The following is a 57,671-nucleotide window of genomic DNA, read 5'->3' as shown; positions in this document are numbered from 1 at the left end:
GACTTTCAAGCGCAGCGTATGCGCCATGACAAGGATTGCCTGAACGATTTCCATGTCCTGCGGGGACTGGGGGATGTCGATGATGAACGATCGGTCGATCTTCAACGTGTCCAGCGGCAGCCGCTTGAGATAGGCGAGCGACGAGTAACCGGTGCCGAAGTCGTCGATCGACAGGGAAACACCCAGGCTGCGAATGTGTTTGAGCATCAGGATAGTGTTGCTGATGTTGCCCATCAGGGCATTTTCGGTCACTTCCAGTTCCAGCCGTCCAGGCGCTGCGTCAGCATCGGCCAGCGCCCGCTCAACCTCTTCGACCAATTCGTTGCGGCCCAGCGTCAGCGCTGAGCAGTTGACGGAGATGATCAGCTGTTCCAGCCCTTCCTGATGCAGAGTGCGCAAGTCGTGACAGGCGCGGCGCAGCACCCAGTTATCCAGTTCGGCAATCAGGCCGTTGGCCTCGGCGATGCCGATGAAGCGTGCGGGCACCAGCAAGCCGTGCTGCGGATGATTCCAGCGTACCAGCGCCTCGAGCTTGGCAACGTGGCCGGTGCGCATGTCGACGATAGGTTGGTAATACACCTGCAGCCCCGTTCCCTCGCGCAGGGCATTGCGCAGTTCTTCTTCCAGTTGCAGCTCCAGACTGGCCTTGGTCTTGAGGGCCGGATTGAAGAAGTTGACGCCGTTGCGCCCTTTGTCCTTTGACTGGTACAGCGCAAGGTCTGCGTGCTTGAGCAACTCATCGCAGGTCTCACCGTCACGCGGGAATACGGCAATGCCGATACTGGTGGTCATGACCATGCGCCTTCCTGCCAGCGCGATGGTCTCCTTCATCTTTTGCATGACCCGATGAGCCAGATGGCGGGCCTCTTCGTAGTCCGGAATGCTCAGCAGGATGCAGAATTCATCGCCGCCGAAACGCGCCACCACGTCCTGGGTACGGGTAGCACTGCGGATACGCTCGGCGATCACCTTGAGCAGCTCGTCACCCGCATCATGGCCCAGGCTGTCGTTGATGCGCTTGAAGTGGTCGATGTCCAGAAACATCACCGCAAGCATGCCTTTGTTGAAGATATGCTCCTGCAGCTTCTCGGCGAAGATCTGATTGAACCCGCGGCGGTTGATCAGGTTGGTCAGCGGGTCGTAATGCGCAACCTGCTGAAGCGAAACGCGTGCCTGATCCAGCTGGGTAAGCAGTGCATTGACCCGCTGCAGATCATGCTCCTTGCCTTGCAGTTTCTTGTCGGCCATTGCCGCGCTGATGCTGCCGGCGATGGTCAGCAGGGCGATGGCCGCGATGGTAAGCCCCAGTTGCTGGCTGTTTTCAGTGCTGGGGACGTGCAGCTCAATGCCTTCGGGTATCACCAGCCGCAGCGCCTTCATGCCCATCAGGTGCATGGTCAGCAGGCCTGCGCCCAGCAGAAGGCTGACCGCATAACGGAACATCTGATGAAACATGCCGTGGTACTGGCGCAAGTGCCGGGACAGGGTCAGCAGCGCAATGCTGGAAAGAACCGCGACCAGAATCGACAGGGCAAACATTCGCGGCTCATAGTACTGCGTAGCGGTAGAGCGCATGGCTGACATGCCGAGGTAATGCATGACGCTGATGCCGATCCCCATCACCACCGCGCTGGTCAGGCAGCGTCTCAGGGTCAGCTCCGGGATGGTCAGCGCCCGCATGGCCACCAGTGCGGTAACCAGTACGATCAGTAGGGAAATCAGCGTGATGGAAAGGTCATAAGTGATTTTGAGCGGCGCCTGGAACGCCAGCATGCTGATGAAGTGCATCGCCCACACGCCACCGGCCAGGCATAACGCGCCCAGCGCCTTCCAGAGGCGACGGCTTTTAAGGGCGTCGACCTGGATGACACGGTCCGCAATGTCCAGCGTGGCAAAGCACGCAGCACAGGCCACGCCGTAAGCCAGCGCGACCAGAAACAGGTTGTGACTGCAGTCGATCAATAATTGCACGTCCGCTGGTGGGCCAGCGAATACGTTCAAACCCAGCCAATCCATAGCTTGCCCTTATCTCACTGCAAGGCCGCCAAGGCCGAAAGCCTGGCGTTCAAAGCTGAGTATAGAAGCTGTTTACAACCTGCAAATGCACGAGGTGCCAATTTGGCATCAAAGTGATGGCTGGCGTGTTTGGTGCGTATCGTTTAGAGGACGCAGAGCGTCCGGAAAGGCATGCCTACGCGGAGCATGGGCACGATAGGGGGGTGTTGCGGATATCGCGGAGCAGGGGCGTGGTTACGGGACACATCGTTCCTCACGCTCCAGCGTGGGAATGCCTTTCATGACGCTCTGCGTCATAGCGTGAGCAAGAGCGTCATGCCCATGCGGGGCATGGGCATGACCGGCGGGTGTGTGACCAGCCCTCAGCCTGCGACCAGTACCCGGATCGCTTCCAGACGCAGGGCCGCTTTTTCAAGCATGGCCAGACCCTGTTCACGTTGCGTGCGCAGAGCCACCAGTTCACTGTCGCGCACGGTCGGGTTGACCGCTTGCAATGCCGTCAGGCGGGCCAGTTCTTCTTCGGTGTCGGCTGCCAGGCGACGCTGAGCTTCGGCGACGCGCTCTGCGTGTTTCGGCGTGATTTTCTCTTCGCCCGCGTTGATCCTCGGGGTCAGTTGGTCGCGTTGCGCCTGGATGAACTTGTTGGCGCTGGCACGGGGCACGCTTTCGAGCTGATCGTTGAGCGTATTGAACGACACACGGCTGGCCAGATCGTTGCCATTGGGGTCAAGCAGGCAGCGCAGCGCAGCAGGCGGCAGATAACGCCCCAGTTGCAGCGAGCGAGGCGCAACCACTTCGCTGACGTAGATCAGTTCGAGCAGAACGGTGCCCGGCTTGAGCGCCTTGTTCTTGATCAGTGCCACGGCGGTGTTGCCCATCGAGCCGGACAGCACCAGATCCATGCCGCCTTGCACCATCGGGTGCTCCCAGGTGATGAACTGCATGTCCTCGCGGGACAGCGCCTGATTACGGTCGTAGGTGATGGTCACGCCTTCGTCGTCGCCCAGCGGGAAGCTGGCGTCGAGCATCTTTTCACTCGGCTTGAGGATCAGGGCGTTTTCCGAGTGGTCCTCGCTGTCGATGCCAAAGGCGTCGAACAGGGTTTCCATGTAGATCGGCAGGCTGAACTGATCGTCCTGGTCGAGGATCGCTTCGACCAGCGCTTCGCCTTCGCCTGCGCCGCCGGAATTGAGTTCCAGCAAACGGTCGCGACCGGTATGCAGTTCGCTTTCCAGGCGCTCGCGTTCGCTGCGGGCTTCATCGATCAGGGTTTGCCACTCGTCGTCGTCACCGCTTTCCAGCAACGGCAGCAGGCGCGGGCCGAACTGATGCTGCAGGGCGTTGCCGGTCGGGCAAGTGTTGAGGAACGCATTGAGCGCTTCGTGATACCACTGGAACAGGCGGGCCTGCGGACTGGTTTCCAGGAACGGGACATGCAGCTCAATGGTGTGCTTCTGGCCGATCCGGTCCAGACGCCCGATACGCTGCTCCAGCAAGTCCGGGTGCGACGGCAGATCGAACAGGACCAGATGGTGGGAGAACTGGAAGTTGCGGCCTTCGCTGCCGATTTCCGAGCAGATCAGCACCTGGGCGCCGAACTCTTCGTCTGCAAAGTAGGCCGCGGCTCGGTCGCGCTCGAGGATGTTCATGCCTTCGTGGAAAACCGTGGCGGGGATACCGGAACGCACACGCAGCGCGTCTTCCAGGTCCATGGCGGTTTCGGCATGGGCACAGATGACCAGCACCTTGACGCGCTTGAGCATTTTCAGGGTATCGATCAGCCAGTCGACGCGTGGATCAAAGCGCCACCAGCGCTCTTCCTCGCTGACTTCCGACTGCGACTGGAAGCTGACTTCAGGGTAAAGATCGGCGTGCTCGCCGACCGGCAGTTCGAGGTATTCGACAGGGCAGGGCAGCGGGTATTGATGCAGCTTGCGCTCCGGGAAGCCCTGCACGGCGGCACGGGTGTTGCGGAACAGCACGCGGCCGGTGCCATGACGGTCCAGCAGTTCGCGAATCAGACGCGATTTGGCTTCTTCGTCGCCGGTATTCACCGAGGCCAGCAGCGAATCGCCTTCGGCACCCAGGAAGCCGTGAATGGTTTCCTGCGCCTCGGCAGACAGCTTGCCCTTGTCGAGCAGCTCCTGAACGGCCTGAGCCACCGGGCGATAGTTCTCGCTCTCGGCGCGGAAGGCCTTGAGGTCGTGGAAACGGTTCGGGTCCAGCAGGCGCAGACGGGCAAAGTGGCTGTCCTGGCCCAGTTGTTCCGGCGTCGCGGTCAAGAGCAGTACGCCGGCAATGACTTCGGCCAGTTGTTCGACCAGCGAATATTCGCGGCTGGCCTTGTCTTCGTGCCAGACCAGGTGGTGCGCTTCGTCAACCACCATCAGGTCCCAGCCTGCCGCAAACAGGGCGTCCTGGGCCTTTTCGTCTTCGACCAGCCATTCCAGGGCGACCAGTGCGAGCTGGGTGTCTTCGAACGGGTTGCCGGCATCGCTTTCCATGAAGCGCTCAGCGTCGAACAGCGCGACCTGCAGGTTGAAGCGGCGACGCATTTCCACCAGCCACTGGTGCTGGAGGTTTTCCGGGACCAGAATCAGCACGCGGCTGGCGCGGCCCGACAGCAGTTGGCGATGGATCACCAGACCGGCTTCGATGGTTTTACCCAGACCCACTTCGTCGGCCAGCAGAACGCGCGGCGCGATACGGTCCGCGACTTCGCGAGCGATGTGCAACTGGTGGGCGATAGGCTGTGCCCGCACGCCACCCAGGCCCCACAGGGAGGACTGCAATTGGCGGCTGGTGTGTTCGAGCGTGTTGTAGCGCAGCGAGAACCATGACAACTGGTCGATCTGGCCGGCAAACAGACGGTCGGTCGCCAGGCGGAACTGGATAAAGTTCGACAGCTGGGTTTCCGGCAGCGTGACCAGTTCGTTCTGCGCGTTCAGGCCGTGGTAGACCAGCAGACCATCGACATCGTCGACTTCGCGAACGGTCATTTTCCAGTTTTCGAAGTGCGTGATCACGTCGCCAGGGGAGAAGCGCACGCGGGTCAGCGGCGCATTACGCAGTGCGTACTGACGTGTTTCGCCAGTGGCCGGATAGAGCACGGTCAACAAGCGGCCGTCCTGTGCCAGAACGGTGCCCAAACCCAGCTCGGCTTCGCTGTCACTAATCCAGCGTTGCCCCGGTTGATACTGCTGCGCCATGCTGCCTGTCTCCCGCTTGAAAAAGCTGAGTATGTTAACGGAACACGCCCCGAAGGCCAAAGGCAGCGTGAAAAAACTCATGGTCAGCGCTGGAACCTATCGAATTTTTGGTTCCATGACACTTATTTCACTGAGAGGGGTCAAAAAAGATCTTACTTAAACCACCACTGGCTCTTTCAGCCCGGTTCAAGTTGCCTCGTGCACGGCCGAAACCCCGGTAAGAGGAGATAAAACCATGCTGCAACCTATGCTTCCGTTAAGTGTGGTGCCTGTGACATCACAGCTGGATCCGGCCAAACGCATGCCGGACATTCCACCTGTAGCGCCGGTGCAGGAGAGCTCCAGCGAGACCTCCATCGACCTGCGCAATGAAGATACTGAACGAAGCGCGTTGCTGTTGCGTGAAGAGCAACAGCGCCAGCAGCAACAGCAGCAGGCTCATGGCGGCGGAGAAGCCGAGGAATACGTGGGGCTGGTGGTCCCGGGTGATTCGCTGAACGCCGACAACACCGTACCCGTTGTACCGCTCATCGACGACGAGCCGCGCCAGGGGCTTTGGGTGGATATTCAGATCTGATCGCTGCACCGCCCAGGGCTGTACTGGTCACGGGACTGGTCAGGGCCGCTGCGATTGAGCATTATTGGCCCTGATTTCCCGTGTTCGAGAACCGCAAGCCATGAGCGACGATGCACAACTGATCGACCTGGGTGCCGAGCGCGCCAAGCGTATCCACGATCTGAATGACAAGCGCCTCAATGAAGTGCGAAACGCCTTCGAACAGGCGATGCCATTGAGCAGCAAAAAACCGAAGAAAAAGCCCAAAAAACGCTGATCCAGCCGCCACACCCTTGATCTGATCAGTCTGGTTCAGCAACAGCTGATCTGGATCAACTCGCCGTTATGTTCGCTGCCTTAATCTTGTTCCATCGAATGCGTTGTGGGCAGACACGCGCCTGCATGCATTCAATGAGCACGCAAGGCACTTGGGGCGACTTCGGTCGCCCTTTTTTTCGTCTGCATGCCACGCCCTGCATCGAACGCCGGGCGCTATCAGCTCACGGTTTTGGCACCGGCATTGGCCAGGTCATAGGCTCTGGCGGCTTCGGCGGTCTTGATGTCGCGCTGATAGCTGGGCGTCCAGGCGGTCACCGGTGACTTCTGGGTGAAGCTGACATTGCTGCCGTTGTCCTTGAAGTGCGCATCGCCATAGTCATCCAGCACGCCGGAGTTGCTGGCCTTGTTGGAAACATCCACGCCTTTTGCGAAATAGTTGGCCTGCGAAAGGATGGTGGCATCCCCCGTCGCGGTGAAGCCAAGATGGAAGTTGTCGATCGAGTTGTTGTAAACGTCAAAGTCGCCATGCCGCATCAGGCCGGGTGCCCGAACATCCAGGTTGCTGAACACATTGTTGGCGATGGTCATGCGCGGGTAACCCTTGTACTCGGCCTTGGCTTGAGCGGAGTCGTCCGGCTGACCGAGAATCACGCCATATTCGTTGTTCTGGAATTTCGAGTTGGTCAGACTGACGTTGTCTGCCGTCCCGCCGACATAAAGCAGTTTGTCCAGGCCTTTGGCGTTCTGATCCTTGGTGCCTGAATAGGTGTTGTGATCGATCCAGTATTTCTGACCGCTGCTGATGAACATCTGCATGTCACCGTTTTCGCGATAACGGCTGTCGTGGTCGAAGTTCAGATTCTGGAAGATGTCATTGCTGGCGGTCTTGCCGCTGGCCAGGTAGATGTTGTGCAGGCTGTTGCCCTTGTCGGTACCCAGCAGGGTCTTGTTGGCGCCAAAGTTGATGGTCACCTTGCTGTCGGCAGACAGGTTGGCCCCCAGTTTGACGGTACGGGCTTTGTCGTCCTCCATGTACTTCTTGAGGTCCGCTACGGTATTGACCGTGACGACTTCGCCACCATTACCGCCGGTGGTGTTCGCCTGTTTGGCGAAGCCGACCATTCCGGACATGTCGGCCCCAGGACCGTTGCCCGCTCGGTGCGCGGGTTGCGCCACTTTTTCTGTGGTCTCAGATCTGTCTGTGGCGGTTGGCAACGTTTTGGCGGGCGCAGGCTGATTGGCGGCTGGCGTATTGCCTTGGGCTGACGCCGAAGTGCGCGCCGTATCAGGCGGCGCTGCTGTGGCGCTCTTTTGCAGCGAGACCGGTTTGTCGGTCGGATAATCGTTTTTCACCACGAACGGCTTTTCTGTGTTGCCGGACGATGACGGCGACCCTGACGAGGGGGCTGATGAAGACTGAAGGGAGGTCGGCGCCTGTTCCCGTTCAGACGGCGCAGGTGCCGGTGTCGAGCCGTCCTGCTGATGCCCTTGTGATCTGGAAAACAGATCCTTGAGGATGGTGCGAATGGCTTCCACCAGCTTGTTCAGCAACAACTCGACGGGGTTTTCAGTTGCACCCGAGGCTGCGTTTGTAGCGGGCGTTTGCGCCCTGGAGCCAAGGCCATTGAATGACGACTGCAACCCTGTTGCCTGCTGCGGCGGGGCGAAGTCGACCAGTTTGCTGCCATTGCCGGACGTGACCTGAGGTGGCGGACTGTTATCGGCTTGCGGGTTTATGCCCTGGGTTGGCTGCCCGGAGACGGGATAATAATTTCGGGTGATCATATTCATGGGTGATTGCCCCGCCTGCAGAAATGAACGATTCGTGATCCGGATAAGGTAGCGCTGGTTTCCTGAGTGGAAAGCGCAGCCAAAACAGTTCCGAGGGCATCATGAATTTGTGTTCAGGTCAGCAGTGGAGCCCGGGCGCGGCCGCAGGTGCGCGCGCCGGTTCCGGGTATCAGCCGAAAGTGATCTCGGGCAATACGGTCAGGTCGACGGTCTGCTGCTTGCGCGGGGCGAGAATCTCGGCTTCGCCGTCTACAACCAGCTCATCGTTCTGATTGAAAACACGGGTGGCGATGCGCACGCGGAATTTCGGCAGTTTTTCCAGGATTTCCAGGCGCACAGTCAGGGTATCGCCCAGTTTCACCGGCTTCTGGAAGGTCATCTGCTGACCGATATAGATGGTGCCGGGGCCAGGCAACTCGCAGGCAACCGCCGCACTGATCAGTGCGCCGCTGAACATGCCGTGGGCAATACGCTCCTTGAACATGGTCTTGGAGGCGTATTCGGCGTCCAGGTGGACCGGGTTGTGGTCTCCGGACATGGCGGCGAACAGTTGAATGTCACGCTCTTCCACTGTCTTGCTGTAGCTGGCGGTCTGACCGACTTCAAGAGCTTCGTAAGGCGTGTTGGTGACTTGAGTCATGTGGCTGTCCTGACAATAAAAATGAATTGAAGCGTGCCGGTTCGTGCAATCCGACCTGGCCTTGATTTGTAACACTTGATGACCTGTCGCCGCCAATGCGCGGACAAGATCATTCAGACGCTTGCTGGCGCTCCCCGGATCACATTCAAGGCAAATAATAAGCAAACGCCATGTGAATAAGGCTACTGAGCGATCGGGCAAGTATCTTTACCAGCCCGATTGCCGTGAGCAGTGTATCGCCGACGACAGATTTCAGTCTGAACAGAGACAAGATTCATGCTGCTGATGAGGCCCGGACGATCATTTGCCTGAGACACTTTAACTGCTAACGTCCGCCCAGACCCATGCAGGGAAAAAGGATAAAAATAATGCAAGCTGACTTCTGGGATGACAAGCGTCCGGCGGGTGTCGACGCCGAGGTGGATCTGCAAACCTACCAATCGGTCGTCGAGGTGTTCGAGCGCTGCTGCAGGAAATTCGCCGACCGACCTGCGTTCAGCAACATGGGCGTGACGCTGACCTACGCGGAACTCGAGCGTCACTCCGCCGCCTTCGCCGCGTATCTACAGCAGCATACGCAACTGGTGCCGGGTGATCGCATTGCCGTACAGATGCCCAATATCCTGCAATATCCGATCGCTGTATTCGGTGCGATGCGCGCCGGTCTGACGGTGGTCAACACCAACCCGTTGTACACCGCACGCGAGATGCGCCATCAATTCAAGGACTCTGGTGCCAGAGCGCTGGTTTACCTCAACCTGTTCGGCAAGCTGGTGCAGGAAGTGCTGCCGGACACGGCCATCGAATACCTGATCGAAGTAAAAATGGGCGACATGCAGTCGGCGGCCAAGGGCTGGCTGGTCAATACCATTGTCGACAAGGTCAAGAAGATGGTCCCCGAATTCCATCTGCCTCAGGCCGTCGGCTTCAAGCGCGCGCTGCGCCTGGGGCGCGAGAGCCGCATGCAGGTCATACCGCGAGGTCTGCAGGATGTTGCCGTTCTGCAATACACCGGTGGCACCACGGGGCTGGCCAAAGGCGCGATGCTCACCCATGGCAATCTGGTCGCCAACATGCAGCAAGTCTATGCCTGCATGCGCCAGCAAGGACCGCAAGGCGGATCGCTGTTTGAAGAGGGCAAGGAGGTGATGATTGCGCCGTTGCCGCTCTATCACATCTATGCGTTCACGGCGAACTGCATGTGCATGATGATCAGCGGCAATCACAACATCCTGATCAACAACCCTCGCGATATCGGCGGCTTCATCAAGGAGCTGGGCAAGTGGCGTTTCACTGCCATGATCGGCCTCAACACGCTGTTCGTGGCGCTCATGAACCACCCGGAATTCAAGAATCTGGATTTCTCGGCGCTGAAAAGCACCAACTCCGGTGGTACTGCACTGGTCAAGGCCACGGCCGAGCGCTGGGCGCAGATCACCGGCTGCACGATCGTCGAAGGTTACGGCCTGACCGAGACGTCGCCTGTCGCCAGCGCCAATCCCTATGGCGCCCTGGCACGCTTGGGAACCGTGGGCATTCCCGTGCCCGGCACCGCGATGAAAGTCATTGATGACGATGGCATCGAGTTGCCTTTCGGCGAGCGTGGCGAGCTGTGTATCAAGGGGCCGCAGGTCATGAAAGGCTACTGGAACCAGCCTGATGCCACGGCCGAATGCCTGGACGCCGAAGGCTGGTTCAAGACCGGTGACATTGCCGTGATTGGCGCTGACGGGTTCGTCAGTATCGTCGACCGCAAGAAAGACTTGATCATCGTGTCCGGTTTCAACGTCTACCCCAATGAAATCGAAGACGTGGTCATGGCCCATCCGAAAGTCGCCAACTGCGCCTGTATCGGCGTGCCGGACGAGCGCTCGGGGGAGGCCGTGAAGCTGTTCGTGGTGGCGCGAGACCCGCAGCTGAGCATTGAAGAGCTCAAGGCCTTCTGCAAAGAGAATTTCACCGGCTACAAGGTGCCCAGACAGATCGTTCTGCGTGATTCATTGCCGATGACTCCGGTGGGCAAGATTCTGCGACGCGAGCTTCGGGACATCGCCTGACCCTTTAATCGTCTCCATGTGTGTACCTGGCCCCGTTTGCAGAACGCTGTAAACGGGGTCAGTTTTTTTCGGAAACAGGCGATTATATTGATTGGCCGCTCTGTTCCGGTACTTTCGACGTAATGATGAAAAATTATTAAATGAATTTAAAGTGACTGCTTGTTAGTTTCTGGTCGTATTCGTGACTGTGTGGCCTGCTTCTGCCTCTAGTCGGCCTTTGGCAAAGCTGCTACTCTCGGCGCGCTTTTTGATCAGTCATAAAGCGAAAAAGCGTCTACTGCATAATTCCAAGCACAAGAAAATCATCGCTTCAGGCGATGTGAAGAATTCGCTATCGCTACGGAGCCGACTGAATGATTGATAACTTCTGGAAGGACAAGTACCCGTCCGGTATCCCTGCCGATATCAACCCCGACGAGTACCCTAACGTCCAGGCGGTCCTGAAGCAGTCCTGCCAGCGCTTCGCCGACAAGCCGGCGTTCAGCAACCTGGGCAAGACCATCACCTACGGCGAACTGTATGAGCTGTCCGGCGCGTTTGCCGCCTGGATTCAGCAACATACCGACCTGCAGCCGGGTGACCGTATCGCCGTGCAGCTACCCAACGTATTGCAGTACCCGATTGCCGTCTTTGGTGCGATTCGCGCCGGGCTGATCGTGGTCAACACCAACCCGCTGTACACCGCGCGGGAAATGGAACACCAGTTCAACGACTCCGGTGCCAAGGCGCTGGTGTGTCTGGCAAACATGGCCCATCTGGCCGAGAAGGTCGTACCCAAGACGCAGATCAGGCAGGTGATTGTCACCGAAGTGGCCGACATGCTGTCGCCGTTCAAGCGCTTGCTGATCAATAGCGTCATCAAGTACGTGAAGAAGATGGTCCCGGCCTATCACTTGCCCAAGGCCATCAAATTCAACGATGTGCTTGGCAAGGGCCGTGGTCAGCCAGTGACCGACGTGTCGCCCGGCAGCGCCGACGTTGCCGTGCTGCAGTACACCGGCGGCACCACCGGGGTGGCCAAGGGGGCAATGCTGACGCACCGCAACCTGATCGCCAACATGCTGCAATGCCGCGCGCTGATGGCGTCAAATCTGGGCGAAGGCTGTGAAATCATCATCACGCCGCTGCCGCTGTATCACATCTATGCCTTCACCTTTCATTGCATGGCGATGATGCTGCTTGGCAATCACAACATCCTGATCAGCAACCCGCGTGACCTGCCGGCCATGGTCAAGGAGCTTTCGAAATGGAAGTTCAGCGGCTTTGTCGGCCTTAACACGCTGTTCGTGGCCCTGTGCAATAACGAAGGCTTCCGCAACCTCGATTTCTCGGCGTTGAAAGTCACCTTGTCCGGTGGCATGGCCCTCCAGCAGGCCGCCGCCGAGCGCTGGAAGCAGGTGACGGGCTGCCAGGTCTGCGAAGGCTATGGCATGACCGAGACCAGCCCGGTGGCCACGGTCAATCCCGCTCAGGACGTGCAGATGGGCAGCATCGGCATTCCCGTACCGTCGACCCTGTGCAAGGTCATCGACGATGCGGGCAACGAGCTGGCGTTCGGTGAAACCGGCGAGCTGTGCATCAAGGGGCCGCAGGTCATGAAGGGCTACTGGCAGCGCCAGGAAGCGACCGATGAAATGGTCGACAGCGAAGGCTGGCTGAAGACCGGCGACATCGCGATCATTCAGCCTGATGGCTACATCCGGATTGTCGATCGCAAGAAAGACATGATCCTGATCTCCGGTTTCAACGTGTACCCCAACGAACTGGAAGACGTACTGGCGACACTTCCCGGCGTGCTTCAATGCGCGGCCATCGGCGTACCGGACGAGAAATCGGGCGAGACCATCAAGGTTTTCGTGGTGGCCAAACCGGGCGTGACCCTGACCAAGGATAAGGTCATGGAACACATGCGCGCCAACCTGACCGGCTACAAAGTGCCACGCAGCGTCGAATTCCGCGACGTGCTGCCAACCACCAACGTCGGCAAGATCCTGCGTCGCGAGCTGCGTGACGAGGAATTGAAGAAGCTGGGTGTGAAGAAGTAGGGTGGAGCGTCCGGAACGGCATGCGACGCGGAGCGCCGCACGATAGTTGCGATTATCGTTCCTACGCTCCAGCGTGGGAATGCAGTTCTCGACGCTCTGCGTCGCAAGAGGACGCAGAGTGTCCGGAACGGCATGCGACGCGGAGCGCTGCACGATAGTTGAGATTATCGTTCCGCACGCTCCAGCGTGGGAATGCAGTTCTCGACGCTCTGCGTCGCAAGAGTACGCGCAGCGTCCGGAACGGCGTGCGACGCGGAGCGCCGCACGATAGTTGCGATTATCGTTCCCTACGCTCCAGCGTGGGAATGCAGGTCTCGACGCTCTGCGTCGCAAAAAGGGCGCGAAGAGTCAGGAATGGAGTACCTCATACTTTATTGTGATTGAGCACTGCTGCCGCAAACCATGACCGCAATGGATAGCCTGACACTCAGGCCATTCGTCACGACCCGCCACAATCTGCGACAATCCGCACCTGCCATTTGAAAAAAGACCCTGCGCGCCTGATGACCGACGAATCGCCCTCTATCGACCAACTTCTGAAAAACCTCGACCAAGCGATGATCAGCGAACGTCATCGTCTGCGCCGTCAGTTGCACGACCTGCGCAAAAAGCCCGACGAGGCGAAGCTGGCGCAGTGGGTTGCGCGGGTGCAGGCGTCCTGTGCGCAGGTCACGGCGCGGCGTGAAAGTGTGCCGGCGATTCGTTATGACGATAACCTGCCCATTGCGGCCAAGCGTGACGAGATCAAGGAGGCGCTGCTCAAGCACCAGGTGCTGATCATTGCCGGCGAGACCGGCTCCGGGAAGACCACCCAGTTGCCGAAGATCTGCCTGGAAATCGGTCGCGGTCAGCACGGTCTGATCGGTCATACCCAGCCGCGCCGTATCGCCGCTCGCAGCGTGGCCAGCCGGGTTGCCGAGGAGATCGGCACACCGTTGGGCGCACTGGTCGGCTATCAGGTGCGTTTCGAGGATCAGAGCGACAGCAATACCCTGATCAAGCTGATGACCGACGGTATTCTGCTGGCCGAAACCCAGCATGATCGCTTTCTTGAGCGCTACGACACGATCATCGTCGACGAAGCCCACGAACGCAGCCTGAACATCGACTTCCTGCTGGGTTACCTGAAAACCCTGCTGCCGCGTCGTCCGGACCTGAAAGTCATCATCACCTCCGCGACCATCGACCTGCAGCGCTTTTCCGAGCATTTCAACGATGCGCCGGTGATCGAAGTGTCCGGGCGTACCTTCCCCGTGGACGTCTGGTACCGCCCGCTGACCAGCGAGCAGGACGAAGACGGCAACAGCGTTGAAGAGGACCTGACCGTCGATCAGGCGATTCTGACCACGCTGGACGAACTGGCGGCCTTCGAGCGCAGCGAGCGCAAGAGCCCAGGCGATGTGCTGGTGTTCCTGCCCGGCGAGCGCGAGATCCGCGATGCCGCCGAAGTGCTGCGCAAGGCGCAGCTCAGGCATACCGAGATTCTGCCGCTTTACGCGCGCCTCTCGCCGGCCGAGCAGCAGCGTATCTTTCAGTCGCACCCCGGTCGTCGCGTCGTACTGGCCACCAACGTCGCTGAAACCTCGCTGACCGTGCCAGGCATCCGTTATGTGATCGACACCGGTACGGCGCGCATCAGTCGCTACAGCTATCGCGCCAAGGTCCAGCGCCTGCCGATCGAGGCGGTGTCGCAGGCCAGCGCCAACCAGCGCAAAGGCCGTTGTGGACGGGTTGAACCCGGCCTGTGCGTGCGTCTGTACAGCGAAGAGGATTTCAACGGTCGGCCGGAATTCACCGACCCCGAGATCCTGCGCACCAACCTGGCTGCGGTCATCCTGCAGATGCTGCACCTGCGCCTGGGCGAGATCACCGACTTCCCGTTCATCGAACCGCCGGACGGCAAGGCGATCAGCGACGGTTTCAACCTGTTGCAGGAGCTCTCGGCGGTCAACCGTGAGAATCAGCTGACCCCGCTGGGCCGTCAACTGGCGCGTCTGCCGGTGGACCCGCGTATGGGCCGCATGCTGCTGGAAGCAGCGAAGCAGGGCAGCCTGCAGGAAGTGCTGATCGTCGCCAGCGCCATGTCGGTACAGGACGTGCGCGAGCGCCCGCCCGAGCGTCAGCAGGCCGCGGATCAGGCCCACGCGCAATGGAAGGACGCCGACTCGGACTTCGCCGGGATGGTCAATCTATGGCGCGGCTTCGAAGAGCAGCGCCAGACCCTGACCGCCAGCCCGCTGCGTAACTGGTGCCGGCGCAATTTCCTGAATTACCTGCGCCTGCGGGAATGGCGCGATTCCCATCGGCAATTGAGTCTGATCTGTCGCGACCTGCAACTGACCGTCAACAAGGAGCCGGCCGATTACCCGAAATTCCACAAGGCCATTCTTTCCGGTCTGCTGAGTCAGATCGGGCAAAAGACTGACGAGGGCGATTACCTCGGGGCACGGCAGCGGCGCTTCTGGATTCATCCGTCTTCCGGATTGGGCAAGAAGCGTCCACAGTGGCTGATGACCGCCGAACTGGTGGAAACCACCAAGCTGTACGCGCGCATGGTCGCCAAGATCGACTCGGACTGGATCGAGCCGCTGGCCGGCCACCTGATCAAGAAAAATCATTTCGAGCCGCATTGGGAGAAGAAGCGCGGGCAGGTTGTGGCGTTCGAACAGATCACGCTGTTCGGCCTGATCGTGGTGGGCCGTCGCCCTGTGCATTTCGGCCCCATCGACCCGGTGGTTTCGCGCGAGCTGTTCATTCGTGAAGGCCTGGTGCGTGGCGATATCCTGTCGCGGGCCAAGTGCCTGAGCGCCAATACCCGCTTGCTGGAGCAGCTCGACGAGCTGGAAGCCAAGGCTCGACGCCGCGATATTCTGGCTGACGAAGACACCTTGTACAGCTTCTATGAAGCACGCATCCCGGCCGAGATTCATCAGACGGCCACCTTCGACAGCTGGTACAAGACCGAAAGCCAGAAGAATCCGCAGCTGCTGATCATGCGCGAAGAGGACGTGCTGGCTCGCGAGGCCAGCGAAGTCACCGCCGCGCAATACCCGGATACCTTGCGTCTGGGCGACCTGAGCCTGTCGCTGAGCTACCACTTCGAACCCAACCACCCGCGTGACGGCGTGACCTTGCGCGTTCCTGCGCCATTGTTGCTGTCGCTGCCTGCCGAGCGTCTTGAGTGGCTGGTGCCGGGGTTGCTCGAGACCAAATGCATCGCGCTGGTCCGCAACCTGCCCAAGGCGGTACGCAAGAATTTCGTGCCGGTCCCGGATTTCATCAAGGCGGCGTTGCAGCGCATTACTTTCGGCGAGGGCTCGTTGCCTCAGGCGCTGGGTCGTGAGCTGCTGCGCATGACCGGCGTACGGGTCAGCGACGAAGCCTGGGCCGAGGCGGCACAGCAGCTTGAAGGCCACCTGAAGATGAACCTGGAAATCGTCGATGGCAGCGGCAAGTTTCTTGGTGAGGGACGTGATCTGGCCGAGCTGACGGCGCGCTTTGCCGAGGCGAGCCAGGCCGCGCTGGCCGTGCCGCAAACCGCAAAAAGCCAGCAGCCGGTGCAGGCCAAGGCCTTCGCAGCAGTGGCGCAGAAAACCCAGCAGAACATCGCCGGGCTGTCGATGACGGTCTATCCGGCGCTGGTCGAAGAGGGCGGCGCGGTCAAGGAAGGCCGGTTCTCGACTCAGGCCGAGGCCGAATACCAGCATCGCCGCGCCTTGCAGCGTTTACTGTTGCAGCAGTTGGCCGAACCCGCCAAGTTTCTGCGCAACAAATTGCCGGGGCAGACCGAGCTGGCCTTGCTGCATCGCGAACTGGGGCGCATCGATGCGTTGATCGAAGATATCCTGCTGGCCAGCCTCGACAGTTGCGTGCTGGAAGGTGAAACCGAGTTACCGCGCGACGGTGCCGGCCTGCTGTCACTGGCTGAGCGCAAGCGCGCCGACTGGACCGAGCATGCCGAGCGGCTCGCGAAGCTGACGCTGGAAATCCTCAAGCTGTGGCACGGTCTGCAAAAGCGCTTCAAAGGCAAGATCGACCTGTCCCAAGCGGTGGCGCTCAACGATATCAAGGCGCAACTGAGCAAGCTGGTGTACCCCGGATTCGTCCGCGAGACCCCGGCGGTATGGCTCAAGGAGCTGCCGCGTTACCTGAAGGCTATCGAGATGCGCCTGGAAAAACTCCCGGCTCAGGTGCAGAAGGACAGGGTATGGAGCATCGAGCTGGCAGGTCTGTGGACGCAATATCAGACACGCGCCGACAAGCATGCTCAAGAGGGCAAGCGCGACCCGGAGCTGGCGCTGTACCGCTGGTGGATGGAGGAATACCGCGTCTCGCTGTTCGCCCAGCAACTGGGCACCAAAATGCCGGTGTCGGACAAACGGTTGAGCAAGCAGTGGAGTCAGGTGGAGAGCTGATCCACTGCTTCCTGTCGCCAAGTAAAAGGCGTCTATCGTGCCTATATTCATTGGCCCGATAGCGCCAAAACCGGGCTCTGTGGCACACTCCGCGCCTGTCTTCACCGTGTCATGAAATGCTGCTCCCTGTTACGGGCAGCTTTTACAGTCGCACTGGTACGTTGGTCCCAAAAACAGTGGGCCTTCAATTGCCGTGCCTGAGCAGGTCATTACCTGCAACTCAATAAGAGAGGACCGACCGTGCACAACGTCGTCATCAGCGGCACAGGCCTGTTTACCCCGGCCAACAGCATCTCCAACGAAGAGCTGGTGCAGTCTTTCAATGCCTATGTTGCACAGTTCAACAACGATAACGCCGCCGCTATCGAACGTGGCGACGTGCAGGCGCTGAGTGAATCCAGCGCCGCTTTCATCGAAAAGGCTTCGGGTATCAAAAGCCGCTTCGTCATGGACAAGGAGGGCATTCTCGATCCGCAGCGCATGAAGCCCAACCTGCCGGAGCGCAGCAATGACGAATGGTCGATCCTCTGTGAGATGGGTGTAGCTGCCGCCAGACAGGCGCTGCAACGCGCGGGCAAAACCGCTGCCGATATCGACGGTGTAATCGTTGCATGCTCCAACCTGCAGCGGGCCTACCCGGCGATCTCCATCGAGATTCAGCAAGCGCTGGGTGTCGCCGGTTACGGCTTCGACATGAATGTGGCCTGTTCCTCGGCCACCTTTGGCATTCAGGCAGCCTGCAACAGTGTGCAACTCGGTCAGGCCCGCGCCTTGCTGGTGACCAGCCCGGAAATCTGCACCGCACACCTTAATTTCCGTGACCGTGATAGCCACTTCATCTTTGGTGACGGCGCCACTGCCGTGGTGGTCGAGCGCGCCGACCTGGCAACCTCGCCTTACCAGTTCGATATCGTCAGCACCCGCCTGCTGACCCAGTTCTCCAACAACATCCGCAACAATTTCGGTTTCCTCAACCGTACCTCGGACGAGGGCCAGAATGCGCCGGACAAGCTGTTCGTGCAGGAAGGCCGCAAGGTGTTTCGCGAGGTGTGCCCGATGGTCGCCGAGCTGGTCGCTGCGCATTTGCAGGATAACGGCATCAACATCACTGACGTCAAACGCTTCTGGCTGCATCAGGCCAACCTGAGCATGAACCATCTGATCGTCAAGAAGCTGCTGGGCCGCGACGCTACGGTCGAAGAGGCGCCGGTGATTCTCGACACCTACGGCAATACCAGCTCGGCGGGTTCGGTGATTGCGTTTCACACCTATCAGGATGACTTGCCGCAAGGCGCGCTGGCGGTACTCAGCTCGTTTGGCGCCGGTTATTCGATCGGCAGCGTGATTCTGCGCAAGCGCTGATCACGTTCGACGGGTAGCGCTCCGGAGGCGGGCGCTACCTGTCATATCCCGTTATGTCATGTGCAGGCCCTTGGGTCTTTATCGTATTGGCTATTCACAAAGCCATTAGCGGTATCGATCATGTTCACCCTCCGTTACAACCCCTTTGAAACCATAGAAGCGTCCATTGCGCACGCCTCTGTAACGCCTCGAGCGCAGGATGCGGCGCCGTTCGAAGCGGAGCACGCCAACACCGAATTCATCAGGCTCAACTTGCCAGCCTGGTATGTGGGTGCGTCCACGGCACTGCGCCAGGCACTGCACGCCAGCCAGCAAAGTGCACGGCGTTACGCGCAGGCGCTGGAGCCGGTGCGCAACCGCCTGTTATCGCCACAGCAATTTGCAGCGCCCTTGCTGTCGAAAGCGTTTGTCGAACGTTTCCAGCTCGACCTGGACGTTGAAGCCTTTCAACTGATGACCTGGCGCTACGACAGCGCCTGGAACCCCGCCCCGCTCGAGCAGACCTTGCTCCAGGCGGCCTTGCAGAACTTCGCTCCGAGCAACAGAAGCCGCTTCAATCCCTACTCGGCAATCCTGCGGACAGGTGGCCTGCGCTACTGGCTGATCGACAGCGCCCAGCGCCGCTACAAGGTGGAATACCGGGACCGTCAGGCGATCGATCTTGAGCAGTTCGCTGATTTTTGCCATGAGCTGGATCTGGGCCGTCAGTATCAGACTCACCTGGACAGCGTGTTCAAGCCGCCAGGCCAGGCTGCGCAAGCGGTTGCCAGCGCGTTCATGGACAGCGAGCGTGCCGCCGTCGAGGTGCTTGCGCATATTGCCGTGATGAAAGGCGATATCACTGAAGCGGCGTACCAGACCCTGCTGGATATGGTGAAGTCCGTTGACCAGCCCCGCTGGGATGGCAAGGGCGTGCGCTATTGCCAGTTGCACGTGCTCGACACCTACACGTTTTCAGGCTCGCTGTTACAGGGTGCCTTGCTGATACAGCAGGACGGCGCCAGGCCCGATGACAGTCCTTGTCTGGTCTACCTGCCTTCCGAGCCCTCGCATCCGATCAAGCAGTTCGAGTCATTGCGGGCCTTCAACGCCTGGCTGGTGACGGCGTTGGGCAGCGAACACTATCGACGCTACTTCAGCCGTTTCGTCAGCCTTGGCCAGGCTCCGGCATTTTTTACCAAACTGGACGCACGGCTGTATCCCGCCGGGGACCGCAAGCTGGACCCCGACGCCGACCTGGTCGTGCAGGCACAGCCGTTTTCGAAACCGCCATTCGAACTGCTGTACGACCATTTGCTGGCCAAAACCTATGACGACTCAAAGGCTATCGCGGTGCCTTCCGCGCAGGTGGACCAGCAGGCTCATGATTCACTGATCGAAAGCCTTGAAAACAATGGCATGAACCTGCTCAACGTGGCCGGGTTCTTTGTGCCGGTGCTGGGTGAAATCATGTCAGTGGTCGCCCTCTATCAGCTCGCCAGCGAAGCGTTCGTGGCTTACGAGGACTGGCAGCACGATGAAGTCGAAGACGCCATGCAACATGTCTACAACATCGGCGAAAACGTTGCACAGATGTTGCTGGTAGGCGGCGTGGTGGGCGCGGTGAACGGGTTGCAACCCTCGATTTTCATCGAAAGCCTGGTGCAACGACGTGTCGACGGGGCCGTACGTCTCGGCAAGCCGAGCATCGACGCCTATGCGCATACGGTTTCGTTGCCCGACAACCTGAGCAGCAACGCCCTTGGACTTTATGAGCACGATGGCAGGACCTGGCTGCCACTGGACGGCAAGCTGTATCGCGTCGAGTCCGATGCCTCCGGCGCCAACTGGCGCATCAGGCATCCGCTGAATGAGCGCTCTTACGCGCCGAAGCTCAAGCACAATGGGGCCGGTGCCTGGCGCCATGAATGGGAAAACCCTATGGGTTGGGACGAGGTAACGGCTTTCAGACGCCTCAACCCGACCTGTCATGCATTCCCGGAAGAGGACATTCAGAAAGTCCTGCGCATTACCGGCACCCACGAGGCGTTGCTGCGCCAGATACATGTCGAGAACCTCCAGCCTCCGGCCTTGCTGAAGGACGCCATTCAGCGCGTTGAAACAGAACGGCAACTGCACGTCTGCATCGGCGCTCTTCAGGCCGCCGATGTGTCTGAGGTTCATGTTTCTCATCTTGAGCCGTGGCTGAAACTGCTGGTGTCGTCACCGCGCTGGCATGAGCCCCGCGGCCTGTTGCTCATCGACGCCCAAGGGGCGCTGCTGGAATCCTGGAACGTGGGATCGCAGATGACGCTGTCGTCCCATGTCACAGGGCCGACCGGGCACCTCAGTCAAGTGCTCGGCCAGTTGCTGGAAGGTCTGCCCGCCGATGAAGTCACTCGTTTGACCGGGAGCGACAGTGCCGACAAGGCCGTTCAACTGCGCGGCTTCAAACGCTATCTGGCCGATTGCGCCCAGACGCACGTGGGGCGCCTGCTGGATGACGTGCAGGCGCTCAAAGGTCGCAGCGACGACCCGCATGTTCAACTGATACAGCGCGACTTTGGCAGCTTGCCGAGCAGCGTGGCGCTCGAACTCATCGGCATGGCCAGCGACGCGGACAAAGCGCGGATGACCACGGAAGAACGCATTCCTCTGACACTTGCCGAGCATGCCCGCGAGTATCAGCAGCAACTGCGGATAAACCGCGCCAACGAAGGCTTCTATCGGCCAGTAACCGACAATCTGGACACCCAGGCGGCGGGGATGGGCATGCTGCAGTACGTGCCAGGCTGGCGAGGTGATGTTTCCATCGATCTGCTGAAAGATTCGCTGGAGGGCGACGAAATCGCCAGTCTCGACAGCGATCAGGCCTCAGTGCACCGGCTGCTGGTCAGCACCGAAGCGGGCGTTCAGTGCTTCGATCCTTCAGGTGAGCCGCTCGGTGAAGTCGATCAGCAATTTTTCAGGGCGTTGTTGCTGGCGCTTCCCGAGCAGATACGCCTCGACATTCAGCTGCCTGCTGGCGCGGATGAGCAGCAACTGCGCAGTCTGTTGCGCAATACGGCAGTCGAACGGCGTGAGCGCATGGCTGCCATTTTGCAATTGCAGCCGATCAAACCGGGTATCAAGTGGCCGCAACGCTTGCCTCATGGCCGTATTGGCTACCCCCTGAGTGGACGCTTGCGGGGTTTCTTTCGTCGCTTGGGCATTGGCGCGTCCAGGCACTCGCCGGAGCTTGCGGTAAGAAGTCTGTACCCGGGTTTTTCCGATGCAGAAGTGTCCGACTTCCTGAGCACGCTGCGCGCCGAACACACCGGACCGGCGAGGGAGTTGTCGACTTTCGTCCGGCAAAGACTGAGCAGCCTCGCCGATGAATTGCGAACGCTTCAAGTTACCCTGGACAACTGGGTCGCGGAAACGCCCTTTTCTTCGTTGCGCAGACCGAGGGAGGTCGCCGCGACGCGCATTCGCGACTGCTGGAAACGCTTGAGCTTTCAGTGCCGAAACTTTCAGGGTGACTTTTTAGGGTATGCGCTCGATCTGGATAACTTGCGTATCGGAGAACTCCCGGATATCACGGCTAACTTCGACCATGTGGCGGTGCTGAAAGCCCGCGCCATGCAGCTTACCGATCCACAAGCGAATGCATTACTGAAAAACTTCAACAGACTGCGTTCGCTGAGCCTGGACTTCAATGATCTGCGATCCTTGCCGACCTCGATAGGGCAAATGCCTCAGCTTGCAGAGCTGTCCATCAGCCACAACCCGCTGATCTGGACAGAGTCCGCCAACGTGGCGTTGCAGAACCTGAACCGGTTGGAGATTCTGGACCTCAACTTTTGCTCGCTCGGCGAGGACGTCCCCATCCACGCATTGAACTCATTGCGCCTACTGTTTTTGCGTGGCACGGGCATTCGAACATTGCCGGCATGGAACTGGGTGCGGTCCGAGCTGATTCGGATTGATGTGCGTGACAATCGCATCTCGGAAATATCCATCGATGAACTCGATAACATCGAGCGCTCCCTCAGTTCCTCGCGCCTGCACCTGCATCTGAGCGGCAATCCGTTGAATTCACCCACGCTGGAACGCATCAGGCTGTTTCGCGAGGGCAGGTTGCGCCCGCGGTGGGGTGTCAGCCAGAGTCGCAATCCGGTCGAGGCCGGACCTGGCAGTGCGCCGTGGCTTGCAGGTCTGAATCGTGAGCAGGTGAATACCCGCATAAGGCTGTGGCAAGACCTGCGCGCCTGTGCCGGATCCACGGATTTTTTTCAGATGCTGAGCGATCTGACGCAATCGGCCGACTTCTCAAGTAACCGCGATGAGCTGATTGCGCGAGTCTGGTCGATGATCGAATCGGCGTCGGTCAACGCCGAGCTGCGTGCCCAGCTCTTCGATGTTGCCGCGCACCCGCAGACGTGTGGTGATGGACTGGCAATGGTGTTTGGCGATATGGAAGTGCGCGTCCAGATCTTCTCGATCATGTCATCCACGACGGCGGCCGCGCAGCCACGCAAACTGTTCAGGATGACCCGCAGTCTGGACCGTCTGGACCAGGTGGAGAAAATTGCCCTGCGCGATATAGCGTTTCGTCAGGCGAGCGGCGAAACGGTCGATGAGGCCGAAGTACGCCTGGCCTACCGCGTCGGTCTGCAGGCGCGGCTTGAGCTGCCGGGCCAGCCGCGAAACATGTGGTTCCGCGCTATTGCCAAGGTGAGCGAAGCGGATTTGCAGGCGGCTTACAACGAAATCATCGATCGCGAAGCCACCCCTGAGTTTTTCCAGTCGATGATTGCCCGGGAATTCTGGATGAGTTATCTGGAAATTCGTTACGCCCCGGAGTTCGAGCCGGTCAAGCAGCTTTTCAATCAGCGCCTGGTGGCCCTGGATGAGTTGCCGCCTGATCAGCGATCCGATCAGCAGTACCTCGAGCAGATTGGCCTGATCTCTCGTCAGCGTGAGCAGGCGCTCAACGAATTCGCGATCACTCTTTCCAGGCAGATTGCCCAGGCGGTGAACATGACGGCTCAATAAGGGATATTCTTCACCCTGTCTGCCTATCGGGGAACCTGCATGCCTGTTCACGTAATCGACAGCCTCGGCACCGTCGCGCCTGCCCAGTGGGATGCGCTGGTGCCTGGCAATCAGCCATTCCTGCGGCATGCGTTTCTCAGCTCGCTGGAGGACAGCGGCAGCCTCGGGCCACGATCGGGCTGGCGTGCCGAGCACGTGCTGCACTACGAAAACGATCAGTTGGTGGCGGCGTTGCCGGCTTACCGAAAGTGGCATTCGTATGGCGAGTACGTGTTCGATCACGCCTGGGCAGACGCCTGCCGTCGCGCCGGCATCGCCTATTACCCCAAGCTGCTGATCGCCGTGCCTTTCAGCCCGGTCGGCGGTTCGCGGATTTTGTCGGCGACGCCTCAGGGCGGTATCGAGTTGCTCAGTGAGCTGCCTGCCTATCTGCAGAGTGAAGGGTTGTCGAGCGCCCACGTGAACTTCACCGATCCGGCGGCCGATGCCTTGCTTGAAACGCAACCGGGCTGGCTGGAGCGCTTTGGCTGCCAGTTTCACTGGCACAATCGCGGCTACCGGGACTTTCAGGACTTCCTTGATGCATTGAGTTCGCGCAAGCGCAAACAGATGCGCAAGGAACGTGAGCAGGTGGCCGGGCAGGGCATCGAGTTTGAATGGCTCGAAGGCGCGCAGATGAGCGAAGTGCTGTGGGACTTCGTCTATGCGTGCTACTCCAATACCTACGAGGTGCGAGGGCAGGCGCCTTACCTGACGCGTGAGTTCTTCAGCCTGCTGGCTGAGCGCATGCCTGAATCGATCCGTGTGGTCATCGCGCTGCAGGGCTCACGGCCGGTGGCGATGGCCTTCAGCCTGATCGGCGACGACAGTTTCTATGGGCGCTACTGGGGCTGTTTGGCCGAGTTTGACCGGCTGCATTTCGAAACCTGTTTCTATCAGGGTATGGACTACGCCATCGCCCACGACCTGCAACGCTTCGACGCCGGCGCGCAGGGCGAACACAAACTGATCCGCGGCTTCGAACCGCAGATTACCCGTTCGTGGCACTACCTGATGCACCCAGGCCTGAAAGACGCGGTCAGCGAGTTTCTGGAGCAGGAGCGAGTCGGCGTACTGGCCTATGCCGAGGAAGCGCGCAGCGCGCTGCCGTATCGGCAGGTGGAGTAACCGGCCAGAAGACATTCAGCGACTGCACTGGCCCCTTCGCGAGCAAGCTCGCTCCCACAAGTGCTGCGTACACATGAGCGACTGGTGGGTCCCACAAGTGCTGCGTCGCTGCCGCTGAAGATGTTGTGGCCTCTGAAGATCCTGTGGGAGCGAGCTTGCTCGCGAAGAGGCCAGCAAATTCCCCCTATCAATCCACGCCTACAAACCCACCCGTTTGATGCTGCCACAACCGCGCATACAGCCCGCCATGCGCCAGCAGTTCGCTGTGCGTGCCGGTTTCGGCGATCTGGCCTTTCTCCAGAACCACTAGGCGATCCATGCGTGCGATCGTGAGCAAGCTTGCTCCCACAAGTGCTGCGTCGCTGCCGCTGAAGATGTTGTGGCCTCTGAAGATCCTGTGGGAGCGAGCTTGCTCGCGAAGAGGCCAGCAAACTCCCCCTATCAATCCACGCCTACAAACCCACCCGTTTGATGCTGCCACAACCGCGCATACAGCCCGCCATGCGCCAGCAGTTCGCTGTGCGTGCCTGTTTCAGCGATCTGGCCTTTCTCCAGAACCACCAGGCGATCCATGCGCGCGATCGTCGACAGGCGGTGCGCGATGGCGATCACCGTCTTGCCCTGCATCAACGTCTCCAGGCTTTCCTGAATCGCTGCTTCGACTTCCGAGTCGAGTGCCGAAGTGGCTTCGTCCATGATCAGGATCGGTGCGTCCTTGAGCAGCACGCGAGTGATCGCGATACGCTGGCGTTGACCGCCGGACAGCTTGACGCCGCGTTCACCGACATGAGCATCGAAGCCGGTACGACCTTCGGAGTCCGACAGCAGCGGGATGAACTCGTCAGCACGAGCCTTGCGGATCGACTCCCAGAGCTGTTCGTCGGTTGCGTGCGGATTGCCATACAGCAGGTTCTCGCGAATCGAGCGGTGCAGCAGCGAGGTGTCCTGGGTAATCATGCCGATCTGCGCCCGCAGGCTTTCCTGGGTGATTTCGGAAATATCCTGGCCGTCGATGAGGATTCTCCCGCCTTGCACGTCGTACATGCGCAGCAGCAGGTTCACCAGCGTCGACTTGCCCGCGCCGGAAGGCCCAATCAGACCGATCTTCTCACCCGGTTTGATGTCCAGGTTGAGGTTGTGAATGATCCCGTTGCCATTGCCGTAATGGAAATCGACGCCGTCGAACCTGACGCCGCCGTTTTCGATCTTCAGCGGCAGGGCGCCAGGTTTGTCATTGACCGTGACGGGCTGCGAGATACTTTCCAGGCCGTCCTGCACGGTGCCGATGTTCTCGAAGATGCCGTTGACCACCCACATGATCCAGCCGGACATGTTGACGATGCGGATGACCAGACCGGTGGCCAGTGCGATCGCCCCCACCGAGATCATCGACTGAGTCCACAACCACAGGGCCAGGCCGGTCGTCGTGACGATCAGTATGCCGTTCATGGTGGTGATGGTGGTGTCCATCGACGTGACCACGCGGCCAGCCAGCTGACTTTTTTCGGTGTGATCGCGCATCGCTTCGCGAGCGTACTGCTGCTCGTGGTTGGTGTGGGCGAACAGCTTGAGCGTGGTGATGTTGGTATAGCCGTCGACGATGCGGCCCATCAGTCGTGAGCGCGCATCGGACGAATCCACCGAGCGCTGCTTGACCCTCGGCACGAAGTACATCAGCGAGAGGATGAACGCCGCGATCCAGGTACCCAGCGGGATCATCAGGCGCCAGTCGGCCTCAGCGAACAGCACCATCGCGCTGATCGCGTAGATCAGCACATGCCACAGCGCATCCACCGACTGTACGGCTGAGTCGCGCAACGAGTTGCCGGTCTGCATGATGCGCTGAGCGATACGCCCGGCGAAGTCGTTCTGGAAGAAGTTGACGCTCTGCTTGAGCACGTAACTGTGGTTCTGCCAGCGAATCAGGTTGGTCATGCCGGGGCTGATCGTCTGGTGTACCAGCAGGTCATGCAGGCCGACGAAAATCGGCCGCAGCAACAGGGCGACGACGACCATCCAGATCAGCTCGGAGCCGTGAATGCTGAAGAAGTTCTCCGGCGGCGTGGTTTGCGCCAGATCGATGATGCGGCTCAGGTAACTGAACAGCGACACTTCGATCAGCGCACCGATCAGCCCGACCACCAGCAGCGCGGTAAACGTCGGCCACACCTGACGCAGGTAGTAGAGATAAAACGCGAAGACGGTATTGGGCGGGGCAGCGGTAGGAGCGTCTTTGAAGATATCGATCAGTTTTTCGAAACGACGATAAAGCATTGGCTATCACACCCACGCGACGTGGGTTCTCCTTGATAAGTGGAGGCTCTCCCGTCCGGACCGCACGAAGCCCGAAGGCTCCATGCGGTGCAGGTTTCCCGATCAGTTGACGCGTTTGGCGGACTTGATCAGGATCGGGTCGATTGGCACGTTTTGCATGCCTTTCTGAGTAGTGGTGCGGGCGTTGACGATGTTGTCGACGACGTCCATACCCTTGACGACTTTACCGAACACCGCGTAACCGAAGTCGCGCGCGCCGTTGTCGAGCATGGCATTGTCGTTGGTGTTGATGAAGAATTGACTGGTGGCCGAGTTCACGTCCGAAGTACGCGCCATGGCAATGGTGCCGCGGACGTTATGCAAACCGTTCTGGGCTTCGTTCTTGATCGGATCCTTGGTCTGCTTCTGAACCAGTTGCTGGGTGAAGCCACCGCCCTGCACCATGAAACCCGGAATCACCCGGTGAAAGATGGTGTTGGTATAGAAGCCGCTGTCGACATAGCCCAGAAAGTTCTGGGTGCTGATCGGCGCCTTGGTGTCTGCAAGTTCGATTTCAATCTGGCCGAAGCTGGTGTCGAGTACCACGTGCGTGGCTTTATCCGGAGCAGCCATCAGGTTGGCGGCGAACAGTACGGAGCAGGCGGCGAGAGCGATTTTTTTCAGCATGTGGCAACACGTCCTTCATTAAGAGATATCGACTGTGACCGGCAAGGTAACCACGTTTGGCTTTTTTTGCCCAGCGTATTGGCGGGTTTGCAGCATTTCAGACGATCAGGCTGCACGTCCATGGACCGCACAGGATTTTCAGACTGCGTTGCTGGCGATGAATTCCAGCCGCGTGCGATTGACGTGCTGCATACAGTGAAGAGCGCCAAGTGCCTGCGCCGGTCAGGCATTTTGCGGCGTGCCGAGTGCAGCGGTGAGCGGGGTCGTATCAAAGCTGCGGATCAGATCGATCAGAATCTGCGTGGCCGGGCCCAGCGGTCGGTCCTTGCTGGAGTAAAGATAGAAGGTCGGGTTGCGGCTGCCACCCTTGTCCAGGCGCAGGGGCTTGAGCAGGCCTTCACGCAGTTCACGCTCGATCATGTGCCGAGGCAGCCAGGCGAAGCCCAGGCCGTTGCTGACGAAGGTCGCAGCGGTGCCCAGGCTGCCGACGGTCCAGCGCTGTTCCGCGCCCAGCCAGCCGAAGTCCCTGGGTTGCTGCCTGCCGGAATCACGGATGACGACCTGCAACTGGCTTTCCAGGTCCTGAAAGGTCAGCTCGCGATTGGCCTGATGCAGGGCGTGGTCCGGGTGAGCGACGGCGACGAACTCGACCGAGCTCATCTCGGTGCCCAGATGCCCGGCAATGCTGTAGCCGCTGATGGCCAGGTCCGCGACGCCTTCGAGCAAGACCTCCTCGACGCCGGAGAGCACTTCCTCACGCAGTCGCACCCGGCAGCCACGGCTCTGCGGCATGAACGCGGTCAGCGCCCTGACCAGACGCGCCGAAGGGTACGCCGCGTCGATCACCAGGCGCACTTCCGCTTCCCAGCCCTGCTCCATATGGTGGGCGAGGTCTTCCAGTTGGCTGGCCTGTTTGACCAGTTGCCGCGAGCGGCGCAGCAGTACGCCACCGGCTTCGGTCAGTACCGCCTTGCGCCCGTCGATACGCAACAACGGCACGCCGAGCTGTTCCTGCATGCGCGCCACGGTGTAACTCACCGATGATTGCGAGCGATGCAACGCTTCGGCGGCCTGAGCAAAACCACCGTGATCGACCACGGCCTGCAATGTGCGCCACTGGTCGAGAGTCACGCGGGGCGCTTTCATGCTGTAATTCCTCTTAAAGTACGGGCTTATTGTTCTACTCTGACAATCCCGACTCGGAGATTGCCGAATGAATCGACTGTGTTGTGCGCTGCTGCTCATGTTGCCGTTGACGGCCCTGGCGTACCCCATCGAGGTGGAAAAACAGTACCAGGGCGTGAAGATCGATTATGTTGCCCACGACGTCTATCACGATACCGGGTCAATCACCGTCAACAACTACGGTGAAGTAGACGCCAAATGTTCGGTGGTGTTCATCAACGGGCCGGAGGCACCGCGCACCCGACATGTGCAGGTCGGCGCAGGCAAGAGTCTCGACGTTTCATCCCGATTCAATCGCAGCATCATAAAGTTGCGAATCAGGCTCAGCTGTCAGCCCGCCTGAGAGTAGAGCGCTCTTATGGATAAGACAAATTTATGGGGGGAGCACAGAGGCTTCGCGTTTTTGTGCAACGCGTTGGTGTAGGACCGGGGTTGCGGGGGATGGTACTCACCCCGGTCGCTCTTGCTGATGTTCTGAGGCTGCAGCCCCGTTTCCAGGGCTTTTTATGAGTTATGTGCTTTGGGACGATCAGACAATGATGTCGGCGGCCTGCAGCGTTTGCACGCCCGTGAGCTGGATTTCGAAGTCCGCGCCGACGTTGTCATCGATATTGCCGTACAGCACACCGTCGGCAAAACGCAGTTCACCGCTGTTGTTGGCGCTGAACGCCGCGTTGCCGATGAATACGAACGCATCGTGGCCATCGGTCAGCGGTCGGGCATCGAAGCCGGAGAAGTCCAGCTTGTCGCCTTCGACTGTCTTGAAGCCATTGATGATGTCGCGCAGTCCGCCCAGGCCCGTATCGGTGATGCTGTTGAACACGTAGTGGTCCGCGCCGGTGCCGCCGATCAGCGTATCAGCGCCTGACCCGCCGATCAGCACGTCATCACCCGCACCGCCGGACAAGGTGTCATTGCCATCGCCGCCGCTCAGGGTGTTGGCGTTCTTGTTGCCGGTCAGCGTGTCGGCAAACTGGCTGCCGATCAGGTTTTCAGTGAATTTCAGTGTGTCCAGGCCCGAACCCCCGGTGGCTTGCTGGGCGCTGGTGTTCAACGCAACGGTGACGCCTGCGGTGGCGAACAGATACGACACGGTGTCATTGCCGTCGCGGCCGTCCATGACGTTGTCGCCGGCGCCCGCGTAAATCAGGTTGTCCAGGGCATTGCCGGTGGCGTTGGTGGCCCCGGTACTGTTGATGACGATGTTTTCCACATTGGCCCCCAGCGTGTAGCTGGCCAGCGAGCTGTACACCGTATCCACGCCACCCACCTGTGCATCGGCATTGGTTTCGACCACCCGGTCGGCGGCATCGTCGACGTAATAACTGTCCGATCCATCGCCGCCGGTCAGCATGTCGGCACCTGCAGCACCGTCAAGAATGTTGTTGCTGGCATTGCCGATGATGACGTTCTTCACGGCGTTGCCGGTGCCGTTGATGGCAGACACGCCGGTAAGCACCAGGTTTTCCAGGTTGGCGCCCAGCGTCCAGCTGACAGACGACACCACGGTGTCGACCTGCGAGGGCGAGTCGTTGCTTTCGGTGACGGTATCGAAAGCGTTGTCGACGACATAGATGTCGTTGCCATCGCCGCCGCTCATGTCATCCGCGCCCTGATCGCCGTCCAGCACGTCATTGCCGGAACTGCCGACTAGTGTGTCGTCGTCACTGGTGCCGAAGATGTGGCCACCTTCGTTCTGGCCACTCTCGAAAATGGCCGCCGGGTCGTTGTTGTCAGCGGCGTTGCCGTGGAAACCCAGGTCATCGGCGATGAAATCGGCCAGGCGCTGGCCGACGATCTCGGCGGACTCTTCATGCAAGTGCCAGACGTCATCGGGGTAAACCAGCGGGTTGACCTCGTAACGCAGCGGCAGGTCGGTGTAGTCAACCGCCAGCTTGACGTCGGCGCGCTCAGTGGCAATGGCTTCCTGAACGCTTCTGACGTACCCGGTACCCTCGACAATGGCGTTGATCTTTTCATCGGTGTAGCCGCGGGCCTTGGCCGCATCGGTCTGGTAGTGCCCGGTTTCGGCGATGTATACGGTGAAATCGCCGATCTGCGCATGCAAGTAGTCGAACACTTTCAGGGTCGAGGCCTTGTACAGCTCGGCTGCCGCCTGCTTGTCAGTGGCGCGGGCGATTTCCTGAGCGGCTTCTTCACCCTGACCCCAGATGATCCCGGTGGTCACTTTGTCGATGGCGGTCAGCGACGCCAGTTGCGACTTGAGCAACTCGGTGGCGCGCAACAGCGCAGGGCCCGGCTCATCGGTGTCGACCAGCCACCAGGAAACACGCTGTTCTTCCTGAGTGCCGGTCGAGTAGCCGACCACGGTGCTGCCGCCCACGGCGAGGTCGATGCCATCGCCGTTGGCGTCGGTGAACTGGCTGCGCACGTCGTAATCGGTGTAGCGGGTCAGGTCCTTGACCATTTCCGAGGTGCCGGACTGGTTATCGTCTTCGGTCATGCGCAGCAGGCGCGCATTGGACTGGCCCAGCGTCGGCAGGTAGAGAATCTCCTGCGCCTCACGCTGGCCGAACACGAAGTCCGCATCGGTGAGGGTGTTAATCAGGTTGCCGCTCAGGGCGATTTCGAAGCGATTGCCGTCGGCATCCGCCGTAGCGGACTTGATGTAAGTCTTGTCGCCCGTTTCGTTGAGGGTCATGTACAGCGTGTGATCTTCGCCGTTGCCCAGCCCCAGAAAGCCCAGGGCGGAGACGTCTATCTTGTCCTGGCCGGGGGTGAAGTCATAGATCGTGTCGGTGGCGGTCAGCCCGCCAGCGTCGTAGTCGCGGTAGCTGTCGGTCAGTGCACTGTAGACGAACGTGTCGGCATCGGCTCCTCCGTACAGGGCGTCACGTCCTGCGCCACCGTTGATGATGTCGGCGCCGGTATCGCCGCGCAGCGTGTCGTCACCGCCCAGGCCCAGAATCGTGTCGTTGCCTTCGGTGCCATACAGCGCCTCGGCGTTCTCGGTGCCGGTGAGGGTCCCCGGCGTGACGTTGCCCACATTGATGGCAAAACTGTCGGCCACCGACGCGCCGGTGGCGTCGCTCGCGGTCAGCAATACCGAGTAAAGCCCCGATGCCGTGCCGCCCGGTGTGCCGCTGAAGGTCAGGGTCTTGCTGTCGAACTTCAACCAGTCGGGCAGAGCGCTGTTATCGGCCAGGGTCGCGCTGTAGGTCAGCGTGTTGCTGTCCGGGTCGCTGAAGCTGCCGGGTTGCACAGCGTAGGAGAACGCCTTCAGCTCGGTGATGTTCTGGTCCATCAGCGGCGTATTGAGCACTGGTGCCTGATTGGCGGCGGCTGCGGTGGAGAAGATGAAGTTGGACGCGCTCAGTTTGTCGGCCAGATTGCCTTGCAAGGCAATCTCGAAGCGATTGCCTGTGCTGTCGACCGCATCGGTCTTGATGTAGGTCTTGCTGCCGTCGGCATTGACGGACAGGTAAATGGTGTTGGCGCTGCCATCGCCCAGGCCGCGCAGGCCGATGCTGGACAGGTCGATGCGGTCTTCGGCCGGGTTGAAGTCGGTGATCGTGTCGCTCTGCTTGGTGCCGCTGGCGGTGTAATTGCGATAGCTGTCCAGACGCGAGTTGTAGATGAACAGGTCCGCGCCCGCGCCACCGGTCAGGGTGTCGGCATCGGCTCCGCCAGTGATCGTGTCGGCGCCCGCGCCGCCATCGATACGGTCCGTACCGGCGTTGCCGTTGATCACGTCATTGCCGTCGGTGCCGGTCAGGGTATCGCCGCCCGCCGTGCCTTCCACGACATGCTGGAAGATGAAATGACTGGCATTGAGCGTGTCTTTCAGGTTGCCGCTCAGGCCCAGTTCGAAGCGGTTACCGCTGGCATCGGCGTCGAGTGATTTGACGTAGGTGCGGTCCAGCGTGGCGTTGTAGCTGATGTTCAGCGTACCGCCCTTGCCGCTGCCCAGCCCGGTGAAGCCCAGGTTGCTCAGGTCGATGCGGTCCTGGCTGATATCGAAGTCGGTGACCAGATCGGTGGAACTGGTGGTGGCCGTGCGGTAGCTGTCGGTCAACTGATCGAAGCGAAAGGTGTCGGCCCCCGCGCCACCGGTGAGCTTGTCGGCCCCGGCACCCCCAATCAGGATGTCGTCACCCGCACCGCCGTTCAAGGTGTCCTTGCCCGCCAGACCGAAGATCTGCTCGTGGGCCGCGCCACCGGTGATGACGTCGTTGGCCTCGGTGCCATTGACGGTCACCAGCGGGAACGCATCACCTGCGAAGCTGCCGTCGCCATACACCAGGGTCAGCCCCTTGCTGGTGTGGCTGATGGTGTTGCCGACGATGCTGTTGCGGTCGGTGCCGTCTTCGTTGCGTTCGGCGACGCCGTAGGTGGAGTTGTCACTGCCGGTGATCGTGTTGCCACGGATCAGGTTGTCGCTGCCGCTGAAGAACTTGCCGGACACGCCCGTGGTGTCGTCGTAGGACTGAATGATGATTTCCGGAACCGCTGAACCCAGCGCGTTGTTGCTCAGGGTGTTATCGAAGATATCCACCCCGGAACTGCCGTAAATGCGCACGCCGGCGTTGCCGTTGTCGTGGATGTCCACGCCGCTGACCGAGACCTGGCTGGACAGCTTGATCAGTACGCCTTCTGCTGCGTTGCCATACACCGCGCCGCCGGTGATGGTGATGTTGGCGGGAGAGGGGATGTTCTCGCTGCCGCGCTGCACCACGATGCCGGTGCTGCCATTGCCATAGGCAACGTTGTTGCTCAGGGTGAAGTCGTGGGTGCTGGTGACCACGTTGAAGCCGTGACGATCGTTGTCGTACGCAACGTTGTTTTCAAACACGCTGTCGCTCAGGTAATCGGCCACGAAGCCGTCCAGGCCGTTGCCATGCGACACGCTGTTCTTGATCACCATGTTGACGGTCTGCTCGTGCGGGTCGAAGCCGTAGCCCGAGCAATCCTTGATCTCGACGCTGTCGAGAGTGACGTTCGAATCCTTGCCGTCAGAGCCCGGAATGTAACCGTTGAACCAGCCATCCACCTTGCCGGTGGTGGCGTCCCGGTTACCGTCCAGCGTCAGGTTCTTCATGCCGAAGTCGTGGGTTTCTTCGCCATAGGCCGAGCGCACGATGCCGGTGATCTTGGTGTCCGAGCCATCCGCAAGCTTGATGACCGTCTCGCCCATGCCTGCACCCGACAGGGTGACGTTGCTCTTGAGCATCAGGCAGCCATCAGAAGGCTCTTCGCCACCGGACACGATGTATGTGCCGGCCCCCATGACCACTTCCCCGCCGCCTGCAGCCGCCGCCGCATCGATTGCGGCCTGAATGGCGGCTGTATCGTCAGTGACGCCGTCGCCCACTGCTCCGAAGTCTTTTGTGTTGAATATCATGGTGTTACTCCAGGCGACGACGAATGTGGATGAAATGAGTCAATATTGCAGCGTCGAGATGATAAGACCTTTTTCTGTGGAAAAGTTGCCGATATAGGCTATATTTTCGTCGAAACCGACGACATGTGCGTCAATAATGCGACTGTCATATTTGTGACGGGTAACGCGGGGCGCGGCGACGGGTTGGCGTCAAAAATTGGCGGCCGTCGAGTGGACAGTGAGTGACGCAACCGCTATGGTCGCGCCCTTCAAAAATGGGGGGCGGGCATGGGTTATCTACTTTTCGTCACACTGATTCAGGCGTTTTCGTTCAGCCTGATCGGTGTCTATCTGGCCGGGCACGTCGACAGTTATTTCGCGGTACTGATCCGCGTGGTGCTGGCGGGTCTGGTATTCATTCCGCTGACCCGCTGGCGTCAGGTCGAACCCCGCTTCATGCGCAGCATGCTGCTGATCGGCGCGCTGCAATTCGGCGTGACCTATGTCTGCCTATACCTGAGTTTCAGGGTGCTGACGGTGCCGGAAGTGCTGCTGTTCACCATCCTCACGCCACTGCACGTAACGTTGATCGAAGACGCGCTGAACCGACGCTTCAACCCTTGGGCATTGCTGGCGGCGGCGGTCGCGGTGCTGGGCGCTGGCGTGATTCGTTACGATGGCCTGGACGGCGACTTCCTTGGCGGCTTTCTGCTGCTGCAACTGGCCAACTTCACCTACGCCGCCGGGCAGGTGCTGTACAAGCATCTGGTGGCGCGCCACCCGAGCGATCTGCCGCATTACCGACGCTTCGGCTACTTCTACCTCGGCGCACTGGCCGTGGTCCTGCCTGCGTTCCTGATATTCGGTAACCCGCAACACCTGCCCGAAGCGCCGACCCAATGGATCGTGCTGCTATTTCTCGGCCTGTGTTCGACGGCGCTGGGCATGTATTGGTGGAATAAAGGTGCGTGCATGGTCAACGGCGGCACCCTGGCGGTGATGAATAACCTGCATGTGCCGCTGGGGCTGTTGATCAATCTGCTGATCTGGAACCAGCATGAGGACTTCACCCGCCTGCTGATCGGCGGCGGGGTGATCGTGGCGTCGGTGTGGATCAGCCGCCTGGGCGTGCGGCGCGTGCCGGAGAGCGTTTCCGGCACACGTTGATTCAGACGTGCTGGCCGCCGTTGACGTGAATCTCCGCGCCGTTCACGTAGGACGCGCCAGCCGTACACAGGAAGTAGATCAGCGAGGCGACTTCCTCGGGCTTGCCCAGCCGGTGCATCGGCACCAGCCGCTCGACAATCTCGGCGGTGCCGGGTGACAGAATCGACGTATCGATTTCACCCGGCGCAATAGCATTGACCCGTATCCCGTGCGGGCCGAAATCGAAGGCCATTTCCCGGGTCAGCGCCGACAGTGCCGCCTTGGACGTGGCGTAGGCGACGCCTGCAAACGGGTGGACCTTTGAGCCGGCGATCGAGGTGACATTGATGATGCTGCCCTTGGCTGCCTTCAACTCGTCAAACAAACCCCGACCCAGCAGCGCGGTAGAGAACAGATTGACGTTGAACACCTTGATCCAGGTGCTGTAATCCGACTCCAGCACACCCATGCGCCCACCGTCTTCGGTCTTCGGTGAAACGCCGGCATTATTGACCAGCGCATCGAGCCGCCCGCCGAGCTTGTCCTTGATCGCCGCCATGCTCTCGCTGACGCTGTCGATGTTTTCCAGGTCCAGGTGAATGTGATTGAGCAGACCTTCAGCCCACGGGCAGTCAGCGACCCAGTTCTGCCGCGACGCGGTAAACACCTCCCAGCCAGCGGCATTGAAATGCTTGACCGTGGCATGACCGATACCCCGGCTTGCGCCAGTCAGCAAAAGCTTTTTCTTGTCGCTCATGAGTGCCTTCCGGTTTTTAGGGTGGATGCATCATGTTTTTTGGCGGGAAGGGTGTCAACGGGGTTCAGGCAGTACCGGTCAGGCGGCAGTGCGCATTGTGTTGATGCGCTTCAACACCCTGCGCCATAACGGCCGCTTCGGACGAGGAACTGCCTCAGCCACCACATTCGGCATGTCGCGCAAGCGAACCCAGGTTTCGCTGCGCCAGTGCAGCACGCTCAGCGATGTCCCGGGCCATTGCAGCTGGCTCATTCTGGGGTTATCCAGCGTGACGTTCTGTTGACCATGCAAGGTCGTCAGCACCTCATGCGTCAGCCACTGACGCAGCATATGGCTGTGACGGAGGACGAGGGTGGCTTCGAAATGGGGTGTGTAGGGGGAAAGGTGTGGGGCTGAAGCGTAGGAAACGGCATTTTTTGGGGCGGCTGCGATGCGTTAGATTTTAGGTTGTGTTCAGATAGTGTGTTGTCGGTTGATGTTTATTATTGAAGCGCGCCCATCTGCATGGGTTAGATGAGGTAACGCCTCCATCACCCTCGACAACCCCACACAGGAGGCGACATGTTCGACAAAGGCATCTGGCTGAACCAACCCCGGCACTGCGGCGTGACGGACGAGCGTTTGACAGTCACCACAGACCCGCAAACCGATTTCTGGCAGCAGACGCACTACGGCTTCTGTCGCGACACCGGCCATTTTCTGGGTGTTTCGGTGACCGGTGATTTCACTGCGCAAGTGCATGTGCAGGGTGACTTCAAGACACTTTACGATCAAGCGGGGTTGATGGTCCGCATTGACGAGCGCAACTGGGTAAAAACCGGCGTTGAAGTCAGCGACGGAGCCCTGATGCTGGGCAGCGTTTTAACCTGCGGACAATCCGATTGGGCCACGGGTGTATTTGATGATTCGTCATCCGGCCTCTGGCTGCGAGTCACCGTCGCCAAGGGCGTGCTGCGCATTCAGCACTCCAGCGACGGCCTGCGCTGGCCGCTGCTGCGCCTGGCACCATTTCCCGTGAGTGAGTCTTATGCCGTAGGGCCGATGTGTTGCAGTCCGGAACGGGGAGGGCTGGAGGTGGTGTTCTCTCATTTCGAGGTCATGCCTGCACTGGGTAAGGATTTGCATGATTTGACGTGAGTGGCTTACCGGTAGGCTCTTACCGGCCACTGCTGGTTGTAGATGGGCCTATCTTTGGACCTCAGTTGTGCATAGTTCTGATTCCTCAGTCTTAACTTTCTATAGAAAGTAGCTGTAGTTTAGCTACAAGCAGTCGATACCTTCAGGTGCTTTTCCTCTTTGCCTTGGTGTGACCTTGAATAGACCTGTCCTAATTTTTTGCGTGGCTTTTCTTACCGGATGTGTGGGCCACTATCAGCAAGCTAAGTTGACGGAGCCCCACGCCACGATAGAGGCCACGTGGGGTAAAACTGACTTTCTCCACGAAGGGTTTCAAGGGTACTGGGCTTACTACGATGCTCATTGCCAAGACACAGATGAGACCGGCGCTCTGGGCGCTGTCTCTCAAACCGAACCGGAGAAGAATCGCTTTCTGATTAAGCCCGAGAAGCGCATTTATCTGAATTCACTCATTGTAGGGGTCAAACGACTGGAGGATCGCAACCGGACTTGGGTGCAGATAAGCTGTTTGAACGTCAGCAGCTTCATTCCTAAGGAGGGAGCGACCTATAAGGTGACTCCGTCAGCTTTCGAAGGCGAATGTTCGTTAGCGGTGATAGATCGGCAGACAGGGAAGCCGCCAGCTTCGCTCATGGTCGAGCCTGTAAGGAAGGAGTGTGGGCTTTAACAGGCCTATACCAAAACGCCCCGCTGGGTTGATGATGAATACTCAACGCCTAGCATGTGCTGCGTATTCAGCACTCCAGCGACGGGCTGCGCTGGACGTGGTGTTCTCTCATTTCGAGGTCATGCCTGCACTGGGCAAGGATTTGCATGATTTGACGTGAGTGACTCTTCAGCGAACCATTGCAGGATCGCTAAAGAGCGACAGGGTTATTTCGTGTTACTGAACGACAGTGAACTTGCAGTTTTCAGCTGATGTTTTTTCACACACGTTATAGACAAGACCAAAGGGCCCATCTTCTTTCTTCCAGGCACTGCCTGCAGTTTTTATAGTGAAATCCTTATTGTTTTTAGCGATGAAACGCATGTCCAGCGCCTCGCGCCCACCGATGTTGTAGGGTAAGTGTCCGGGTAACACACCTTGCTTAGTTTTTTGCTGTTATTGCCTCAAAGCTGAGTATTAATGGCGTTATGCTTGTTGATATCAAATCTTTTCTGCATAAAAAACCGGTGGTATCCAACGACCGGGTAATCTTTAAGTTCTCCAAATATGCTGAAGCCGTGCCGGAGGTAAAAGTCCGGAGCTTGAAAAGAGAACGTGTCCAGCCAGATACCTTGACAGCCTTTCTCACGCGCCAGAGCTTCCGCCTTGTCCATCAACTTTGCGCCCAACCCTTGCCCTCGGGCAACTTCAGGTACTACCAGCAACTCAACAAATAACCACTGCCCAGAAATTTTTGCGTATAGCCCACCTTGCGTAGCCCCCGCGTCATCCTTGATTAAGATCGCAAGTTTTTCAGTTCCGGTGAGCCCCGTTTGTGCTTGGTTGTATTCGCGCAACGGTGTCAAAATCGCTTGGTAATCCGCCTCTTGAGGCGTCTCATTTATCTCTATCCGTAAGTCCACAGCTTTCTCCTTGAGTAGTTTTTGATTAAACGGGTGCCCAACGATGTGGTAACAAGTTGGTAACGTCACTTGCCCGCTGCGTGGGCAGACGAGTCAAAACCTCCTTCAGGTAAGCATATCGTGTTGCGCTGACGATAGGCATAGGTCTTATCCAATAAGAAGCTCGCCACCTTGACGATTTCTGGAATCTCTGACAAATGTCCACTTTTGGTCGATTCTATTGAAAAAGTCGGGAGTGGTTTTCACAGCAGAAAAGTACGCGCCTGGGCTTAAAATCTAGAGTCTGCGCAGAGGTATTCGGATTCAGATTTCACGTGGCAGCGTACAAAAAGGCGCTTTCACCGATCAATATGCTGGCAGTTTGAGAAAACCGATTTTTTCAACAGTATCGGCCGAGAGCTGACATCCTGACCTTGCGGCGGCAGGCAGTATAAGTGCAGTCGGGCTTGCACTCAGGTAACAGGAAGGTTGACAGGGTTGAGGTGATGTCAAAATGACGCTATCGGTTGACGGGTGTTATGCTCGGTTCCCTAACCAACCATGCTCATGGGTAGCTTATGTTTTTACGTCATCCTCTCTCGTCGATCCTCTTTTTGGCCTTGTTGGTTACAGGTTGTGCAAGCCAACCCGTTTCCCTGAAAACAGCGGAGCCAATCCACGTGGAGCCCCTGGGCCAGAGTCTGCCTGAGACTAGTTCACGTACTGTGTTGATGAACCAGATTATCAGCAATGACCCCGTTATCATCTCGTCGCTCAAGCCATTACTCAGCGCCAATACCGACAACGATGGGCGTATTGCCGCGCTACGAAAGAAAGACGGTGGCGTGCTGCCTGATGGTTACTGGACCCTCTACAAGCAAAACTTGGAAGCGCTCCAGTACGACCTAAATCACCAGCACGACGCCGCACGAACCCAGTACATCGAAACCTACCGCGACGACTTGAGCCGAGTAGACGACGGTACCCTTCAAACCATGGCCACCTCACCAAAAGCCTTGGATGAAAAGATTCGGCGCCAATGGAGTGCACGCATGAGCGATAGAGCCGCGCGTTACATGGTCACCAGTGAGCAATCACTGAACGCCGCCACTGATGCCCATCTCAACCGCATGGCGTTGATGGATCGGCAATACAACGTATGCTCGCTTAATCCCGAATGCTGGGATACACCGGTTAAAAAGTGATTTGATTCGACCGGGCATTTTTCGTAGAAAGCTACCGATCATCACGGGCAGCTTTTGGTCGAGTGCTGTCCGTCGTGAGGGACGGCAATCGACTTGAGGCGGACGTCGACGGAGACTTTCCGAGATGTTCGCTAAGACTATTTATGCGGCAAAAGTAAGCACTTTTGTCTCTTGAGTATCCGCTATAAACGCATTGACTTGCTCTTGCGGATGCGGAGAGAGCTCTGGGTATTCATCTACAAGGTATTCGATGACAGTATCCTCTTCCCAAGGGCCGAGAGAAGTCATGTAGTCAGGGTACTGATTTTGAATTTCTCTCCATGATTGGTAAGGATGCTTGGAGAGCGACATGGCTGTTCGGGTGTAGATAATATGGATTTGCACTAATCTATTTCCGTATGTTGGCGCTTGGAAGACCGCCAAGTCAGTTTAAATACTTTTCAAGATTGCCTTCCTATCTGCAGCTTCTGGCCGATTGCAGTCGGTGAACTCATGCACATTCTAGCCAGAAGCGAACATCGAACCTGCTGGTAGCTCAATGATAACGCTCTACGATAGCGCGATGATGCCCGATTGAATTGATCGGACACCATCGTTCCTATGGCTTGGGCTCGAATCGCGAACATCCGCTCAGTACGGAAAAAGACTTAACGTCGTGTCCGGAATCAATAGCCCATTACAACCAATCACCCCTGCTCAAGGCCCTACACGCACACCTTTCTCCTGCGCCTCCTTCACAAGCCGCTCACGGTCTGCAGGAAGCAGCATCCGCGCCTCAACCAGCGAGTCTGCAGCTTTACTCACTGCAGACACATAAGCCTCTTTCGTGGGGTAGCGTTCCTCCAGGGAAAGGCGAGGGTCTCCGGCCACGATTCGCTCTTTCTTCGTCGCGGCAAACGGGAGGAAGCTGCCTTGGAAGTTACAAAAGCCGCCATCAAAAAACTCGGGCCTGAAGGTGTTCCAACCCGTGTAAGTCCCGATGGGAGCACCCAGATACACATCCCGAACGCCACCCACATCAATTCCGTCTGCATCCACTTGAGGCACCAGGAGGCCGTAACTACCAACCCCCGATTTCGGCGGCTCGTTTGTGAGAATGCCAGAGCTGTCTTCGGGACGAAAACCAGGTCCAAAATCAAGCACTTGCAGGCTGTTGACGGCACCGGTGTAGCGGAGCTCGGGGCGCGAAACGTCACCATAATTGGTCGCGGGGATGGCCGTCGGCAATTGCACCATCATGCGGTTGTCACCCGGGGCAACGTCCCCCTGCCAGGCAAACGCGATCAGCGTCGTGCCCTGGCGCTGTAGAAAACCGTCCCCAGCGACGTCGAAGTTGTTGAACGCTGCTGGACTACCCCGCATAGGAACGCCATCAGACAGCCAGGTTCATTCAAGTATGCCTGAACCTGTTGCCATTCATGCTCCCGCAACCCGGTTAGTCTGCTGATTCGGTTCTCATCCAACTCATAGTGAACTGGAGTCCGCAGCCACATGCTTTCGTGTTTTATGAGCGGTGCTGGGCTTTCGACGCTCAGAAGCTTGAGGATTTTTTCTATCTGCCCATGGGAAAGGTTGCTGTGCTCCTCCAACTCACGAACCGTCAGTCCGTTGGACTGAGCCAAGACGCGGAGTAGATGGTTGACTTGTTTAGGGGGTGGAAAAGCTGCGCGTCTGAAAAACTTATGAATCTGTGCGTCTTCCTCGCCTGACATCAGCAAGCCTAGAGAATGATCGATCGCCCGTCCTGCCCGGCCTACCTGTTGGTAGTACGCAACAATTGAACTGGGCGCCTGGTAGTGAATAACGAAGCCCAGATCGGGCTTGTCATAGCCCATACCCAGAGCGGTGGTCGCCACCAGCACCTTGAGATTGTTGGCAAGCAGTTGGTCTTCTAGGTATTGGCGATATTGATCGTTATTGGCAAAGGCGGGGTCGGTTACGTCGCTGTGATAGGAAGCAGCATTGATTCCATTAGCACGGAGCCAGCGCGCGACTTGCTCACTGTCGCGTTGCGTGAGTGCATAAATGATGCCCGTTCCAGTTAAGGTTGGGATGGTTTGGGCGAGCCAGGCCAGACGGCTAGCTTGATCCGGCATGATCAGGTTTTGCAACGACAAGCTTTCACGTGTCAGGGAGCCTCGGACGATGCTGATGTCACCAAACTGGGCGCGGATATCGTTCACTACTCGCTTGTTTGCCGTCGCAGTCGTACCCAATAGTGGCGTGTTGGGAGGTAGGAAACGCAGTATGTTGACTATGCGTCGGTAATCGGGTCGGAAATCATGTCCCCAGTCAGAAATACAATGTGCCTCGTCGATGCCAGTGCGATCGGAGATCGCTGGAGCGTGAAAAGATGCTCGACAGGTTTTGCGCTCATTTCCAGAGCCTCCAGTGAAACTCCTTCGCTGGGCTGGTACACACCGCGTCCGCGAGCATGTGATAGATCCCGTTGCGAAACTCAATGGGCGTGTCTTCAAAGTTGCGAAATCTCACAACGTCCAAACGACACCGGGAATGATAAAACTTCAAGGATACCTGCCGAAGCTTGGAACGGGGCGAGGTCTGGGCGCAGTCGCTCATGACTTCAGATCTGTGGGCACTGTGGGTGCGCATGTGATTCTTGCTGTAACCGTCCACGTCTTCCTGGGAGGTGGTGCAGTCCTTTATGAGTTCTACAATGTATTGCTGGGCATGCAGCAGATCGGCAGTCGCTTCAAGAATTACATCCTCCTCCCCTCCGATCTCATCCAGCTTCTGAGCATAGAGACGCTCACGCACATCGAGTTTCGCCGCTTCTCGCTCTATCAAGTCAGTGTTGACCCGGGGGAACCTCACCGAGCCAATCATGTAGCGGGCGGTTAGCTCAGTAAATTTTCTGTTGAACTCCGCCGTGGTGAATCGCCAGCCTTCAGTAACCTTGACTGCACTCGTCATGAATCCGAAAAGATCGTTCAGGAAGTCGTCCGTGCGATGCTCATGGATGCTTTTCAGGTAGGCTTTTTTGTACCTGGCAATCAATCCGACCAAGTCTGGCTGTTCGGTAATGATCTTGACTTTGGGAAGCGCATCGATCAATGACTGGCGCATCTCTTTTGCCATCACCTTGCGCTGTAGCGTCAACGCTTTTGAGGGGCCAGAGGTTTTTCCTCCAGCCTCACCTTGTTCGCTGTCTTCACCGGTGGTTTTTTTGTCCGATTTCGCTTTTTCGAAGCGAGTCTCAGCCTCCTTGAGGATGGCTTCCAATGCGGCCAGGCGCTGATCACCGCTCCACTGAGGCCAGCCCTTTATAGCCGTTCGCTCCCCGTAAGCCTGGGTGGTCAGCAGAATAAGGTTGGCGTACTGCGAATGGTCGAATTCTGGCTTTAACCAGTTATTGAGGGTATTCCAGAAGTTCTCATGGCTGTCGGTCAGGCTATCGCTGTATTCCTTTACTTCGATCTGATCTCGGCCTTCGATGGTGACGTCGCCGAATACCTCGATCCAGAGAACATCGTCCTTATCCAGCGTGTGGCAGTAGTCAATCGCTACGTGGATTTGGTACTTCAGGGCTTCGTAGAGCTTCGTCGCGTCAAAGTCTAGCTTCGCGTTCACAGCTACTCCAATCCAATCTTGGATAAACAAGATCGGCCAGTGCGGAGCTAATTTCGCCATCCTGGCCGGTAAAATTCACAATGCTGTGTTTATATACAGCTAGGTTGCAGTTCGGGATAATTTTACCAGCGTGAGATAGCTAAGCGCCATCCTACTCATGGGTCCAGTGCATATTTAACTTAGAGCGCGCGCTCAAGACAGGAGAACCTCGCGTCCGATCGAGTCGAGCTCATTGCCTCCGAACGTAACTCAAAACGACAAAGTAGTCGGCTGATCTCTCTTGGTCGGCAACACGTGGCCATGGTTCATTGTAGTAGCCTAATGATTCCGGACACTCATTTAGGCGAAAATATCACCAGTTAGAGGTGTCTGATGACCAAACAACGCCTTACCGTCTCTGCTGAATTCAAACGCGAGGCCGCAGGCCTCGTGCTCGATCAAGAATATAGCCACATCGAAGCCTCCCGTTCGCTTGGGGTGGTCGAGTCTGCTCTGCGTCGCTGGGTGAGCCAGGTTCAGCAGGAGCGCAATGGCGTAACGCCTCAGAGCAAAGCCCTGACGCCCGAGCAGCAGAAAATCCAGGAGATCGAGGCCCGGATCGCCCGTCTTGAGCGGGAGAAATCCATTTTAAAAAAGGCTAGTGCGCTCTTGATATCGGAAGAACACGAGCGCATGCGCTGATTGATCAGCTCAGTGCCCATGAGCCAAACGAATTGCTGTGCGAAGTGTTCGAGACACCCCGCTCGTGCAACTACAATCATTGCCTGCGGCGTCGAACTCCAGACGCCGAGCGGGTTCGTTTACTCGGCCGAGTCAACGAGCTGTTCGGGCAAAGTCGAAACGCTGCTGGCAGCCGTAGTATCGTGTCTATATTGCAGGACGATGGCGAGTAAATCGGTCGGTTAAAGGTGCGTGGCCTGATGCGGGAACTGGGGTTAATCAGCAAACAACCGGGTTCTCATGTTTATAAAAAAGCAACAGTGGAGCGGCCTGACATCCCGACTATTTTGAATCGAGAGTTCGATGTCCCCGCGCCCAATCAGGTCTGGTGCGGCGATATCACCTACATCTGGGCGTAAAGAAAATGGCATTACCTGACGGTGGTTGTGGATCTTTATGCGCATCGGGTGGTGGATGGGCGTTTTCAAATAAACCGAATACGGACTTGTTGATCAAGGCGCTGGGCATGGCCTCTGAGCAACGCGGCGAGCCTCAGAGCCTGCTGTTTCACTCCACGAGGGTGCCCAATATGGAGGCCGACAGTTTCGCCAGCGGCTTTAGCGATACCGCATACGCCAGAGCATGAGTCGCCGAGATAATTGCTACGACAACTCGCCGATGAAACGTGTATTCCGCACTTGGAAACTGAGTGGATACCGACCGTAGGCTACATGACGGTCCAAGAGGCTCAGCGGGCTATAAGTTATTATCTGATGCATCGTTACAACTGGATTCAGCCACACCAGTTCAATAATGGGCTGGTGCCCGCTCAGTACGAAAAAAACCTTAACGTCGTGTTCGGAATCAGTTGACCACTACAGGCTCTACAATCTGCGTGGACACTAGCCTGACCGATTCCCCCCGCAACCCCACCCGCATATCCGCTCCACTAGGCTGCTGATACAAACTCAACCCGAACTCCGGCATCACCGTAATCAGATAATCGAAAATATCCCCCTGTATCCGCTCGTAATCCACCCACACCGTCGTGCGGGTGAAGCAGTAGATTTCCAGCGGGATGCCTTGTGAGGTGGGTTCGAGCTGGCGAACCATGCAAGTCATGTTCGGGTTGATGTCGACGTGGCTTTTCAGGTACGCCAGGGCGTAGGCGCGGAAGGTGCCGATGTTGGTCATGCGCCGGCGGTTGGCGGACATTTGTGCGACGTTGCCTTGTGCCTGGTTCCAGGCCAGCAATTCGGCCTGTTTGCGGCCGATGTAGTCGGTGAGCAGGTGGATTTGCATCAGTTGCTGTTCTTCATCGTCGCGCACGAAGCGCACGCCGCTGGCGTCGATGAACAGGCTGCGCTTGATGCGCCGTCCGCCTGATTGCTGCATACCGCGCCAGTTGCGGAACGACTCTGACATCAGGCGCCAGGTCGGGATGGAGACGATGGTTTTATCGAAGTTCTGCACCTTGACGGTGTGCAGGGTGATGTCCACCACGTCGCCATCTGCGCCGACCTGCGGCATTTCGATCCAGTCGCCGACGCGCAGCATGTCGTTGCTGGTCAGCTGCACACTGGCGACGAAGGAGAGCAGGGTGTCCTTGTAGACCAACAGGATGACCGCCGACATGGCGCCGAGGCCGGACAGCAGTAGCAGGGGCGAACGGTCGATCAGGGTGGCGACGATGATGATCCCGGCGAAGACGTAGAGGATCATCTTCGACAGTTGCACGTAACCCTTGATGGAGCGCGTGCGGGCGTGTTCGGTGCGCGCGTAGATGTCCAGCAGGGCGTTGAGCAGGGTGCCGATGGCTAATGTCATGAACAGGATGGTGAACGCCATGGCGATGTTGCCGATCACGTTCCGGCCCGCAGTGCTCAGGCCCGGGACCAGCGTGAGGCCGAACTGAATGACCAGTGACGGCACCATCTGCGCCAGTCGGTGAAAGACCTTGTTGTGGCGGAAGTCGTTGACCCAGTGCAGGGACGGCTGACGGCCGAGCATCCTGACGGCGTACAGCACCAGAAAACGCGCCACGCGGCCAAGCACCAGTGCGGCGGTCAGCAACAGGATCAGCGCCAGCCCGGTGCGTACCCACGGGTGCTGATCGAGCATGTCCCAGATTTCCTGGGTCTTGAGCCAAAGCGAGTGAATATCCATAAAAGCATCGGGCCCGTTGAGCGAAGAGGGGGCGTGATTAGAACATTTACCGGGTCGGACAGGGCGGCCCGTGAGCACGAAGTGTACGTTGGGCAATGATTTCAAATTGTATCGATCGCTGAAGTAGACTCGTCGCTCATTATCAAAGGAGTTGCGTCTTGCACCTATCCATCGTTCAACGCTGTGCGTCACGTCTCGGGTTGCAGGCCTTGTGGGTACTGGTCGGCCTGGCCTCGTCGACATTGGTCAGTGCCGCCGGCGCGTTACCGACCTACGGTGAAATGGACGCTGCAGGGTTCGCGGGCTCGCCCCGGGAGAACTACGCCCTGCAGGACTTTTCCGATAAATACCGTGCGACGCTGGATATTTCAGCCAAGGACGATGTGTTTCGTCCCGGCGTCATCAACGTGTACGACAAGGCCAGCGGTGCGGCTTTGATCCGCGTGCAGTCCGATGAGCTGGTGCTTGGCACTGACCCGAAAACCGGCAAGGTCAAAACCAACGTGCACGAGTTGCCCTATGGCGAACAAAGCGTACTGATCTATCAGGATTTCAACTTCGACGGCATCAAGGACCTGGCCTTGATGGACGGGCAGAACAGCTGCTATCACGGCCCCTCGTATCAGGTCTTTCTCGGCACGGCCGATGGTTTCCGGCACAGCGATTCGTTTACCCAACTGGCGCAAAACAACTGCGGCCTGTTCAGCGTGAATGAGAAAGCCCGCAAGATCGAGACCATGACCAAGGACGGTTGCTGCTGGCACCAGACGTCTACCTACAGCATCCGTAATGGAGAGCCGGTTCTGGAAACGCAGACGGTCCTTGACCATACCGGTGGGTCGGGACTGCCGACTGAAACAGTCAGTCGCAATCAGAATGGCAAGATGACGCACACCACCAGCATCGTCTGGGAGGAAGACCAGCAGCGTGAGATTCTTCTGTCGTTCAGGCTCGCGCCGTCCGGCAAGCGCATTGTGTTGTTCCGTTCAGGGGACGCAAGCCCGGTCTTCTACGCGGCCGTGGATAGCAAGAATCAGGTCGGGCTGCTGTTTCCCCAGGCTGAAGGTGAGCAACTGAAGTACGACGCTGCCAGTCACGTATTGAGCTTCGTGCGCGGCGACACCGCTTACCGGATCGTGGGTGACGCAAAGGGGGCGCCCACCGCCATGCAAGTGGTGGTGCGTGGCAAAACCACCGAGCTGAAACTGCTTGCCGAGCCTGCTCAAGGTTCGCTGAACAAGGTCGCGGATGCGTTGAAAGCCGCGCAGTAATCAGGCGGCGGGGTGCTAGCCCCGATACCTCACCGCCTCGACAAACGCGCTGAATGCCGGCGACGCCTGTCGCCGGTTCGGGTAGTACAAGTGAAAACCTTCGAAATACGGGCTCCAGTCGACCAGCACTTCTTTCAGGCGGCCGCTGGCGATGTGCGGCTCGGCCATGGAGTCCGGCACGTAGGCCAGGCCCACGCCGTCCAGTGCGGCGTTGAGCACATGAATCATGCTGTTCGACGTGAATTGCCCGTTGACTCGAAGGTTGAGCTTGCGGCTGTCCTTCTCGAACTCCCAGGCGTAGCAACTGCCGTTTGGCGAGTGGCGGATGTTGATGCAGGTGTGTTGAGTCAGGTCCTGAGGCTGCAGCGGGACGGGATGTCGCTCGAAGTAGGCCGGCGAGCCGACCACTGACAAGCGCCAGTCAGGCCCCAGGCGCACGGCAATCATGTCCTTGCTGATGGACTCCCCCAGACGGATGCCCGCATCGAAACGTTCGCTGACAATATTGGTGAAGCCGTAGTCGATGCAGATCTCGATCTGAATATCCGGGTACTGCGCCAGAAACCCTGCAAGCATCGGGCGGATGATGCCTTCTGCGGCGTCATCAGAGCAGGTAATGCGAATGGTGCCGGCGGGTTTGTCGCGCAGTTCGCCCAGCACTTCGACTTCTGCGGCAATCTGATCCAGCAGCGGCCCGATCGAGCGCATCAGCCGTTCGCCAGCCTCGGTCGGGGCCACGTTGCGGGTGGTTCTCGCCAGCAGGCGCAGGCCCATGCGCTCTTCAAGGCCCCTCATGGTGTGGCTCAGGGCTGAAGGCGTAACGCCCAGTCTGGTCGCGGCCTTGGTAAAGCTCTGATCGCGTGCCACCTGCAGGAAGGCTTGCAGGTCATTGAGTTTGGGTGTGCTCATTACTGAATCCTTCTCACAAGCGCGTATAAATAGTGGTGTCTAATCATCCTAATACCTTTGCCCTAACCTGTGCCGACTCATTTTTAACGTCGCCAGGTCAGGACGCATGCAAGCATTTGATTCAACCCTGAAGCAGTCCGAAATAACCACTCATCCGCCAGCCTGGGGCGCCGTGTTTTCGATGGCGCTGTGTGTGGTGGTGCTGATTGCGTCGGAGTTCATGCCGGTCAGCCTGCTGACACCCATCGCGCAGGACCTCGGCATCAGCCAAGGGCAGGCAGGGCAGGCGATTTCGATCTCCGGCTTTTTTGCCGTGCTGACCAGTCTGCTGAACACGCCGCTGACCGGGCATCTGGATCGCAAGCCTGTCCTGCTGGGCTTCAGCCTGTTGCTGCTGGTGTCTGGCGTGATCGTCACGCTGGCCTCCAACGGCTGGTTGTTCATGACAGGCCGTGCATTGCTCGGGATTGCCATTGGCGGTTTCTGGTCGATGTCGACCGCCACCGTGATGAAGCTGGTGCCGAAGCAATCGGTCGCCAAGGGCCTGGCACTGATCAACGGCGGCAATGCGCTGGCGGCGACGGTCGCCGCGCCATTGGGCAGCTTCATGGGCCAGTACATCGGTTGGCGCGGGGCGTTTTTCCTGGTTATCCCGCTCGCGGCGCTGGCGTTTGCCTGGCAGTGGCTGAGCCTGCCGGCCATGCGCAGTCAGCCGAACAACCGGGCACGCAATCCGTTCCGCCTGCTGCGCCACCCGCAAGTGGCCGTCGGCATGAGCGCGATCCTGTTGCTGTTCATGGGCCAGTTCGCCGTCTTCACCTACCTGCGTCCGTTTCTAGAAGAGATCACCGGGGTCAGCGTCAACGCGTTGTCCCTGATGCTTTTGGTGTTGGGATCCAGCGGGCTGGTCGGCACCTACCTGATCGGCAGGCTGCTGCACACAGGCCTGTATGCCTGCCTGATCGCCATTCCGTTGCTGATGGCGGTGCTGGCCGTGGCGCTGACCGGCCTGGGCCATTCACCTCAGTCCGTCGCCATTGTGCTTGCCGTCTGGGGGCTGATTGCCACACCTGCACCGGTCGCCTGGGGCCTGTGGTTGAGCCGCACGCTACCCGACGATGCCGAGGCAGGCGGCGGCCTGATGGTGGCGACCATTCAATTGGCGATCACCGCCGGTGCCGGCATCGGTGGCGCGCTGTTCGACAGCCTCGGTTGGTGGAGCCCGTTCGCATTCGGTGGCGTGTTACTGGCGTGTTCGGCCGCGCTGGCCTGGACGGCGCGAGACAACGCGTCTCTGCAGGAAAGCAACACCGGTCAGGGCCGGGCAGATAAACGCGGGTCAATTTCTCAACGAGGTAACACGCCATGAAAAAGATTCTTTTGATGCTTGGGCTTTTAATCAGCTCATATGCTGCGACAGGAGCAGACATGTTTCACGGTGCCGATAATTTCTACACAAGCGACAAGGTCGTTGCGCAAAAAGTGCTGTTCAACAACCAGTACAAGATGAAAGTCGCGGGCAACCTGTTTATACCCAAAGGCTCGAACCCGAACGTTAAAGCTCCGGCCATCATCGTCGGCCATCCGATGGGGGCGGTGAAGGAGCAAAGCGCCAATCTGTACGCGCAGAAACTGGCCGAGCAGGGGTTTGTCACCTTGTCGCTGGACCTGTCGTTCTGGGGCGAGAGCGAAGGCCTGCCGCGTAACGCCGTTTCACCGGATATCTACGCCGAAGACTTCAGCGCCGCAGTGGACTTCCTGAGCACGCAGACCTTCGTGGACAAAAAACGAATCGGCGTGCTGGGGATTTGCGGCAGCGGCAGCTTTGTCATCAGTGCCGCGAAGATCGATCCGCGCATGAAAGCCATCGCCACGGTGAGCATGTATGATATGGGCGCCGCCAATCGCAACGGCCTGAAACATTCGCAGACGCTGGCGCAGCGCAAGAAGATCATCGAGCAGGCGGCACTGCAACGTGACGTGGAATACAACGGCGGCGACACCGCGTATACCAGCGGCACCGTACACAAACTGACTGACGCATCCGGCCCGATCGAACGCGAGTTCTATGATTTTTATCGCACGCCACGGGGCGAGTTCACGCCTGAAGGCCAGTCCCCCGAACTGACCACTCACCCGACGCTGACCAGTAACATCAAGTTCATGAACTTCTATCCGTTCAACGACATCGCGACCATCTCGCCACGCCCGATGTTGTTCATCGCCGGTTCAAAGGCGCACTCGCTGGAGTTCAGCGAGGAAGCGTACAAACTGGCCGGCCAGCCCAAGCAATTGATCATCGTGCCAGAGGCCGGGCATGTGGATCTGTATGATCGGGTCGATCTCATCCCGTTCGACGAGCTGGGCGAGTTTTTCAAGAACAACCTGAAGTAATCCGCCGGAAGACAATACGTATGAAAAGGCCCTGCACGATCAGGGCCTTTTCGTTATCGGTCACTGGTGGTTTCAAATCTGCCTAAAGATCTGCAGGCTCATCCTCATCACGAAGGTGAATGTCCAGCCCCTGCCGACCCACTGCAAGATGAGGACGCAATGTCAGTGCCGGGATCTCGTAGTCACCGTCGTTCTGCCTGCGAAACGGCAAGGGCTCAAGGGTGAACAGGGTATCCAGGCGGTTGCCGTAATCGGCGCAAATGCGGGCAAATGTTGCGCTGTCCACTTTGCCTGCCCGGTACACGGGGAAGGGCGCGAGCACCTCGAAGCCTGGATAGAACAGGATGCCGTGCTGGATAGGAAAGAGCACGTCGTTCAGCGCTCCGTTTACGCCACGCTCGCTGTAGTGGGACTCCCAGCCGCCCATGGTCACCGTCAGCATGGCGCGCTTGCCTGCCAGCGTTCCCTCACCGTATCGATCACCCCAGTGATGGTCGCTGTGCTCGCCCACGCCGTAGGCGAAGCCACAGGCGTACACCCGCTCTATCCAGCCTTTCATGATCGCCGGCATCGAAAACCACCAGAGCGGAAACTGAAATATGACGGCGTCTGCCCAGAGCAATCTGGCCTGTTCGGCCTTGATGTCCGGCGGTTGAATACCGGCGGCAAATACGCGTTGCGACTCAAAGGCAGGGTCAAAGCGGCTGCTGCTCTCAAGACCGGGTGCATCGTTGGCGTCGATTGTCGCCTTCCAGCCCATCTGGTAAAGGTCGGACACCTGCACCTGATGGCCTTTGCTCTGCAGATGATCGACTGCGAAGTCTTTCAACGACCCATTCAGCGAGCGCGGTTCGGGGTGGGCGTAGACAATAAGTACGTTCATGAGGGGCTCCGGTTTGTCTGTCATGAGGCAACCCTACAGACTCGATCGGGTATGCTGGAAATCAATCTCCCAAACACTGGGTATGTGCATGAACAATACCTTGCGGCGTATCGACCTCAATTTGCTGATCACGCTGGATGCATTGCTCTCGGAGCAGAACGTGACCCGCGCGGCGCATCGGCTGAACCTGACTCAGCCGACGGTCAGCCTGCAATTGGGCAGGCTGAGGCAGGTACTGGATGATCCATTGCTGCTGCCGGGACCGCGGGGCATGACCCCGACTGCGCGGGCTGAACAACTGCGCGAACCGCTCAGGCAGGCGCTTGCAGCGCTGGAGTCCGCTTTGCTGCCCGGCCGGGATTTCGATCCGGCAAAGGCCGATCACACCTGGCGCGTGGCCGCCAGCGACTACGCGACCATCGCGTTGATATGGCCGTCGCTCGGCAGGTTGCGTAGCAGTGCTCCGGGTACGCGCCTGGCCCTGTTGAACAAGCACCCGGTCAGCCTTGCCGCGGATCTCGAAAGCGGTCGACTGGATCTGGCGTTGCACACCCGCGATGAGGCGCCGCCCAAGCTGCGTCAGCGGTCGTTGATCCATGAACGTTATGTGCTTGCTGCCCGGCATGATCATCCGGATTTTGCGCAGCCCGTATCGCTGACACGTTTCTGTGAGCTGGAGCATGCGGTCATGTCTCCCAACGGCGGCGGGTTCGCCGGAAGCACCGATCAGGCCCTGGCGGCGCAGGGGTTAAGCAGACGGGTCGTGTTGTCGGCGCCGCATTTCGGCTCGCTGGTGTCTGCACTGACCAGCAGCGACCTGGTTGCAGTGGTGCCCGAACGGCTGGTGCGCGCCCAGCTGACGCTCGTGGTTCAGGAACCGCCGCTTTCGATTCCCGGGTTTGAAATGCTCATGCTGTGGCCTGAGCGTTTGCACCGTGATCCGGCTCATATGTGGTTACGAGAACTGATCGCTTCGGCCATTGATTGAGCCGTGCGGCGCTCATGATTCAAGCACGCAACCTGCGTTCGCGTAACGCACTCAAACACTCGCGCCCCGCAGCCTCGGCGGTTTGCATGACTGTCTGGCTGTTGTCCTCGGTGATCCAGGTCAGCAGCCGGACCTGCCCCGTCGCCTGGCTGCCGCCGTGCATGCGAGACAGGGTTTCGCGGTGCTTGAGCATGGCTTTCATGCGGGTGGCGAGCATGAAGATATCGTCGATGAAACCGTCTTCGACGTTGTCGTGATGCTCGATGCCAAGCCCCGTGGCGTCGTGGTCGATACGCAGGTGGTAGTGCATGGCCCCGGTTGCATCCTCGCTGCCGAACAGCGCGATGACGAAGCCTTTGCCCAGCAGTGAGCGCAAGGCGTGCTGGATGATTTCCTGCACATCGGGGGTGATCTGTCTGACTTCGCGGCTCATGTAACGACTCCTGACCTGATGAGTAGTGCAGGCAGTATTCAACGACGGGATGTAAAGCGCGGTCCGGGCCAGGTAATGCTGGGTAAAGACCGCCTTGTTCATGCTGTAAAAGGTCCGCCTCAAAAGGTCTGGCCCAGCGAGAACTGGAACACTTGTGTCTCGGCGTCTTCGGGCTTTTTGATCGGCACGGCGAGGTCGAAGCTCAGGGGGCCGAGCGGCGAGTACCAGGTCACGCCGACGCCGACCGAACTGGCCATCTGGTCGATATTGATGTTGCCGCAGTTCTGCGTGGTGGTCAGGTAGCACTTGTCCGCGTAAACCGTGCCGAAGTCCCAGAACAGCGAGGTGCGCAGGGATTTCTGGTCTTTGACGAAGGGCATCGGGAACAGGTATTCCATGCCGCCGGTGATCAGGATGTTGCCGCCCAGGGCTTCGGTGTCGCGGTCGGAATAGTAGATCTGCCCCTGACTGGCGTAGGTGCCGGTGGCGGGGGTATTGCGTGGCCCCAGCGTGCCGTCCTTGAAGCCACGCACGGTGGCCTGGCCGCCCGCCGTATAGTTTTCGTAGAACGGCAGGCCGTCGGTGTCGCCGTAACCGTTGCCGTAGCCGAGTTTGGTATGCAGGCGCAGCGAGGTGGTGTCGCTGAGCGGCAGGAAGGTCTGGCCGTTGTAGTCGAGTTTGTAGAACTGCAGGTCACTGCCCGGCACGGTGCTGGTCAGGGTCAGGCTTTGCGAGTGACCGCGGGTGGCCAGTACGCCTTTGTTGAGGGTCGATTCCGACCAGCCGACGCTGGCCTTGAGGTTGGTGAACGCATCACCTTCGCGCTCGATGAAGTCGTAGATCTCGTCAGCGCTGTAGCTGCCGGCGTCGAGGGTGTCACGCTGGATCGACAGCCCGTAGGTCAGGCGCGATGTTTCGCTGATCGGATAGCCGAGGTTGACCCCGGCGCCCACGCTGTTGAGCGAATAGTAGGAGACCTCGTCGTCATCGTCGTAGTACTTGCTGTAGTCGGTCGCGTTGTAGAAAACGTTGTAGCCCAGGCTCACCCCGTCAGGCGTGAAGTACGGGTTGGTGAACGCGAAGTTGTACTTGGTCTGATACTCGGAGCGGGTCATGCCAAGGCTGGCGAAGTTGCCGGTGCCGAGGATGTTGTTCTGCGAGATGGAGCCACCCAGTATCAGCCCGGCGCTTTGCGAAAAGCCCACGCTGGCGGTGATGTTGCCCGAGGCCTGTTCTTCGACGGCGTAGTTGATGTCCACTTGATCGTCGGTGCCGGGGACCGCTGGCGTTTCGACGTTCACTTCCTTGAAGAAACCGAGACGCTCCAGGCGCACCTTCGACTGGTCGATCAGGTAGGTCGAGGCCCAGCCGCCTTCCATCTGACGCATTTCACGGCGCAGCACCTCATCGGCGGTCTTGGTGTTGCCGCGAAAGTTGATGCGGTTGGCGTAGGCGCGCTTGCCGGGGTCGACCACGAAACTGATATCGACGGTGTGATTGGCCTCGTTGGCTTTCGGCACGCCATTGACGTTGGCGAATGTGTAGCCATCGTTGCCCAGACGACGGGTGATCAGGTTGGTGGTGTCAGTCATGACCTTGCGTGAAAACACCTGGCCCGGTTTGACCAGAATCAGTTGTTCGAGCTGGTCCTTCGGCACTTTCAGGTCGCCGCCCAGTTTGACGCTGCCCACGGTGTACCGGTCGCCTTCGGTGATGTTGACGGTAATGAACACGCCTTTCTTGTCAGGTGTCAGCGATACCTGCGTCGAGTTGATATCCATGTTGATGTAGCCGCGGTCCAGGTACCAGGAGCGCAGTCTTTCCAGGTCGCCGGAAAGTTTTTCGCGGGCGTACTTGTCATCGTTCTTGAAAAACGACAGCCAGTTGCTGGTCTTGAGCTGAAACTGATCAGCCAGTTGTTCATCGGAGAACACGGTGTTGCCGACCACGTTAATGTGCTGGATCGACGCCACCGTCCCTTCGTCGATGGTGATTTTCAGGGCAATGCGGTTGCGTGGTGCAGGCAGCGCCTGAGTATCGACCGAGGCACTGTAGCGGCCCTGGGAGACATACTGCCGTTGCAGTTCATTGCGCACGCCTTCAAGCGTGGCGCGCTGGAATATCTCGCCCTCACTGAGCCCCGACTGCTTGAGCCCCTTCATCAGGTCGTCGGTACTGATGACCTTGTTGCCGACAATCTCGATACTGGCGATAGAAGGGCGTTCGACTACATTGATCACCAGCACATTGCCATCGCGTGCAACGTTGATGTCTTGAAAGAAACCGGTCTTGAACAGTGAGCGCGACGCGTCGGCCAGACGCTGCTCATCGGCCTGATCGCCGACATTGAGCGGCAGCGCAGCGAATACGCTGCCGGCAGATACGCGTTGCAGGCCGTTGACGCGGATGTCCGAGATGGCAAAAGTATCGGCGTGTACCAGCGGGACGCTGAATAACAGGCAGAACGATAGAAGCAGACGCGAAGAAATCATCAAACCCTTTCCAGAAAGCTGCGACAAAGGCATTTGAGCGCTGCCGATGACACGCCAGAAAGGGCCGGTCCGGCGGGCGCTGTTGGCTGCGCAGCATAGGGGGAGGGCATGTTGGGGACGGTTAACGCCGTGTAAGGTTAGGTAAAGATCAACGAGCCCGGCTGACACGCCGCAGCAGCGCCGGGATAATCGGCAACCACCAATCAAGGGCCTGCCATGACTTCCGTATTGCTTGTCGACGATGATCGGGAACTGACGGAAATGCTCAGCCAGTACCTGACCCGTGAAAGCTTCGACGTGACCTGCACCAACAGCGCTGAAGAGGGCGAGGTTGAAGCCTTGTCCGGGCGTCACGACATCGTCGTGCTGGACATCATGATGCCGCGCATCTCCGGCATTGAGGTGCTGCGGCGGATCCGTGCGCAAAGCCAGGTGCCGGTGATTCTGCTGACCGCACGCGGCGACAATATCGACCGTATTTCCGGTCTGGAACTGGGCGCCGACGATTACGTGCCCAAGCCCAGCTCGCCGGGTGAGCTGGTGGCGCGTCTGCGGGCGATCATGCGCCGGGGGCGTGCGGTGCCGGTGATCGAGACGGTCAGGGAGGTGATTCAGGCCGGAGAGCTGATGCTCTGGCCAGGCAAGCGTGAAGCGCGCTGGCAGGGCGTGACGCTTGAACTGACCGGCAACGAGTTCTGCCTGCTCGAAGAGCTGGCGCGGCATGCCGGGCAACTGGTCAGCAAACAGAACCTGTCGATGAACGCGCTGGGAAGGCCGCTGGCCCGCTACGATCGCAGTATCGACGTGCACATCAGCAGCATTCGCCACAAGCTCGGCCCGCGCAACGATAACCAGAGCTGGATACAGAGCGTGCGCAATCTGGGCTATATGTTGATCACGCCATGAGACCGAGCCGGTTGTTCTGGAAGCTGTTTCTGGCGTTCTGGCTGGCGACCAGCCTGACCTTCATGGTCGGTGCCGGCCTGTTCATGTTCACCCAGTCGGGGCGTGGCGATCCTTCGTTCAGCACGGTGCTCGACAACGAAGTGCGCATTTTGCAGCGCTCGGGCATTGCCGCAGGGCAGGCGTTGCTCGATGCCTGGCAGCCGGAGGGTCACAGCAAGGTCGGTCTGTACGACAGCCAGGGGATGCTGCTGGCGGGCGATTCGCTGGAAAACCCTCGCTTCGAACTCGCCGTGCGCACACGCGAAGGTGCACTCGTGCATATCCGCTCTACCCAGCGTCCCAACCATGACGATCAACCCTCTCACCTCAATCCGCTGATCACCGGCACGGTCATGAGCGCGCTGTTCAGCTGGTTTCTCAGCAGCTATCTGGTGGCACCGCTGATTAAATTGCGTGAGGCGATGGGCAAGGTCGCCAGAGGCCGTTTCGACACACGGGTGAAACCCGACATGGGCCGGCGGCGCGATGAAATCGTCGACCTTGCCGAGGATTGCGACCGCATGGCCAATCAGCTCAAGGTCATGGCCGACTCCCAGCAACAACTGCTGCATGACATTTCCCATGAGCTGCGTTCGCCGCTGACGCGTATGAGCGCCGCCATCGGCCTGTTGCGCCAGGAGCCGACCCAACTGGACATGCTCGAACGCATCGAGCGCGAATCGGAGCGCATGGACTCGCTGATCGAAGAATTGCTGACCCTGGCGCGCATGCAGAGCGATGTCGAAAGCCTGACCCGCGACCAGGTCGATGTCATCAGCCTGCTGGCAGCCATCGTCGAAGATGCCGAATTCGAGGCCGGACTGAAGCAGTGTCGGGTCAGGCTGCAGGCTCCCGGATCTTTCGTCGCACAGGTCGACAGCGAATTACTTTATCGGGCCTTCGAAAACGTGATCCGCAATGCCGTTCGCCACACGGCGGTCGGCACGGATGTGGTGGTGGTCGCCAACGTTCAGGCCCAGCCGCTGTGCCTGATGGTCAATGTCATCGATCAGGGGCCAGGTGTGGACGAGGCGTGTCTGCAACGGATTTTCCAGCCCTTCGAGCGCGGTCCGGAGAATGCCGCGCAGGGCTTTGGTCTGGGCCTGGCCATCGCCCTGCGGGCTATC

40 protein-coding genes and 3 pseudogenes (2 of these 43 cut by a window edge) are annotated in these 57,671 nt (G+C 58.9%); 19 read left to right on the top strand and 24 right to left on the bottom strand.

All coding sequences use genetic code 11. The annotated features are described in order from the left end of the window. Both ACW55A_RS07535 and rapA read right to left on the bottom strand, forming a co-directional pair. On the bottom strand, positions 1–2,016 hold the 5' portion of the coding sequence (locus tag ACW55A_RS07535) for a putative bifunctional diguanylate cyclase/phosphodiesterase (protein ID WP_054082132.1). Its footprint begins 276 nt before the window's first position; only the first 2,016 of its 2,292 coding nucleotides appear in the window; its start codon is at positions 2,014–2,016; its stop codon lies beyond the left edge, outside the window. Positions 2,017–2,378: 362 nt separating this feature from the next. Beyond that, complete coding sequence (rapA, locus tag ACW55A_RS07530) at positions 2,379–5,225, bottom strand: RNA polymerase-associated protein RapA (protein WP_003363488.1); 2,847 nt, start codon at positions 5,223–5,225, stop codon at positions 2,379–2,381. Positions 5,226–5,460: 235 nt separating this feature from the next. Here rapA and ACW55A_RS07525 point away from each other — a divergent pair, with 235 nt between their 5' ends. Then, positions 5,461–5,802 (top strand): hypothetical protein, encoded by a 342-nt coding sequence (locus ACW55A_RS07525; protein WP_003363486.1) that lies wholly within the window; start codon positions 5,461–5,463, stop codon positions 5,800–5,802. Positions 5,803–5,902: 100 nt separating this feature from the next. Continuing rightward, a complete protein-coding gene (locus ACW55A_RS07520; RefSeq protein ID WP_002554798.1) occupies positions 5,903–6,058 on the top strand; it encodes a hypothetical protein in 156 nt (51 codons plus the stop codon). 218 nt (positions 6,059–6,276) lie between these two features. Here the strand turns inward: ACW55A_RS07520 and ACW55A_RS07515 are convergent, their stop codons facing one another. Next, positions 6,277–7,851 (bottom strand): pectate lyase family protein, encoded by a 1,575-nt coding sequence (locus ACW55A_RS07515; protein WP_498810930.1) that lies wholly within the window; start codon positions 7,849–7,851, stop codon positions 6,277–6,279. A 169-nt stretch (positions 7,852–8,020) separates the two neighbouring features. Then, positions 8,021–8,491 carry a MaoC family dehydratase gene (locus tag ACW55A_RS07510; protein ID WP_003363482.1) on the bottom strand — a complete coding sequence of 157 codons (471 nt, stop codon included), beginning with the start codon at positions 8,489–8,491 and terminating at the stop codon, positions 8,021–8,023. A 368-nt stretch (positions 8,492–8,859) separates the two neighbouring features. Here ACW55A_RS07510 and fadD2 point away from each other — a divergent pair, with 368 nt between their 5' ends. From fadD2 to ACW55A_RS07480, 6 genes are all read left to right on the top strand, one after another. Then, entirely contained in the window at positions 8,860–10,548 is a 1,689-nt protein-coding gene (gene fadD2, locus ACW55A_RS07505) for a long-chain-fatty-acid--CoA ligase FadD2 (protein WP_455808748.1), read from the top strand. A gap of 353 nt (positions 10,549–10,901) precedes the next feature. Then, on the top strand, positions 10,902–12,593 hold the full coding sequence (gene fadD1 / locus ACW55A_RS07500; RefSeq protein ID WP_455808750.1) for a long-chain-fatty-acid--CoA ligase FadD1: 1,692 nt from the start codon (positions 10,902–10,904) through the stop codon (positions 12,591–12,593). Between the two features lie 503 nt (positions 12,594–13,096). Beyond that, positions 13,097–17,008 carry an ATP-dependent RNA helicase HrpA gene (gene hrpA / locus ACW55A_RS07495; protein ID WP_498810931.1) on the top strand — a complete coding sequence of 1,304 codons (3,912 nt, stop codon included), beginning with the start codon at positions 13,097–13,099 and terminating at the stop codon, positions 17,006–17,008. 240 nt (positions 17,009–17,248) lie between these two features. Next, a complete protein-coding gene (locus tag ACW55A_RS07490; protein WP_498810932.1) occupies positions 17,249–18,370 on the top strand; it encodes a beta-ketoacyl-ACP synthase III in 1,122 nt (373 codons plus the stop codon). 120 nt (positions 18,371–18,490) lie between these two features. Next, complete coding sequence (locus ACW55A_RS07485; RefSeq protein WP_498810933.1) at positions 18,491–23,386, top strand: NEL-type E3 ubiquitin ligase domain-containing protein; 4,896 nt, start codon at positions 18,491–18,493, stop codon at positions 23,384–23,386. Positions 23,387–23,425: 39 nt separating this feature from the next. Then, complete coding sequence (locus tag ACW55A_RS07480) at positions 23,426–24,553, top strand: GNAT family N-acetyltransferase (protein WP_074804854.1); 1,128 nt, start codon at positions 23,426–23,428, stop codon at positions 24,551–24,553. Positions 24,554–24,740: 187 nt separating this feature from the next. Here ACW55A_RS07480 and ACW55A_RS07475 read toward each other — a convergent pair whose 3' ends face one another. From ACW55A_RS07475 to ACW55A_RS07460, 4 genes are all read right to left on the bottom strand, one after another. Then, complete coding sequence (locus ACW55A_RS07475; RefSeq protein WP_498810934.1) at positions 24,741–24,890, bottom strand: hypothetical protein; 150 nt, start codon at positions 24,888–24,890, stop codon at positions 24,741–24,743. A gap of 104 nt (positions 24,891–24,994) precedes the next feature. Continuing rightward, positions 24,995–26,827, bottom strand: a complete 1,833-nt coding sequence (locus ACW55A_RS07470) for an ABC transporter ATP-binding protein (protein WP_003431136.1) — start codon at positions 26,825–26,827, stop codon at positions 24,995–24,997. 102 nt (positions 26,828–26,929) lie between these two features. Then, positions 26,930–27,493 (bottom strand): peptidylprolyl isomerase A, encoded by a 564-nt coding sequence (locus tag ACW55A_RS07465; protein WP_003363466.1) that lies wholly within the window; start codon positions 27,491–27,493, stop codon positions 26,930–26,932. A gap of 222 nt (positions 27,494–27,715) precedes the next feature. Continuing rightward, on the bottom strand, positions 27,716–28,639 hold the full coding sequence (locus tag ACW55A_RS07460; RefSeq protein WP_003363464.1) for a LysR family transcriptional regulator: 924 nt from the start codon (positions 28,637–28,639) through the stop codon (positions 27,716–27,718). Between the two features lie 67 nt (positions 28,640–28,706). Here ACW55A_RS07460 and ACW55A_RS07455 point away from each other — a divergent pair, with 67 nt between their 5' ends. After that, positions 28,707–29,021, top strand: coding sequence for a 3-phosphoglycerate kinase (locus ACW55A_RS07455; RefSeq protein WP_455808756.1), 315 nt, complete (start codon positions 28,707–28,709; stop codon positions 29,019–29,021). Between the two features lie 186 nt (positions 29,022–29,207). Here the strand turns inward: ACW55A_RS07455 and ACW55A_RS07450 are convergent, their stop codons facing one another. After that, complete coding sequence (locus tag ACW55A_RS07450) at positions 29,208–34,040, bottom strand: M10 family metallopeptidase C-terminal domain-containing protein (RefSeq protein ID WP_498810935.1); 4,833 nt, start codon at positions 34,038–34,040, stop codon at positions 29,208–29,210. A 267-nt stretch (positions 34,041–34,307) separates the two neighbouring features. Here ACW55A_RS07450 and ACW55A_RS07445 point away from each other — a divergent pair, with 267 nt between their 5' ends. Next, positions 34,308–35,186: a carboxylate/amino acid/amine transporter gene (locus ACW55A_RS07445; RefSeq protein WP_455808758.1), complete on the top strand. Its 879-nt coding sequence runs from the start codon at positions 34,308–34,310 to the stop codon at positions 35,184–35,186. A gap of 1 nt (position 35,187) precedes the next feature. Here ACW55A_RS07445 and ACW55A_RS07440 read toward each other — a convergent pair whose 3' ends face one another. Then, positions 35,188–35,922, bottom strand: coding sequence for an SDR family NAD(P)-dependent oxidoreductase (locus ACW55A_RS07440; RefSeq protein WP_003314465.1), 735 nt, complete (start codon positions 35,920–35,922; stop codon positions 35,188–35,190). 78 nt (positions 35,923–36,000) lie between these two features. After that, the gene (locus ACW55A_RS07435; protein WP_498810936.1) at positions 36,001–36,252 is read right to left on the bottom strand and encodes a hypothetical protein; all 252 of its coding nucleotides are present in this window, start codon (positions 36,250–36,252) and stop codon (positions 36,001–36,003) included. A gap of 231 nt (positions 36,253–36,483) precedes the next feature. Here ACW55A_RS07435 and ACW55A_RS07430 point away from each other — a divergent pair, with 231 nt between their 5' ends. Then, positions 36,484–37,059, top strand: coding sequence for a DUF1349 domain-containing protein (locus tag ACW55A_RS07430; protein ID WP_065350385.1), 576 nt, complete (start codon positions 36,484–36,486; stop codon positions 37,057–37,059). Between the two features lie 883 nt (positions 37,060–37,942). On the opposite strand, the gene ACW55A_RS07425 is transcribed toward ACW55A_RS07430, so the two are convergent. The 3 genes and pseudogenes from ACW55A_RS07425 to ACW55A_RS07415 form a co-directional block, all read right to left on the bottom strand. Then, entirely contained in the window at positions 37,943–38,140 is a 198-nt protein-coding gene (locus ACW55A_RS07425) for a DUF3757 domain-containing protein (RefSeq protein ID WP_498810937.1), read from the bottom strand. A 29-nt stretch (positions 38,141–38,169) separates the two neighbouring features. Further along, the gene (locus ACW55A_RS07420; RefSeq protein ID WP_498810938.1) at positions 38,170–38,697 is read right to left on the bottom strand and encodes a GNAT family N-acetyltransferase; all 528 of its coding nucleotides are present in this window, start codon (positions 38,695–38,697) and stop codon (positions 38,170–38,172) included. Then, a pseudogene (locus tag ACW55A_RS07415) lies at positions 38,654–38,746 on the bottom strand (transposase domain-containing protein); the annotation flags it as partial. The pseudogene ACW55A_RS07415 and the gene ACW55A_RS07420, both read right to left, overlap by 44 nt. A 592-nt stretch (positions 38,747–39,338) precedes the next feature. Between ACW55A_RS07415 and ACW55A_RS07410 the strand changes: the two are divergent. Then, positions 39,339–39,812, top strand: coding sequence for a hypothetical protein (locus ACW55A_RS07410; RefSeq protein ID WP_463577968.1), 474 nt, complete (start codon positions 39,339–39,341; stop codon positions 39,810–39,812). A gap of 141 nt (positions 39,813–39,953) precedes the next feature. On the opposite strand, the gene ACW55A_RS07405 is transcribed toward ACW55A_RS07410, so the two are convergent. The 5 genes and pseudogenes from ACW55A_RS07405 to ACW55A_RS07385 all read right to left on the bottom strand — a co-directional run bounded on the left by ACW55A_RS07405 (position 39,954) and on the right by ACW55A_RS07385 (position 43,403). Further along, positions 39,954–40,196, bottom strand: a complete 243-nt coding sequence (locus tag ACW55A_RS07405) for a hypothetical protein (RefSeq protein ID WP_004416547.1) — start codon at positions 40,194–40,196, stop codon at positions 39,954–39,956. Between the two features lie 312 nt (positions 40,197–40,508). Continuing rightward, positions 40,509–41,051 (bottom strand): alpha/beta hydrolase domain-containing protein, encoded by a 543-nt coding sequence (locus ACW55A_RS07400; protein WP_498810939.1) that lies wholly within the window; start codon positions 41,049–41,051, stop codon positions 40,509–40,511. A 44-nt stretch (positions 41,052–41,095) separates the two neighbouring features. Beyond that, on the bottom strand, positions 41,096–41,995 hold the full coding sequence (locus tag ACW55A_RS07395) for a helicase-related protein (protein ID WP_498810966.1): 900 nt from the start codon (positions 41,993–41,995) through the stop codon (positions 41,096–41,098). Positions 41,996–41,998: 3 nt separating this feature from the next. Continuing rightward, positions 41,999–42,274: pseudogene (locus tag ACW55A_RS07390) on the bottom strand (DEAD/DEAH box helicase); the annotation flags it as partial. After that, positions 42,186–43,403, bottom strand: a complete 1,218-nt coding sequence (locus tag ACW55A_RS07385) for a hypothetical protein (RefSeq protein WP_463589460.1) — start codon at positions 43,401–43,403, stop codon at positions 42,186–42,188. The pseudogene ACW55A_RS07390 and the gene ACW55A_RS07385, both read right to left, overlap by 89 nt. Before the next feature lie 372 nt (positions 43,404–43,775). Between ACW55A_RS07385 and ACW55A_RS07380 the strand changes: the two are divergent. Beyond that, positions 43,776–44,935: pseudogene (locus ACW55A_RS07380) on the top strand (IS3 family transposase). Here the strand turns inward: ACW55A_RS07380 and ACW55A_RS07375 are convergent. Beyond that, positions 44,928–46,229, bottom strand: coding sequence for a mechanosensitive ion channel family protein (locus ACW55A_RS07375; RefSeq protein ID WP_498810940.1), 1,302 nt, complete (start codon positions 46,227–46,229; stop codon positions 44,928–44,930). The pseudogene ACW55A_RS07380 and the gene ACW55A_RS07375 overlap by 8 nt on opposite strands. 158 nt (positions 46,230–46,387) lie before the next feature. Between ACW55A_RS07375 and ACW55A_RS07370 the strand changes: the two genes are divergently transcribed. Continuing rightward, complete coding sequence (locus ACW55A_RS07370) at positions 46,388–47,500, top strand: XAC2610-related protein (RefSeq protein ID WP_455809628.1); 1,113 nt, start codon at positions 46,388–46,390, stop codon at positions 47,498–47,500. Between the two features lie 15 nt (positions 47,501–47,515). Here ACW55A_RS07370 and ACW55A_RS07365 read toward each other — a convergent pair whose 3' ends face one another. Then, on the bottom strand, positions 47,516–48,409 hold the full coding sequence (locus tag ACW55A_RS07365) for a LysR family transcriptional regulator (RefSeq protein ID WP_003363413.1): 894 nt from the start codon (positions 48,407–48,409) through the stop codon (positions 47,516–47,518). A gap of 106 nt (positions 48,410–48,515) precedes the next feature. Between ACW55A_RS07365 and ACW55A_RS07360 the strand changes: the two genes are divergently transcribed. Both ACW55A_RS07360 and ACW55A_RS07355 read left to right on the top strand, forming a co-directional pair. Continuing rightward, positions 48,516–49,778, top strand: coding sequence for an MFS transporter (locus tag ACW55A_RS07360; RefSeq protein WP_455809627.1), 1,263 nt, complete (start codon positions 48,516–48,518; stop codon positions 49,776–49,778). Between the two features lie 59 nt (positions 49,779–49,837). After that, entirely contained in the window at positions 49,838–50,803 is a 966-nt protein-coding gene (locus tag ACW55A_RS07355; RefSeq protein ID WP_499140262.1) for an alpha/beta hydrolase, read from the top strand. Between the two features lie 82 nt (positions 50,804–50,885). On the opposite strand, the gene ACW55A_RS07350 is transcribed toward ACW55A_RS07355, so the two are convergent. Then, the gene (locus ACW55A_RS07350) at positions 50,886–51,686 is read right to left on the bottom strand and encodes an NAD(P)H-dependent oxidoreductase (protein WP_455809625.1); all 801 of its coding nucleotides are present in this window, start codon (positions 51,684–51,686) and stop codon (positions 50,886–50,888) included. A gap of 88 nt (positions 51,687–51,774) precedes the next feature. Between ACW55A_RS07350 and ACW55A_RS07345 the strand changes: the two genes are divergently transcribed. Then, positions 51,775–52,674 carry a LysR family transcriptional regulator gene (locus ACW55A_RS07345; RefSeq protein ID WP_122266571.1) on the top strand — a complete coding sequence of 300 codons (900 nt, stop codon included), beginning with the start codon at positions 51,775–51,777 and terminating at the stop codon, positions 52,672–52,674. A 19-nt stretch (positions 52,675–52,693) separates the two neighbouring features. Here ACW55A_RS07345 and ACW55A_RS07340 read toward each other — a convergent pair whose 3' ends face one another. Beyond that, positions 52,694–53,209, bottom strand: a complete 516-nt coding sequence (locus tag ACW55A_RS07340) for a hypothetical protein (RefSeq protein ID WP_498810942.1) — start codon at positions 53,207–53,209, stop codon at positions 52,694–52,696. A 17-nt stretch (positions 53,210–53,226) separates the two neighbouring features. Next, entirely contained in the window at positions 53,227–55,599 is a 2,373-nt protein-coding gene (gene bamA / locus ACW55A_RS07335) for an outer membrane protein assembly factor BamA (protein ID WP_060708117.1), read from the bottom strand. A gap of 216 nt (positions 55,600–55,815) precedes the next feature. Between bamA and ACW55A_RS07330 the strand changes: the two genes are divergently transcribed. Next, positions 55,816–56,505 (top strand): response regulator, encoded by a 690-nt coding sequence (locus tag ACW55A_RS07330; protein WP_498810943.1) that lies wholly within the window; start codon positions 55,816–55,818, stop codon positions 56,503–56,505. Further along, on the top strand, positions 56,502–57,671 hold the 5' portion of the coding sequence (locus tag ACW55A_RS07325; RefSeq protein ID WP_003431078.1) for a HAMP domain-containing sensor histidine kinase. The gene runs 81 nt beyond the window's last position; 1,170 of the gene's 1,251 nt are visible here — the first part of the coding sequence; it begins with the start codon at positions 56,502–56,504; its stop codon lies off the right edge, out of view. The genes ACW55A_RS07330 and ACW55A_RS07325 overlap by 4 nt, the downstream gene beginning before the upstream one ends.

Source organism: Plantibacter cousiniae (nom. nud.), from assembly GCF_977070315.1.
This window is presented reverse-complemented; position numbering and strand designations above follow the sequence as displayed.

Coding starts and splice junctions, on each gene's coding strand:
- rapA (WP_003363488.1), bottom strand. CDS start 5,225: ATGGCGCAGCAGTATCAACCGGGGCAACGCTGGATTAGTGACAGCGAA.
- ACW55A_RS07525 (WP_003363486.1), top strand. CDS start 5,461: ATGCTGCAACCTATGCTTCCGTTAAGTGTGGTGCCTGTGACATCACAG.
- ACW55A_RS07520 (WP_002554798.1), top strand. CDS start 5,903: ATGAGCGACGATGCACAACTGATCGACCTGGGTGCCGAGCGCGCCAAG.
- ACW55A_RS07515 (WP_498810930.1), bottom strand. CDS start 7,851: ATGAATATGATCACCCGAAATTATTATCCCGTCTCCGGGCAGCCAACC.
- ACW55A_RS07510 (WP_003363482.1), bottom strand. CDS start 8,491: ATGACTCAAGTCACCAACACGCCTTACGAAGCTCTTGAAGTCGGTCAG.
- fadD2 (WP_455808748.1), top strand. CDS start 8,860: ATGCAAGCTGACTTCTGGGATGACAAGCGTCCGGCGGGTGTCGACGCC.
- fadD1 (WP_455808750.1), top strand. CDS start 10,902: ATGATTGATAACTTCTGGAAGGACAAGTACCCGTCCGGTATCCCTGCC.
- hrpA (WP_498810931.1), top strand. CDS start 13,097: ATGACCGACGAATCGCCCTCTATCGACCAACTTCTGAAAAACCTCGAC.
- ACW55A_RS07485 (WP_498810933.1), top strand. CDS start 18,491: ATGTTCACCCTCCGTTACAACCCCTTTGAAACCATAGAAGCGTCCATT.
- ACW55A_RS07480 (WP_074804854.1), top strand. CDS start 23,426: ATGCCTGTTCACGTAATCGACAGCCTCGGCACCGTCGCGCCTGCCCAG.
- ACW55A_RS07470 (WP_003431136.1), bottom strand. CDS start 26,827: ATGCTTTATCGTCGTTTCGAAAAACTGATCGATATCTTCAAAGACGCT.
- ACW55A_RS07465 (WP_003363466.1), bottom strand. CDS start 27,493: ATGCTGAAAAAAATCGCTCTCGCCGCCTGCTCCGTACTGTTCGCCGCC.
- ACW55A_RS07460 (WP_003363464.1), bottom strand. CDS start 28,639: ATGAAAGCGCCCCGCGTGACTCTCGACCAGTGGCGCACATTGCAGGCC.
- ACW55A_RS07455 (WP_455808756.1), top strand. CDS start 28,707: ATGAATCGACTGTGTTGTGCGCTGCTGCTCATGTTGCCGTTGACGGCC.
- ACW55A_RS07450 (WP_498810935.1), bottom strand. CDS start 34,040: ATGATATTCAACACAAAAGACTTCGGAGCAGTGGGCGACGGCGTCACT.
- ACW55A_RS07445 (WP_455808758.1), top strand. CDS start 34,308: ATGGGTTATCTACTTTTCGTCACACTGATTCAGGCGTTTTCGTTCAGC.
- ACW55A_RS07440 (WP_003314465.1), bottom strand. CDS start 35,922: ATGAGCGACAAGAAAAAGCTTTTGCTGACTGGCGCAAGCCGGGGTATC.
- ACW55A_RS07435 (WP_498810936.1), bottom strand. CDS start 36,252: ATGCTGCGTCAGTGGCTGACGCATGAGGTGCTGACGACCTTGCATGGT.
- ACW55A_RS07430 (WP_065350385.1), top strand. CDS start 36,484: ATGTTCGACAAAGGCATCTGGCTGAACCAACCCCGGCACTGCGGCGTG.
- ACW55A_RS07410 (WP_463577968.1), top strand. CDS start 39,339: ATGAACCAGATTATCAGCAATGACCCCGTTATCATCTCGTCGCTCAAG.
- ACW55A_RS07400 (WP_498810939.1), bottom strand. CDS start 41,051: ATGATGGTGCAATTGCCGACGGCCATCCCCGCGACCAATTATGGTGAC.
- ACW55A_RS07375 (WP_498810940.1), bottom strand. CDS start 46,229: ATGGATATTCACTCGCTTTGGCTCAAGACCCAGGAAATCTGGGACATG.
- ACW55A_RS07365 (WP_003363413.1), bottom strand. CDS start 48,409: ATGAGCACACCCAAACTCAATGACCTGCAAGCCTTCCTGCAGGTGGCA.
- ACW55A_RS07360 (WP_455809627.1), top strand. CDS start 48,516: ATGCAAGCATTTGATTCAACCCTGAAGCAGTCCGAAATAACCACTCAT.
- ACW55A_RS07355 (WP_499140262.1), top strand. CDS start 49,838: ATGTTTCACGGTGCCGATAATTTCTACACAAGCGACAAGGTCGTTGCG.
- ACW55A_RS07350 (WP_455809625.1), bottom strand. CDS start 51,686: ATGAACGTACTTATTGTCTACGCCCACCCCGAACCGCGCTCGCTGAAT.
- ACW55A_RS07345 (WP_122266571.1), top strand. CDS start 51,775: ATGAACAATACCTTGCGGCGTATCGACCTCAATTTGCTGATCACGCTG.
- ACW55A_RS07340 (WP_498810942.1), bottom strand. CDS start 53,209: ATGAACAAGGCGGTCTTTACCCAGCATTACCTGGCCCGGACCGCGCTT.
- bamA (WP_060708117.1), bottom strand. CDS start 55,599: ATGATTTCTTCGCGTCTGCTTCTATCGTTCTGCCTGTTATTCAGCGTC.
- ACW55A_RS07330 (WP_498810943.1), top strand. CDS start 55,816: ATGACTTCCGTATTGCTTGTCGACGATGATCGGGAACTGACGGAAATG.